Origin of the sequence: Allofournierella sp. CML151 (assembly GCF_027853465.1) — a bacterium.
In the GTDB taxonomy this organism is placed as follows: Bacteria; Bacillota; Clostridia; order Oscillospirales; family Ruminococcaceae; genus Allofournierella.
This window is the reverse complement of record NZ_JAPNNW010000018.1, coordinates 1-57671: the sequence shown is the minus strand read 5'-3', so window position 1 is coordinate 57671 and position 57671 is coordinate 1. Positions and strand designations below refer to the sequence as shown.

50 protein-coding genes and 1 pseudogene (1 of these 51 running past the window's edge) are annotated in these 57671 nt (G+C 56.4%); 37 read left to right on the top strand and 14 right to left on the bottom strand.

The window, feature by feature from the left end:
* From baiCD to PH256_RS12145, 3 genes are all read left to right on the top strand, one after another.
* A protein-coding gene (gene baiCD / locus PH256_RS12155) for a bile acid Fe-S flavoenzyme BaiCD (protein WP_270914391.1) crosses the window boundary here: on the top strand, positions 1 to 1745 show its 3' portion. Its footprint begins 187 nt before the window's first position; 1745 of the gene's 1932 nt are visible here — the last part of the coding sequence; its start codon lies beyond the left edge, outside the window; the stop codon is at positions 1743 to 1745.
* A 33-nt stretch (positions 1746 to 1778) separates the two neighbouring features.
* Positions 1779 to 2525: an SDR family NAD(P)-dependent oxidoreductase gene (locus PH256_RS12150; protein ID WP_270914390.1), complete on the top strand. Its 747-nt coding sequence runs from the start codon at positions 1779 to 1781 to the stop codon at positions 2523 to 2525.
* 107 nt (positions 2526 to 2632) lie between these two features.
* Positions 2633 to 3688, top strand: coding sequence for a YcxB family protein (locus PH256_RS12145; RefSeq protein ID WP_270914389.1), 1056 nt, complete (start codon positions 2633 to 2635; stop codon positions 3686 to 3688).
* A 10-nt stretch (positions 3689 to 3698) separates the two neighbouring features.
* Here the strand turns inward: PH256_RS12145 and PH256_RS12140 are convergent, their stop codons facing one another.
* On the bottom strand, positions 3699 to 5051 hold the full coding sequence (locus PH256_RS12140) for an MATE family efflux transporter (RefSeq protein WP_087183757.1): 1353 nt from the start codon (positions 5049 to 5051) through the stop codon (positions 3699 to 3701).
* A 219-nt stretch (positions 5052 to 5270) separates the two neighbouring features.
* Entirely contained in the window at positions 5271 to 6341 is a 1071-nt protein-coding gene (locus tag PH256_RS12135) for a SpoIID/LytB domain-containing protein (protein WP_270914388.1), read from the bottom strand.
* A 201-nt stretch (positions 6342 to 6542) separates the two neighbouring features.
* On the opposite strand from PH256_RS12135, the gene PH256_RS12130 reads away from it, so the two are divergent.
* The 8 genes from PH256_RS12130 (at position 6543) to PH256_RS12095 (ending at position 14519) form a co-directional block, all read left to right on the top strand.
* Positions 6543 to 7874: a citrate synthase gene (locus PH256_RS12130; RefSeq protein ID WP_270914387.1), complete on the top strand. Its 1332-nt coding sequence runs from the start codon at positions 6543 to 6545 to the stop codon at positions 7872 to 7874.
* A complete protein-coding gene (locus PH256_RS12125; RefSeq protein ID WP_270914386.1) occupies positions 7871 to 8644 on the top strand; it encodes a hypothetical protein in 774 nt (257 codons plus the stop codon). Before PH256_RS12130 ends, PH256_RS12125 begins: the two co-directional genes overlap by 4 nt.
* A 138-nt stretch (positions 8645 to 8782) precedes the next feature.
* Positions 8783 to 10318 carry a nitrite/sulfite reductase gene (locus PH256_RS12120; RefSeq protein WP_270914385.1) on the top strand — a complete coding sequence of 512 codons (1536 nt, stop codon included), beginning with the start codon at positions 8783 to 8785 and terminating at the stop codon, positions 10316 to 10318.
* Between the two features lie 231 nt (positions 10319 to 10549).
* Entirely contained in the window at positions 10550 to 12022 is a 1473-nt protein-coding gene (gene pap, locus PH256_RS12115) for a polyphosphate:AMP phosphotransferase (protein WP_270914384.1), read from the top strand.
* A 143-nt stretch (positions 12023 to 12165) separates the two neighbouring features.
* Positions 12166 to 13095 (top strand): LysR family transcriptional regulator, encoded by a 930-nt coding sequence (locus PH256_RS12110; RefSeq protein WP_270914383.1) that lies wholly within the window; start codon positions 12166 to 12168, stop codon positions 13093 to 13095.
* A 150-nt stretch (positions 13096 to 13245) separates the two neighbouring features.
* Positions 13246 to 13749, top strand: a complete 504-nt coding sequence (locus tag PH256_RS12105; protein ID WP_270914382.1) for a hypothetical protein — start codon at positions 13246 to 13248, stop codon at positions 13747 to 13749.
* A gap of 116 nt (positions 13750 to 13865) precedes the next feature.
* A complete protein-coding gene (locus tag PH256_RS12100) occupies positions 13866 to 14318 on the top strand; it encodes a hypothetical protein (protein ID WP_270914381.1) in 453 nt (150 codons plus the stop codon).
* A 6-nt stretch (positions 14319 to 14324) separates the two neighbouring features.
* A complete protein-coding gene (locus tag PH256_RS12095) occupies positions 14325 to 14519 on the top strand; it encodes a hypothetical protein (protein WP_270914380.1) in 195 nt (64 codons plus the stop codon).
* Between the two features lie 59 nt (positions 14520 to 14578).
* On the opposite strand, the gene ansA is transcribed toward PH256_RS12095, so the two are convergent.
* Positions 14579 to 15598, bottom strand: a complete 1020-nt coding sequence (ansA, locus tag PH256_RS12090) for an asparaginase (RefSeq protein WP_270914379.1) — start codon at positions 15596 to 15598, stop codon at positions 14579 to 14581.
* Between the two features lie 92 nt (positions 15599 to 15690).
* Positions 15691 to 16356 carry an ATP-binding protein gene (locus PH256_RS12085; RefSeq protein WP_270914378.1) on the bottom strand — a complete coding sequence of 222 codons (666 nt, stop codon included), beginning with the start codon at positions 16354 to 16356 and terminating at the stop codon, positions 15691 to 15693.
* A 193-nt stretch (positions 16357 to 16549) separates the two neighbouring features.
* Between PH256_RS12085 and gap the strand changes: the two genes are divergently transcribed.
* The 5 genes from gap (at position 16550) to PH256_RS12060 (ending at position 21012) form a co-directional block, all read left to right on the top strand.
* Positions 16550 to 17560: a type I glyceraldehyde-3-phosphate dehydrogenase gene (gap, locus tag PH256_RS12080; protein ID WP_270914377.1), complete on the top strand. Its 1011-nt coding sequence runs from the start codon at positions 16550 to 16552 to the stop codon at positions 17558 to 17560.
* A gap of 137 nt (positions 17561 to 17697) precedes the next feature.
* Entirely contained in the window at positions 17698 to 18417 is a 720-nt protein-coding gene (locus tag PH256_RS12075; protein WP_270914376.1) for an AzlC family ABC transporter permease, read from the top strand.
* Positions 18414 to 18737, top strand: coding sequence for a branched-chain amino acid transporter permease (locus tag PH256_RS12070; protein ID WP_270914375.1), 324 nt, complete (start codon positions 18414 to 18416; stop codon positions 18735 to 18737). Before PH256_RS12075 ends, PH256_RS12070 begins: the two co-directional genes overlap by 4 nt.
* Positions 18738 to 18963: 226 nt before the next feature.
* Positions 18964 to 19299 carry a hypothetical protein gene (locus tag PH256_RS12065; protein WP_087183745.1) on the top strand — a complete coding sequence of 112 codons (336 nt, stop codon included), beginning with the start codon at positions 18964 to 18966 and terminating at the stop codon, positions 19297 to 19299.
* Positions 19300 to 19533: 234 nt separating this feature from the next.
* Positions 19534 to 21012 carry a hypothetical protein gene (locus PH256_RS12060; RefSeq protein WP_270914374.1) on the top strand — a complete coding sequence of 493 codons (1479 nt, stop codon included), beginning with the start codon at positions 19534 to 19536 and terminating at the stop codon, positions 21010 to 21012.
* 43 nt (positions 21013 to 21055) lie between these two features.
* Here the strand turns inward: PH256_RS12060 and PH256_RS12055 are convergent, their stop codons facing one another.
* Positions 21056 to 22369, bottom strand: a complete 1314-nt coding sequence (locus PH256_RS12055) for an MATE family efflux transporter (RefSeq protein ID WP_270914373.1) — start codon at positions 22367 to 22369, stop codon at positions 21056 to 21058.
* Positions 22370 to 22724: 355 nt separating this feature from the next.
* On the bottom strand, positions 22725 to 24230 hold the full coding sequence (locus tag PH256_RS12050; protein ID WP_270914372.1) for a carboxypeptidase M32: 1506 nt from the start codon (positions 24228 to 24230) through the stop codon (positions 22725 to 22727).
* A gap of 200 nt (positions 24231 to 24430) precedes the next feature.
* Here PH256_RS12050 and PH256_RS12045 point away from each other — a divergent pair, with 200 nt between their 5' ends.
* Positions 24431 to 25276, top strand: coding sequence for a glycosyltransferase family 2 protein (locus PH256_RS12045; RefSeq protein ID WP_270914371.1), 846 nt, complete (start codon positions 24431 to 24433; stop codon positions 25274 to 25276).
* Between the two features lie 62 nt (positions 25277 to 25338).
* Here the strand turns inward: PH256_RS12045 and PH256_RS12040 are convergent, their stop codons facing one another.
* Both PH256_RS12040 and PH256_RS12035 read right to left on the bottom strand, forming a co-directional pair.
* Positions 25339 to 26859, bottom strand: coding sequence for an amidase domain-containing protein (locus PH256_RS12040; RefSeq protein ID WP_270914370.1), 1521 nt, complete (start codon positions 26857 to 26859; stop codon positions 25339 to 25341).
* Positions 26860 to 27009: 150 nt separating this feature from the next.
* Entirely contained in the window at positions 27010 to 28794 is a 1785-nt protein-coding gene (locus tag PH256_RS12035; protein WP_270914369.1) for an aminopeptidase P family protein, read from the bottom strand.
* 314 nt (positions 28795 to 29108) lie between these two features.
* On the opposite strand from PH256_RS12035, the gene PH256_RS12030 reads away from it, so the two are divergent.
* From PH256_RS12030 to PH256_RS12020, 3 genes are all read left to right on the top strand, one after another.
* The gene (locus PH256_RS12030) at positions 29109 to 30338 is read left to right on the top strand and encodes a CobW family GTP-binding protein (RefSeq protein WP_270914368.1); all 1230 of its coding nucleotides are present in this window, start codon (positions 29109 to 29111) and stop codon (positions 30336 to 30338) included.
* 22 nt (positions 30339 to 30360) lie between these two features.
* Positions 30361 to 31311, top strand: coding sequence for a TIGR03943 family putative permease subunit (locus PH256_RS12025; RefSeq protein WP_087185451.1), 951 nt, complete (start codon positions 30361 to 30363; stop codon positions 31309 to 31311).
* Between the two features lie 94 nt (positions 31312 to 31405).
* Complete coding sequence (locus PH256_RS12020; RefSeq protein WP_270914367.1) at positions 31406 to 31768, top strand: hypothetical protein; 363 nt, start codon at positions 31406 to 31408, stop codon at positions 31766 to 31768.
* Positions 31769 to 31847: 79 nt separating this feature from the next.
* On the opposite strand, the gene PH256_RS12015 is transcribed toward PH256_RS12020, so the two are convergent.
* Positions 31848 to 32780 (bottom strand): MFS transporter, encoded by a 933-nt coding sequence (locus PH256_RS12015; protein ID WP_270914366.1) that lies wholly within the window; start codon positions 32778 to 32780, stop codon positions 31848 to 31850.
* Positions 32781 to 32893: 113 nt separating this feature from the next.
* On the opposite strand from PH256_RS12015, the gene PH256_RS12010 reads away from it, so the two are divergent.
* Together PH256_RS12010 and PH256_RS12005 are read left to right on the top strand one after the other, a co-directional pair.
* Positions 32894 to 33244 carry a TnpV protein gene (locus tag PH256_RS12010; RefSeq protein WP_007885050.1) on the top strand — a complete coding sequence of 117 codons (351 nt, stop codon included), beginning with the start codon at positions 32894 to 32896 and terminating at the stop codon, positions 33242 to 33244.
* A gap of 13 nt (positions 33245 to 33257) precedes the next feature.
* Positions 33258 to 33533, top strand: a complete 276-nt coding sequence (locus tag PH256_RS12005) for a DUF6809 family protein (protein WP_118638039.1) — start codon at positions 33258 to 33260, stop codon at positions 33531 to 33533.
* A 66-nt stretch (positions 33534 to 33599) separates the two neighbouring features.
* On the opposite strand, the gene PH256_RS12000 is transcribed toward PH256_RS12005, so the two are convergent.
* The 3 genes from PH256_RS12000 to PH256_RS11990 are packed head-to-tail and all read right to left on the bottom strand — an operon-like array spanning position 33600 to position 36428.
* Positions 33600 to 34628, bottom strand: a complete 1029-nt coding sequence (locus tag PH256_RS12000; protein ID WP_087181196.1) for a virulence RhuM family protein — start codon at positions 34626 to 34628, stop codon at positions 33600 to 33602.
* Complete coding sequence (locus PH256_RS11995) at positions 34625 to 35545, bottom strand: hypothetical protein (protein ID WP_087181195.1); 921 nt, start codon at positions 35543 to 35545, stop codon at positions 34625 to 34627. The genes PH256_RS12000 and PH256_RS11995 overlap by 4 nt, the downstream gene beginning before the upstream one ends.
* Before the next feature lie 31 nt (positions 35546 to 35576).
* On the bottom strand, positions 35577 to 36428 hold the full coding sequence (locus tag PH256_RS11990) for a sigma-70 family RNA polymerase sigma factor (protein ID WP_270914365.1): 852 nt from the start codon (positions 36426 to 36428) through the stop codon (positions 35577 to 35579).
* A gap of 261 nt (positions 36429 to 36689) precedes the next feature.
* On the opposite strand from PH256_RS11990, the gene PH256_RS11985 reads away from it, so the two are divergent.
* The 15 genes from PH256_RS11985 (at position 36690) to PH256_RS11915 (ending at position 55165) form a co-directional block, all read left to right on the top strand.
* Complete coding sequence (locus PH256_RS11985) at positions 36690 to 36893, top strand: transposon-encoded TnpW family protein (RefSeq protein WP_007885061.1); 204 nt, start codon at positions 36690 to 36692, stop codon at positions 36891 to 36893.
* Position 36894: 1 nt separating this feature from the next.
* On the top strand, positions 36895 to 38814 hold the full coding sequence (locus tag PH256_RS11980; protein WP_270914362.1) for a recombinase family protein: 1920 nt from the start codon (positions 36895 to 36897) through the stop codon (positions 38812 to 38814).
* A gap of 68 nt (positions 38815 to 38882) precedes the next feature.
* The gene (locus tag PH256_RS11975) at positions 38883 to 39503 is read left to right on the top strand and encodes a CHC2 zinc finger domain-containing protein (protein ID WP_087181192.1); all 621 of its coding nucleotides are present in this window, start codon (positions 38883 to 38885) and stop codon (positions 39501 to 39503) included.
* A complete protein-coding gene (locus tag PH256_RS11970; protein ID WP_270914361.1) occupies positions 39481 to 40860 on the top strand; it encodes a DNA primase family protein in 1380 nt (459 codons plus the stop codon). Before PH256_RS11975 ends, PH256_RS11970 begins: the two co-directional genes overlap by 23 nt.
* Positions 40861 to 41253: 393 nt before the next feature.
* Complete coding sequence (locus PH256_RS11965; RefSeq protein ID WP_442866663.1) at positions 41254 to 41463, top strand: LLM class flavin-dependent oxidoreductase; 210 nt, start codon at positions 41254 to 41256, stop codon at positions 41461 to 41463.
* A 4-nt stretch (positions 41464 to 41467) separates the two neighbouring features.
* Positions 41468 to 41674: a DUF3847 domain-containing protein gene (locus tag PH256_RS11960; protein WP_204890080.1), complete on the top strand. Its 207-nt coding sequence runs from the start codon at positions 41468 to 41470 to the stop codon at positions 41672 to 41674.
* Positions 41675 to 42111: 437 nt separating this feature from the next.
* Positions 42112 to 43818 carry a MobQ family relaxase gene (gene mobQ, locus PH256_RS11955; protein WP_270914359.1) on the top strand — a complete coding sequence of 569 codons (1707 nt, stop codon included), beginning with the start codon at positions 42112 to 42114 and terminating at the stop codon, positions 43816 to 43818.
* A 328-nt stretch (positions 43819 to 44146) separates the two neighbouring features.
* Complete coding sequence (locus tag PH256_RS11950; protein ID WP_270914392.1) at positions 44147 to 44347, top strand: DNA-binding protein; 201 nt, start codon at positions 44147 to 44149, stop codon at positions 44345 to 44347.
* A 15-nt stretch (positions 44348 to 44362) separates the two neighbouring features.
* Entirely contained in the window at positions 44363 to 45835 is a 1473-nt protein-coding gene (locus tag PH256_RS11945) for an ATP-binding protein (RefSeq protein WP_270914358.1), read from the top strand.
* Entirely contained in the window at positions 45832 to 48660 is a 2829-nt protein-coding gene (locus tag PH256_RS11940; protein ID WP_270914357.1) for a Z1 domain-containing protein, read from the top strand. The genes PH256_RS11945 and PH256_RS11940 overlap by 4 nt, the downstream gene beginning before the upstream one ends.
* A complete protein-coding gene (locus PH256_RS11935) occupies positions 48644 to 49651 on the top strand; it encodes a PD-(D/E)XK motif protein (protein ID WP_270914356.1) in 1008 nt (335 codons plus the stop codon). Before PH256_RS11940 ends, PH256_RS11935 begins: the two co-directional genes overlap by 17 nt.
* Positions 49652 to 49653: 2 nt before the next feature.
* The gene (locus PH256_RS11930; protein ID WP_270914355.1) at positions 49654 to 51423 is read left to right on the top strand and encodes an AIPR family protein; all 1770 of its coding nucleotides are present in this window, start codon (positions 49654 to 49656) and stop codon (positions 51421 to 51423) included.
* 20 nt (positions 51424 to 51443) lie between these two features.
* The gene (locus PH256_RS11925) at positions 51444 to 53057 is read left to right on the top strand and encodes a DNA cytosine methyltransferase (RefSeq protein WP_333766409.1); all 1614 of its coding nucleotides are present in this window, start codon (positions 51444 to 51446) and stop codon (positions 53055 to 53057) included.
* Positions 53050 to 53463, top strand: coding sequence for a very short patch repair endonuclease (locus PH256_RS11920; RefSeq protein ID WP_270914353.1), 414 nt, complete (start codon positions 53050 to 53052; stop codon positions 53461 to 53463). The genes PH256_RS11925 and PH256_RS11920 overlap by 8 nt, the downstream gene beginning before the upstream one ends.
* Positions 53444 to 55165 carry a hypothetical protein gene (locus PH256_RS11915; protein ID WP_270914352.1) on the top strand — a complete coding sequence of 574 codons (1722 nt, stop codon included), beginning with the start codon at positions 53444 to 53446 and terminating at the stop codon, positions 55163 to 55165. The genes PH256_RS11920 and PH256_RS11915 overlap by 20 nt, the downstream gene beginning before the upstream one ends.
* A 191-nt stretch (positions 55166 to 55356) precedes the next feature.
* Here the strand turns inward: PH256_RS11915 and PH256_RS11910 are convergent.
* A pseudogene (locus PH256_RS11910) lies at positions 55357 to 55632 on the bottom strand (MFS transporter); the annotation flags it as partial.
* 147 nt (positions 55633 to 55779) lie between these two features.
* A complete protein-coding gene (gene rny, locus PH256_RS11905) occupies positions 55780 to 57336 on the bottom strand; it encodes a ribonuclease Y (RefSeq protein ID WP_087185454.1) in 1557 nt (518 codons plus the stop codon).
* Between the last annotated feature and the right edge of the window lie 335 nt (positions 57337 to 57671).

Genomic DNA, 57671 nt, shown 5'->3' with positions numbered 1-57671 from the left:
ACACCCCCAGCGCGCCCAAACGGTTCCTGTCCATCAGCGAGGACTGTTACATTCCCGGTCTGAAGCGCCTCACCGACGCCATTCATGCGGCAGGCGGCAAGGCGGGCATCCAGCTGTGGCAGGGCGGCCTGGCCGCCGCCGGTATGGACAAGACCGTGCAGGTGCTGATTCCCAGTGATATGGGCCCCATCCCCGGCATCACCCGGGAGCAGATGGCCCAGGTGGTGGAGTGCTTCGGCAAGGCGGCGGCCCGGGCGGTGAAGGCCGGGTTCGACTGTGTGGAGTTCCACTGCGCCCACAACTACCTGCCCCACTCCTTTTTGTCCGGCGGCATCAACCACCGCACCGACGAGTACGGCGGCAGCTTTGAGAACCGGGCCCGCTTCCCGCTGGAATGCATCCGGGCCATCCGGGCGAACCTGCCGGAGGAGATGCCCCTGCTGATGCGCATCGACGCTCACGACGACTACCTGCCCGGCGGACTGACCCTGGAAGAGGTGGTGGAGTTCTGCCGCCTGGCCGCTCAGGAGGGCGTGGATGTGCTGGATGTATCCCGCGGCAATATCCTCACCGCGGGACTGAAATTTGAGGTGCCCCCCATCGACCTGCCCCGGGGCTTCAACATCGACAACGCCGCCCGCATCCGCAAGGAGACCGGCCTGCCCACCATCGGCGTGGGCCGGATCAACGAGCCGGAAATAGCGGAGAAGATTCTGGAAGAGGGCAAGGTGGACCTGGTGGTCATCGGCCGCGCCCAGCTGGCGGACCCGGAGTTCTGCAACAAGTGTCGGGAGGGCCGCCTGGAGGACATCGACTACTGTGTGGGCTGCAACCAGGGCTGTTACGATGGCTTTGCCGACCCGTCGGTGCCCCACATCACCTGCCTGCGCAACCCGGCTCTGGGCCGGGAGCGGGAATGTGCCCTGCACCCCACCGCCCATCCCCGTACCGTGCTGATCGCGGGCGGCGGCGTGGCCGGTATGGAGGCGGCCATTACCCTGAAGCAGCTGGGCCATCATCCCATTCTGTGCGAGGCCACCGGTGAGCTGGGCGGTCAGTTCCTGCTGGCCGGAAAGGCGCCCCGCAAACAGGAGATGGAGACCGCGGCCCGGGCCATGGGCGAAAAGGCCCGCCGTCTGGGCGTGGAGATCCGGCTAAACACGCCGGTCACCCCCGAGCTGATCGAGGCAATCAAGCCCGACGCGGTCTTCAACTGCATCGGCGCCGAACCTCTGGTGCCGGATATTCCCGGCAGCGATCTGCCCTGCGTGGCGGATTCCCACGATGTGCTGGGCGGCCGGGTGCAGCCCGCCGGCAATGTGGTGGTCGTGGGCGGCGGCCTGGTGGGCATGGAGACCGCCGAGTATCTGGCCCAGCGGGGCTGCAAGGTCACCGACCTGGAGATGGGCCCGGAATACTGCGCGGATATGGGCATCCCCCGCAAGATCTGCGTGACCGAGAGCATCCACGCCAGCGGTATCAACCCGGTCACCAAGGTGCGGGTCACAGCCATCGAGCCCGGCCGGGTGCTGGGCGAAAGCGAGGGCAAGCCGGTGGAGTTTGCCTGTGACTGGGCGGTGATCGCCATCGGCGCCCGCTCCCGCAACGGACAGGAGCTGGAACAGGCCAGCGCCCAGGTGGGGGCACAGTATCGGGTTCTGGGCGACGCATTCAAGGCGCGCCGGGCGCTGAACGCCACCCGGGAGGCCTTTGACGCGGCCCTGGCTCTGGACAAGGAAGATTGAACAAACAAAGCAAAATGAAGGAGGCTGTTTTGTATGTTGTTGGAAAATAAGATTGCCATCGTCACCGGCGGCACCCGTGGTATCGGTCTGGCCACCGTGGAGGCTTTTCTGCGGGAGGGCGCTACCGTGATTCTCACCGGCTCCCGGCAGGAGACCGCGGACAAGGCGGTGGCCGCGCTGAAGGAGAAGGACCCGAATGCCAAGGTGGCGGGTATCGCCCCTAATCTGGCAGACCTGGCCAGCGTGGAAGAGGCGTTTCAGAAGGTGGCGCAGGAGTATGGCCGCATCGACATCCTGGTGAACAACGCGGGTATGTCCGATTCCACTCCCTTTGACAAATACGACGAGGCCACCTTTGAAAAGGTGATGGACCTGAACGTGAAGGGCGTGTTCACCTGCGCCCGGGCCGTGACCCCCATCATGCAGGCCCAGAGCAGCGGTGTGATTCTGAACACCAGCTCCATGGTTTCCCGCTACGGCCAGCCCAGCGGCATTGCCTATCCCACCAGCAAGTTCGCGGTGAACGGCTTCACCCTGTCGCTGGCCCGTGAGCTGGGCAAGTACGGCATCCGGGTGAACGCAGTGGCCCCCGGCATCACCGATACCGACATGATGCGTGCGGTGCCGGAACACATCATCAAGGCCCTGTGCACCGAGATTCCGCTGGGCCGCATCGGCAAGCCGGAAGAGGTGGCCAATGCTTTCGTGTTCCTGGCCAGCGAGATGGCCAGCTACATCACCGGCGTGGTGCTCAGCGTGGATGGTCTGGCCCGCACCTGACCCGGTTTTACAGCACAAAAAAACGGAGGGAAGCCGCCGGGGCTTCCCTCCGTTTTGTATTTCATGGTATAATCGTGGGAAATAAAGCAGAAAGCGAGGATATCGCCATGGATCAGATCGAATACACCAACAGCCTCCCGCTGCGCCGTCAGGCCTGGAAGCTGCTGCTGCGGCGCACCCTGCTCAGCCCGCTGGGGGTTGCGGCCGTTCTGGGACCGCTGTTTCTGACGGTGCTGGGCATCCATGAACTGTGGCTGGCCTACTGGGGCTTTTACTACATGGGCATGGATTTTTCCTGGTACAGCTGGCAGACGCTGGCCTATATGCTGCTGTTCCTGGGTACCGCAGGCTGGATGACCTGGCGCATGGTGAAAGGCAACCGCAGGGCGTACCGGCGGTTTCTGGACCAGCCGGAGGACGTTCGGCGTCTGGTGTTCAGCCAGCATATCCTGCGCATCTACCGGTCCGACGGTTTGCAGCTGCTGGCTGTTCACTGGAACAAGGGCATCCGGGTGGTGCCGGGCCGCGATCTGGTGCTGCTGTGCGCCGGGCGCAGCTGTGTGGCGGCCATTTCCGCCCTGGAGCTGGAGGCGCAGGGAGGTCTGGCGCAGCTGCAGCGCACCGTGAACGAGCGGGTGCGCGATGCCCAGCCGCTGGACGAGACCCTCTGGCGGTCGCTCATCACACCCCGGCCGGGCCTTGTCTGGGGTGTCAGCTATTCCATTGCCGATGCCTGGAACCGCCGGATGCGGTGGCGCCTGGCGCTGGGCGGCGCAGCGGCAATGTTCATCGTCCTGCTGCTGATGCCCGGCGGGCTTTTGGTCAAGGGAATTACCGCGGCGGTGGTGCTGGGGCTTGTGGCCGCTCAGACCAATCCCCGGCGGCGGGAAAAAGCCACCATCCAGCAGGGCGGACCCTCCGGCCTGACCAGCATGCCCGCCCGCTTTGAGCTGTATGAGGACGGCATTCAGCTTGCACGGGGCGAGGAGGGCAGCTTCTGGACCTGGGAGCGAATCGACAAGGTGAAGGACCAGCAGGGCACGCTGGTGCTGAAAAAGGATGGCGGAGTCATCACCCTGCTGCCGCCCCAGGCCTTCGCCGATGAGGCGGAGCGCCGCCGGGTACTGGAATTTATCCAGGCCCGGGCGGGCCGCCGGGAATAAGTGGACCGGGTCAGGCAGCTTCCTCGTGCTCCGGCATATAGAGGGTGAGCCGCCGCATGGTGATGAAGAAGGCAATGACCAGCGGCACCGCGCTGCCGGTCCAGGCCATGGGGTTGGCCAGGCAGGCGCCGGTGAAGCCGAAAGGCCCCGCCAGGCAGACCGAGCAGACGCCGCGCATCACCAGCTCCATGATCCCGGCAAAGGTGGGCACAAAGCTCTGGCCCAGGCCCTGCAGGGAGTAGCGGAAGATGAACAGCAGCGCCAGCACCCACATGGACACGGCCACAATGCACAGATAAATATAGGAAAGGCCGGTTACCTGGGTGTCGTGGCCCACGAAGAGGGTGGCCAGCTGGCGGCCGAAGGCCAGGAACACCACGCCCATGAAGGCGGACCAGGCCAGGGCCATGAGGCTGCACTGCACCACGCCGGTGCGGATGCGGTGCAGCTTGCCCGCGCCGTAGTTCTGGGCCACAAAGGTGCCCATGGCAAGGCCGAAGCTGCCCAGGGGCAGGGTGCCCAGGGATTCCAGCTTGTTGGCGGCGGTAAAGGCGGCCACCGCGGTGCTGCCCAGGCTGTTCAGGGCGTACTGCAGCATCAGCGAGCCGATGGCAATGATGCTGCTCTGAAAGCCCATGGGCAGACCCATGTGCAGGTGGCGCAGAATCTCCCGGCGGCTGAGCCGCCAATCGGACCGGTGCAGCCGCAGAGCGGGGAAGGCCTTGTGAATGTAGACCACGCAGGCGGCTCCGGCCAGCAGCTGGGCAATCACGGTGGCCACGCCCGCGCCCATCACCCCCAGCGGGGTGTAGAGGATGAGCAGCACGTCCAGCACGATATTGATCACGCAGCCCGCCACCAGAAAGTACAGCGGGGTCTTGCTGTCGCCCAAAGCGCGCAGCACGTTGGAGACCACGTTGAACAGCATGGTGGCCAGAATGCCCGCGAAAATCACCATCAGGTAGCGGGTGGCGTCCTCCAGAATTTCCGGCGGGGTCTGCAGCAGAACCAGAAGCTGGCGGGTGCCCGCCACGCTGATCACCGTGAGCACCACGCTGATCACGCCGCCCAGCACCAGGCTGGCCGCGTAGCTCTGGCGTACCCCGTCCTCATCCCCCGCACCGAAGCGCTGGGCCGTGAGGATGGAGAATCCGGCGGACATGCCCTGGGCAAAGCCGATGATCAAAAAGCTCAGGCTGCCGGTGCAGCCCACCGCGGCCAGGGCATTTACGCCAAGCATCCGGCCCACAATGAAGGTGTCGGCCATGTTGTAGACCTGCTGGAACAGGTTGCCGATGAACAGCGGCAGGGCGAACAGCAAAATCAGTTTTGCCGGGGAACCGGCGGTCATGGATTTGGTCATAACAGTTCTCTCCGTTCGGGTGCGTTGCAGGAATAAAATCGGATTGCGGTGCAAAAGTGTAACGCCACCTATCATACCGCAGCGGCGGCAAAAGTCAATGCAACTTTTTGAAGATTTTCCACCGGATTTTAAAATTAGAAAAGGGCACAAAAATGCCCGCCCACAGGCAAGGTGGGCGGGCATTTTGCCACTTGAAAAAGGGGCGTTCCGCTTGAAAAATCAGCCGGGATATTCCGCAAGACTGGTGCCGGGAAAATACCAGCTCAAAATCTCGGCGCAGCTCTGGCCCTGGGCGGCCATGGCCTGGGCTCCGCACTGGCTCAGGCCCACCCCGTGGCCGTAGCCCAGGGTGGTCACGTCGAAGCCCGTTTCGGTGCGCTGGACGGTGAAGCAGCTGCTGCGCAGCGAAAGGGCGGTGCGCAGCTGGGTGCCCTTCACAAAGGCACCGCCCACCTGGATGGTGTCCACGTATCCGGCCTCGGTCAGGCTTGTCTCGCCGAACCAGCCGTCCGCGCTGCCGCTCAGGTCCAGGCCGGAAAACTGGGTGGCCAGCATATCGTACATCTGCTGGGTGGTGTAGCTCACCGTTTCCTCATAGCCCTCGGCCAGCTTGTCCAGCGGGGAGTCCACCCCCTGCAGGTAGGGCAGCGCCTCGTTCCACACCAGCTGGCTTGCCTCGGTGCGTCCGTTGCTGATGGCGTGGTAGCAGGCGGCGGCGGGCGCGCCCTCGTACAAAAGCACCGTGTGCACCAGCGGCTCCAGCAGGGTTTTCAGCCGCTGGTAGTTGGCCTCGTAGTCCTCGCCCCAGTAGCTTTGCAGCACTTCGGTGGTCATGCAGCCCTGGCGACGGGCCGGGTCCACCGAGAACCAGGCCCCGCCCAGCGCCTCGGTGTCCGCGTGGTCCCGCTGATACAAAGCGTAGCTGTGGGCGGCAATGCCCTGGGCCTTCAGCGCCTCGTCCGGCCAGGTGATGGGCATCTCGCTGGCCACCGCGCCGATCATGTAATCCAGCACCGGTACCTCCAACACCTGGCCGGTGGAGGCGTTCTGCACCCGGATCACATCCTCCGCAGGAGCGGGCGTTGCGGCGGGAGGGGTGGCGGAATCGGTCTGGGATGCGGCCTCGCTTTCGGGTGTGGAGGCAGCGGGTGTGGACTGGGCCCCGGCGGTGCTCTGCCCGGAAGAGGACGGTGCGGCCGCCTGCCCGGCAGCCTGGGGCAGAAGACTCACCAGCGGCAGGCAGAAGGTGAGCAGGCAGAACAGCAGGATGGGCAGGATACTTCGTTTCATGGCATTGGACCTCCTTGGCAGCGGGGCGGCAGTTTCCGCTCTTGCTTTTTCGTTGTAAAGTGTGTAAGATTAAACATAAACCACCGGCCGGTGCCGGTGGATTCCAGAATAACGGCCGCCGGGCGCAAAATGAGCCGAAGCAGGCCGTTTGACAAATCAAGGCAGAGGGGGAAGGGAGCCATGGCCCAGCAGTCTTCCGGTATGGAATTTTTATGCCGGGAATATTTGAAAAATAACTACATTGATCCCGAGACCAGTGAACGGCTGGGAGTCAAGCGGGGCCTGCGCAACCCGGACGGCACCGGCGTGCTGGCGGGCCTGACCAACATCTGTGATGTTGTGGGCTACGAAAAGGGCCCGGCGGGCGAGGTTATTCCCACCCCGGGCCGCCTGATCTACCGGGGCGTGGACCTGAACGAGCTGGTGCGGGAGGCCTACGAGCACGACCGCTTCATCTTCGAGGAGGTCAGCTGGCTGCTTTTGTTCGGCAGCCTGCCCAAAAAAAGCGAGCTGGAAAAATTCCAGCAGATCATCGCCGAGCACCACAATCTGCCCGAGCATTTCATCGAGGACGTGCTGCTGCGCTCGCCCAGTCCCAACATTATGAATAAGATGGCCCGCAGCGTGCTCTCGCTCTACAGCTACGACGAGCGCCCCGAGGACCTGAGCCTGGAAAACCTGATGGAGCAGTCCATCAACCTGATCGCCGGGCTGCCCACCATCATGGTGAACGCCTACCAGCTCAAGCGCCGGGTGTACGACAAGCAGAGCATGTTCTTCCATCCGCCCACGCCGGGGCAGAGCACCGCCGAGCACATTCTTTCCACCTACCGGGCGGACCAGAAGTTCACCCACGAGGAGGCAAAGCTGCTGGATCTGTGCCTGCTGGTCCACGCGGACCACGGCGGCGGCAACAACTCCGCCTTCACCTGCCGGGTGCTTTCCAGCTCCGGCACCGATACCTACTCGGCCATTGCGGCGGCCATCGGCAGCCTGAAGGGCCCCAAGCACGGCGGCGCCAACCTGAAGGTGATGGAGCAGCTGGAATACTTGAAGGCCGGCGTGGAGGACTACCGGGACGAGGACGAGGTGCGGGAATTTCTGCGCCGCATCATCCGCAAACAGGCGGGCGACGGCAGCGGCCTGATCTACGGTATGGGCCATGCCATCTACACCATCAGCGACCCCCGTGCCGTGGTGCTGCGCCAGAAGGCGGAGAAGCTGGCGGTGGAAAAGGGCTTCGAGGAGGAGTTCCGCCTGCTGTGCCTGGTGGAGAAGCTGGGCCCCCAGGTGTTCGCCGAGGAAAAGGGCAACAAGACCGTGTGCGCCAATGTGGACCTGTACAGCGGCCTGATCTACAAGATGCTGGGCATCAGCCAGGATCTGTACACCCCCCTGTTCGCCATCAGCCGTATTCCGGGCTGGTGCGCCCACCGCATTGAAGAGGTGGTGTTCGCCAACCGGATCATCCGCCCGGCCTATAAGTACCTGGGCGTGCGGCAGAAATACAAAACATTAGAGGAACGCGGATGAAACGAATTGCAACGATTCTATTGCTTCTGGTCTGCGCGGCGGCGGGTGCCGTGCGCTGGCTGGATGTGATGTACTACACCGACCTGTCCACCGGCTTTGTGACCTGGGGCAGCTACCTGTGGCGCTATGCGCTGGCGGGCGGCGTGCTGGTGCTGCTGTGGCTGGCCGGATGGATGATTCCCAAAACCAGCGCCGCGCTGAAGGGCCAGAGCACAGCTCAGGGCCTGCTGGCGGTGCTGTGCGGCGTGGGCTTTGCCGCGCTGGGCGGGGTGTATCTGGCAGCCTTCGGTCAGCTGGGCCGGTTTGAGCTGGCGCTGGCGGTGCTGTATCTGGTGAGCGGCGTGTGGATGCTGCTGCTGGGCCGCAGCCGCTTCACGCCGGAATTTGAGGCCCCCACCGGCAGCGCGCTGTTCGGCATTGCGGGCACCCTGGCCCTTTACCTGCTCACCATCAAGCGGTTTGGCCTGGCCCCCACCGGCATCGTGCGGGTGAACAACACCCTGGAGGCACTGGCGGCGCTGGCAGCGCTTTTGTTCTGCACTGCTCAGCTGAAAAGCGCCTACATCCCCGGCGGCAAGAGCGCCCGGTGGATCTGGCTGTGCGGTATGGCGGCCTTCCTGCTCTGCACCTGCCTGGCACTGCCCAGCGCCATGTGGACCTGGCTGCAGGGCCAGAGCGAGCTGCGCAGCATGGTGGAGGGCGTCTGCCTGGCTCTGGTGGGCCTGATGGGCGCGGTCTACGCGCTCACTGTGTCCAGCGAAGAGAAGTAACATGTGAAAAAGACCCCGCCGGATTCGGAATTTTCCAATCCGGCGGGTCTTTTTTGTGTAAATCCTGCCAAACCTATGGTATAATAACGTTTTAAACCGCCCCACACCGGAGCGGTGAGCTGAACAAAGGAGAACCATATGAACGATATGATGGCCGCCTTCCGGGCGGATCTTGAGGGCTTCGACGAAGCCACCCGCGATTTTTACACCGGCAATATGAGCAAGCAGGAGTACAAAGGCATCTCCGGCGGCTTCGGCAGCTATTCCGAAAAGGGCGGCCAGAAGGGCATGATCCGCCTGCGGATGACCGCGGGCCGCGTGACCAAGGACAAGCTGGCCTTTGTGGTGGAGACCGCCGAGCGGCTGAACATCGAGCTGATCAAGCTGACCACCTGCGAAACGGTGCAGCTGCATCATCTGACCGGCCGCCAGATTCTGGACGTGGCGGCCAAGGCCCTGGATGCAGGCATCGTCTGCCGGGGCGGCGGCGGTGACCACCCCCGCAACGTGATGGCGCCGCCTCTGTCCGGCGTGCTGCCCGGAGAGAGCTTCGATGTGATCCCCTATGCGGAGCTGGTGGCGGATTACCTGCTGAGCCTGCTGTACGACATCCATATGCCCCGCAAGCTGAAGGTGGGCTTTGCCAACCATACCTCCAATGTGGCTCACGTCACCATGCGGGACCTGGGCTTCGTGGCCGAAGCGGACGGCTGCTTCTCGGTGTACATCGCCGGCGGCATGGGCCCCAATCCCCGCATGGGCCTGAAGGTGGCCGAACATGTGCCCGGCGGTGAGCTTTTGTATTATGTGAAGGCCATGGTGGATACCTTCCTGGCTCACGGCAACTACGAGCAGCGGGCCAAGGCCCGCACCCGCTACATGCAGGAGGCCCTGGGCGAGGAGGGCCTGCGCCAGGCCTACAACCAGGCTCTGGAGGCTGCGAAGGCCGCCGGTGGACTGGACCGTCAGGTGAAAGCGCGCCCGGTGACCAAGCAGGGCGAGGGCAGCATCAGCGGCAAGCGGATCATCGCCCAGAAGCAGGCGGGCCTGTTCGCGGTGAGCTACCATCCCCTGGGCGGCACGCCCAGCCGCCAGACCCTGCGGGCGCTGCTGGATGCCATTCGGCCCATGGAGCAGGTGGAGGTGCGTCTGGGTGCGGACGGCACCATGTATGTGATCAACTGCACCGCTGCTGAGGCGGAAAAGGTGCTGGCTGCCACCGAAGACGGTGCACGCACCCGCTTTGAGCATTCGGTGGCCTGCATCGGCGCTTCGGTCTGCCAGCAGGGCGTGCGGGATTCCCAGGCGCTGTACCACGCCTGCGTGAAGGCTGCCCGCGAGGCAAACCTGCCGGACGGCGCGCTGCCGGTGATTCACATTTCCGGCTGTCCCTCCTCCTGCGGTACCCATCAGGTGGGCACCCTGGGCTTCCACGGCGGCGTGAAGCTGGTGGACAAAAAGCCCCACCCCGCCTTCACCCTGCATGTGAACGGCAGCGCCCGGATGGGCGAGGAGCGCTTCGGCGAGAGCTGGGGCGTGATCTTTGAGGAGCGCATCCCGGAATTCCTGGTGGCGCTGGGCCGCAAGGTGGCCGATACCGGCCTTTCCTTCGAGGAATGGCTGCCTGCCCATGAGGACGAGCTGCGCGCCCTGGCGGCGGACTATCTGGTCTGACCCGACGAAAAAACCGCAACAAAATACCCCGGATGGCGGCTGCCGTCCGGGGTATTTTTGTATGGTTGGCAAAAAATGGGCGGAAAGCTTGTGGGATGTGCCGAAAAATGAGCCGGTATGAACCTGCCGCCCGGTGGTATAATGAAAGAAAACGGCGGACCACGGGCAATCTCCCGTGCCGCCCGCAGCGCCCGGTAAAGTGTCCGGGCAGGGAAATGAGAGGTGTGCAACATGTTGAAGACCTGGGTACGGCCCGCGCGGCCGGAGGAAAGCGAATGCAAGCAGCGGCTGGATGCCGCCCGTGACCGGCTGGAAGCTTTGCAGCTGGAGGTGAAGGCCGCCGGCCTGCCGGTGCTGGTGCTGGTGGAGGGCTGGGGCGCCGCGGGCAAGGGCAGCATGCTGGGGCGGATTATCCAGAACATCGATCCCCGGTTTTTCACGGTGACCAGCATGTCCGCCCCCACGCCGGAGGAGGGGCGCTACCCCTTTTTGCACCGGTATGTGAAGGCCATTCCCGAGGCGGGCAAGTTCGCCTTTCTGGATTCCGGCTGGATGGACCAGGTGGTGAAGGAGCGGCTGCGGGGCGAGCTGGAGGGCCAGGCCTACGCCCGGCGGCTGCAGAGCGTGCTGCGCTTTGAGCACCAGCTCACCGACAACGGCTATCTGGTGCTCAAGCTGTTTTTGCAGATTAGCCGCAAGGAGCAGAAAAAGCGGCTGGAGGCCCTGGCCGCCGACCCGGACACTGCCTGGCGGGTGAGCGAAAACGACCGCTGGCAGAACAAGCACTATGAGGAATGTGAGGATGTGTTCGACGATTACCTGCGGGCCACCAATCTGCCCGGCGCGCCCTGGTACATCATTGATGCCAAGGAGAAAAAGTGGTGCGAGGTGCAGATGCTGGAGACCCTGTGCAGCGCCATTGATACCGCCCGCAGGAATGCGGCGCTGGCGGTGCCCCTTTTGCAGAACACCTTCCCGCTGGTTTCCATGCCCAAGCTGGCGCAGGTGGATCTTTCCCAGAGCCTGACCGACGAGGAATATGACGCCCGCCGCAAGGCCCTGCAAAAGCGGCTGAGCGTGCTGCACAACCGCACCTACCGCAAGAAGGTGCCGGTGATTATTGTGTACGAGGGCTGGGACGCCGCGGGCAAGGGCGGCAACATCCGGCGGGTCACCGCCGCGCTGGACCCCCGGGGCTATCAGGTGAACCCCATCGCCAGCCCCGAGCCCCACGAAAAGGCCCGGCATTACCTGTGGCGGTTCTGGACCCGTCTGCCCAAAACCGGCCACATTGCCATCTTTGACCGCAGCTGGTACGGCCGGGTGATGGTGGAGCGGATCGAGGGCTTCTGCACCGAGAATGACTGGCAGCGGGCCTACAACGAGATCAACGAGTTCGAGGCCGAGCTGGCCGACTGGGGCGCAGTGATTCTGAAATTCTGGGTCCACATCGACCCGGCCACCCAGCTGGAGCGGTTCAAGAGCCGCCAGAACACTCCGGAGAAGCAGTGGAAGATCACCGACGAGGACTGGCGCAACCGGGAAAAATGGCCCGCCTACGAGCAGGCGGTGGATGAGATGCTGCAGAAGACCAGCACCCAGAAGGCCCCCTGGCACATCCTGCCCTCCAACGACAAAAAATATGCCCGCGTCAAAGCCCTGGAGATCATTGTGGATACCCTGGAAAAGGCGCTGGGCGACTGAATCCCGCCGATGCAGCCCCCTTCCCGTCCTTCGGGAAGGGGGCTTTTTGCGGTGTAGCGGCACATGAGCGGATTCGAAAAAATGTGTTATGATACTGGCGAAATAAATGCGCCGGAAACATCCGGCGGGAAAGGCGGCAGCGAATGCAGCGGAGAAACCTGGAATATTTTGTGACGGTGGTGGACTGCGGAAGCATCAGCGCGGCGGCCCAGAAGCTGTTTGTGGCCCAGCCCAGCCTGAGCCGGGCCATCAACGCCATGGAACGCCAGATGGACTGCCGTCTGCTGGAGCGCACCGGCCGGGGCGTGGTGCCCACCGCGGCAGGGCGGCAGCTGTACTATTACGGCCGCTCCATTCTGGATAAGTTCCAGATGCTGGACCGGCTGTACCACGGGGGTGAGGAGCAGCTGGTGAGCCGATTGCACGTGTCGGTGGCGCTGCTCTTTTTGAAGGACAGCCTGCTGGAGACCGTCTACCGCCAGATGAACACCCCGGATGCGGAAATCTGCTTTTACGAGACCACGCTGGAGCCGCTGCTGGAGCAGGTGGCGGAGGGCCGGTCCGAGCTGGGGCTGGCGGTGGTGAACGATCACCAGCTGCCCCTGTTCACCCGTATGAGCCAGGCCCGCGAGCTGGAGCTCACTCCGCTGGACGAGCCCCGCCCGCCCGTTGTGCAGGTGCACAGCGCCCATCCGCTGACCCGGCAGCAGCAGCTTTGCTGCCGCCAGCTGTTTGAATATCCCCGGCTGATGGCCCCCGCCGACTTTTTCACCAATCTGAACCAGGCGGTGTATGAGGATATGAAGCGGCCCGCGCATCTGCCCCGGCGCACCATCGTGGCCAACAGCTACCATACCATATTGCGCATGCTGCGCAACACCAACGGCTATATGATCGGCAACTGCTGGCAGCAGGAGGAGCTGACGGCCTGCGGCATCCGCAGCCTGCATCTCACCGATGCGCCGGTGCGGCTGAATCTGATGCTGGTCCGCCGCCAGCGGCAGGAGCTTTCCGGCTGTGCCAGCCGGTTTCTGGAGGAGTTTCTGCGGGATCAGAACCTGCCTCAGATATAACAGAACTGTTATACCCGGTCATGGCAGAACCGGTATTTGTGGGCAAAAACAGGATGTGGTATCATAAATCCCGGACAAAATCTGTGGATGAGCCTGACGCAACAATATGCGATGCCGTCCCCCTTGAAATCAGGAAAAGGAGAACCCATCATGTTGAAAAAGACCACCCTGCTTTCCATCGCCACCGCCGCCGCGGTGATCACCACCTCTGTGGGCACCTTCGCTGCTTACGATACCGTGACCGCTGAGGCCACCGCCGGTAACGTGAGCTTCCGTAAGCCGGTTACCATCCAGGCGGCCGGTCTGACTATGAACCCGGAGGAAGATTCGCTGGGCACCGCGCCCTCCGCCACCGGCACCGTGACCTTTACCGTGACCGATGAGGAGTCCCTGGCCAGCAGCCTGGGCCTGGAAATCGCCGTTGCGGATAACGGCGCCACCGGCCTGTCCGCCAGCGACTTTGATTTTAACGTGACCGATTCCAGCGACGGCGCAAATTCCGGCTGCACCGGCGGCGGCACCAGCTGGACCGACAGCGACCTGACCGGCACCAACCAGTATACGGTGACCGCCACCCTGAAGGCGGAGTCGGCCAGCAAGCTCAACTCTGCGGCGGGTGATGTGAAGATCACCGTGACCGGCACCCTGAGCTGATCAGACCAAAAATCAAAAACAAAAAGCCCTGTAGCCGTTAGCCGGTGTCGTTTTCTTATGTCACCCCGGCTTTCTACAGGGCTTTTTTTGAGGAGCACGGAAAGGAGAGAACCGGTGTGAAGCGCTTGCGGCTCATCAAGAATATCCTGTTCTGCCTGCTGCTGGGCGCGGTGGGGCTGTATCTGGCGGCCTATTCCCTCTGGCCACAGACGGTTGAGCGGTACCAGCCCTACCGGTTTTACACCGTCCTTACCGACAGTATGGCCCCCTACATGCCGCCCATGTCGCTGGTGCTGGTGCGGCAGCTTCCGGCGGATGCTCCGCTGGAGCTTGCGCCGGAGCAGATCGTCACCTTCCGGGCCGACCGGTTTGGCCAGCAGATCATCCAGACCCACCGCTTTTCCCATACCGAATGGGACGAGGAGCTGGGCCAGACCATCTACCGCACCCACCCGGAGGGCACCACCGATCTGGATTTCTACAAGACCACCCGGCAGGATATTCTGGGCGTGTATGTGTTCCACCTGCCCTGGCTGGGCAAGGTGATGCTGTTTCTGCAAAGCCCCTGAGGCCTGGTGCTGCTGGGCGAGCAGCTGGTGATCTTTCTGGTCAATCAGCTCATCAAGGCCCGCTGGGCGGAGCGGGAGCAGCAGGAGCCAAAACGGGAGCAGCCCCCGCAGGCGGGCGGGTCCTGGCGCTTTCGCCGCGGATGTGCCCCGGCGGCCTGCTCCGGCCGCTGGCGCTACACCGCCCCCAAAGCCCGGTCATAATAAAAAAGTACCTCTCCGGCGTAAAAAGCCGAAGAGGTACTTTTTGTATGTATGGGGGTTCAGCGGGCGCTGGTCAGCTCGCCCCGCAGGTCCTGCTCCATCCAGTGCTTGATGGTGTCCCGGTCATAGCCCTTGCTGAACAGGTAGTACAGCTTTGCAACGGCGGCCTCGGTGGTCATATCCAGGCCGCTCACCGCACCGGCGGCCTTCAGGCCGCTGCTGGTGGCGTAGGTGCCGATGTGCACCGCGCCCTGAGGGCACTGGCTGCACACCGTGAGAATGGTGCCGTGGGCGAAGGCCTTCTGGATCAGGGGCAGCAGCGCGCCGTCGTAATCCGGGATGTTGCCCGCGCCGAAGGTCTCCAGCACGATGCCCTGCAGCTTCTCGGTCAGAATCGAATCGAACAGCTCGAACTGGATGCCGGGGAACACCTTCAATACGCCGATGGGCACGTTCTCCAGCTTTGCCAGCTGTAAGGGGCCGTTCACCCGGGGCGCGCCGATGGCGCTCTTGTTGTAGCGGATGTCCACCCCGGCGGTGGCCAGCGGCGGATAGTTGGGGGAGGAGAAGGCCTGCAGACCGTCCGCCGAGCTCTTCACCGCCCGGTTGCCCCGCAGCAGCTGACCGCCGAAATAAAGGCTCACTTCATTTACCACGCCCTCGGCTGCAATGAGCAGGCTGGTGATCAGGTTGTCTCGCCCGTCGCTGCGCAGCTGGCACAGCGGAATCTGGCTGCCGGTGAGCACCACCGGCTTGTCCAGATTTTCCAGCATGAAGCTCAGCGCCGAAGCGGTGTAGGCCATGGTGTCGGTGCCGTGCAGCACCACAAAGCCGTCGAACTGATGGTACCGGTCCGCGATGGCCTGGCCAATGGCGCACCACTCGTGCACCGTGATGTTGGAGGAGTCCAGCAGCGGGTCCATCTCCACCAGCTCCCAGTCCGGCATGTCCGGGCTGGTCAGCTCGGGAATGGCGGCCAGTCCGCCCGCAAAGCAGCCCGGCTTGGGCGCGTAGCCCTGCTCGCCGGGCATCATGCCGATGGTGCCGCCGGTATATAAGATGCAGATGCGTTTTTTCATAAAAATGCCCCCCTGGCCGGCGTCGGCTTTTGCGGCGCTTCGGCGAATTTTGCTGCTTATCAGCATACCACAAAAGCCGGGTGGGGGCAACTTCATTCCGGCAGGATGCACCGGGGGGCCAGGTGGATATAAACCGGGCTGAACCGGTCCGTCAGAAGCTCCGACGGCCGGGGCGGTGCCAGCAGGGGAAGGGCAGGGTAGAGCGGCAGCGAAGCCCCGCACACAAAGCCCGGCCCACCCGCGCGCACCGCAAAGCTTCCTCCCGCCTGGCGGGCAAAAGCCCGGGCCGCACCGAAGCCGAAGCCCGGCCGGGCGCCGGAGGCAAGGCCGGGGCCGCTGTCTGTATAAATAAGATGGGCGCACCCGCCTGCAGCCCGCAGGCGCAGCTCCAGGTTGAGGCGGGGTCCGGTGTACAAAAGGCTGTTGCACACCAGCTGCAGCACCAGTGCCTCCAGCAGGCCGCTGCGGCCCGCCACCGGCAGCGGCTCGCCCCAGCCGCAAAAACGCACCGAAGCCGGGGGCAGAGGGCAGACCTCGGCCGCTGCTTCCAGAAGTGCGCCGCACCAGCCGTTCAGCTCCAGGCAGGAGATGGCGGGCAGAGAAAAGGCCGCCTCCAGCTCCAGCGCGCGGGCACGGCGCAGCAGCAGGTAACCGGCCCGCAGCCCGGCGGCCCCGGCGGGCGCGTCCGGGCCCAGACGCAGAGCAGCCTGATGGCGCAGCAGAGCTGCCAGTTCCAGCGGATCGCTTGCAAAACGCATGAGAGTCCCTCCTGTATCTGTTAGTTTGCACAAATGATGCACCAATATCCCGTGATAATGCCTAAGGACGGGCACCTGCGTAATAATCTTTGTACTTTTGTGTTAATTTCTTGACAAGCCCTTGTAGTTTTCGGATTTTTGGTATACAATAAAGACACCTAAGTAATTTATTTACCTTAAGGAGGATATTACAATGGCTGTTAAAGTTGCAATTAATGGTTTTGGCCGCATTGGCCGTCTGGCTTTCCGTCAGATGTTCGGCGCTGAGGGTTACGAGATCGTTGCTATCAACGACCTGACCAGCCCCGAGATGCTGGCTCACCTGCTGAAGTACGACACCGCTCAGGGTCGTTACGACGGTCACACCGTTGAGGCTGGCGAGGGTTCCATCACCGTTGACGGCAAGAAGATCACCATCTACGCTAACCCCAACCCCGCTGAGCTGCCCTGGGGCGAGCTGGGTGTAGACGTTGTTCTGGAGTGCACCGGCTTCTTCACCAAGAAGGACAAGGCCATGGCTCACATCAACGCTGGCGCCAAGAAGGTTGTTATCTCCGCTCCCGCTGGCAACGACCTGAAGACCATCGTTTACAGCGTTAACGAGAACACCCTGACCAAGGAAGACCAGATCATCAGCGCTGCTTCCTGCACCACCAACTGCCTGGCTCCCATGGCCAAGGCCCTGAACGACGCTTACCCCGTTCAGAGCGGCATCATGACCACCGTGCATGCTTACACCGGTGACCAGATGATCCTGGACGGCCCCCATCGTAAGGGCGACCTGCGCCGCGCTCGTGCTGGCGCTGCCAACATCGTTCCCAACAGCACCGGCGCTGCCAAGGCTATCGGCCTGGTTATCCCCGAGCTGAACGGCAAGCTGATCGGTTCTGCTCAGCGCGTTCCCGTTCCCACCGGTTCTACCACCATCCTGGTTGCCGTTGTGAAGGGCAAGGACGTTACCGTTGACAGCATCAACGCTGCTATGAAGGCCGCTTCTTCCGAGAGCTTCGGCTACAACACCGATCCCATCGTGTCTTCCGACATCATCGGCATCCGTTACGGCAGCCTGTTCGATGCCACCCAGACCATGGTTACCAAGATCGACGACGACACCTATCAGGTTCAGGTTGTGTCCTGGTACGACAACGAGAACAGCTACACCAGCCAGATGGTTCGCACCATCAAGTACTTCGCTGAGCTGTAATTCTCCTCTGCTTAGGGTATGACGAAGGCCCCCGCGTGGTTCCTCCACGCGGGGGCCTTTTTCTGCGCCTTCGGGCATGCTTGCCTTTTTGGCTTTTAAATGCTAAACTGGTAACACATAAAAGGAGTTGACATACAATGCAGCAGGGAATGCGCCGCAGGGCGCTGGCCGCGGCCTTTCCCCACACAGTGCCCATTCTGGCGGGCTTTTTGTTTTTGGGCATGGCTTACGGCATCTATATGAATGTATCCGGTTTTTCCTTCTGGTATCCCATGCTCATGGGGCTTACCATCTTCGGCGGTTCACTGGAGTTTGTGGCAGTGTCCATGCTGCTGGCGCCCTTTGCGCCGCTGCAGACCTTTCTGGTAGCGCTGATGCTCCAGGCCCGCCACCTGTTCTACGGCATTGCTATGCTGGAGAAATATCGGGGGTTGGGCCTCAAGCGCTATTACCTGATCTTCGGCATGTGCGACGAGAGCTTTTCCATCAACTGCAGCGCCGAAATTCCCGAAGGGGTGGACCGGGGCTGGTTTTATTTCTGGGTCACCCTGCTCAATCACAGCTACTGGGTGGCGGGGGCGGCGCTGGGCGGCCTTGCGGGCTCGCTGCTCTCCTTCGATACCACCGGTCTGGACTTCGTGATGACCGCCATGTTCGTGGTGATCTTCCTGGAGCAGTGGGGCAAGGAGAAGACCCATCTGCCCTCGCTCATCGGCCTGGGAGCCAGTGCGGTGTGCCTGGCACTGTTCGGGGCGGATTCCTTCCTGCTGCCCGCCATGGGCTGCATTCTGGCGCTGCTCACGGTCTTCAAAACACCCATCGACCGGATGCAGGCGGAAGGAGGGGATGCGCAATGACCCTGACCCAACAGATCATCACCATCGGCCTGTGCGTGCTGGGCACCATGCTCACCCGGTTTCTGCCCTTCTGGGTATTCCGGGGCGGTCAGGTTCCGGCCTATGTGCGGTATCTGGGCCGGGCGCTGCCGGGGGCCATCTTCGGCATGCTGGTGGTCTACTGCCTGAAAGGGGTGCAGTGGACTGCCGGGACCTATGGCCTGCCGGAGCTTCTGGCAATTCTGGTCACCATCGGCCTGCATCGCTGGAAAAAGCAGATGCTGCTCTCCATCGCCGGGGGCACGGTTTGCTATATGCTGCTGGTGCAATGGGTGTTTTGAGGGGGAATTTGCCCTGCTGCCGGGGAAAAGTGTTCTCGCACTAAGGACAAAACGGCTTTTTTCAAAATTTTTCTGATTTTTCAAAAATTTTTGGAAAGAGTTGAAATAAAACCCGGTTCTCAATCGTCTTACAAGTACAAGCGGACATTCAAACCGACCGGCACGGGGGCCTCAAAGGCCAGCGGCCCGGCGGATGGAACAAAATTGAAATTGAGGAGGGAATTCCATGAAGTGGATGCTGATCGTATCGGGCCTGTTGGCGGCGTGTGCTGCATTCGCGCTGCTGCGTGCATGGGCCGGCAAGGGGAAGTCGAATAAGGGTGAAGTGAGCCTGATGGCCACTGTGAAGCGGATTCTGACCAACGGTGAGGGTCAGTATAAGGGCGTTTTCATCGCCCGCGGCCAGGAAGTGGAATTCGCCATTCCTGCTCATATTGCCCGCCAGCTGCAGCCCGGCGAGCGGGGCGTGCTCACCTACCGGGGCGGCGAATTCGTGTACTTTGTGCCCCGCCAGCAGCTGTTTGAAGCCGAGGGCGAAGGCCAGCTGCGCGCGGTTTCCTGAAACCATGCAAAACGTTCGCACCAGGGCTTAGCAAGCGGCCCGGGGGCGGCTTTTGAACCCGCCTTATCATGAGACGGAATTGCCGGGAGTGTCTTCCAATGGAGGACACTCCCGGTTTTTTCTTTGTTTTGGTGGTGTGATGTGATACAATAAGGAAAAAACTGCGTTCAAAAGCCGGTGCGGCAGGTTTGCTCCTGCCCCGGCAACGGGCAGATACGGCAGGGGAGAATGGGAATGCAAAAACAGCTCACCCGCATTTTTTCAGCGGGATTTGCCCTGGTTTGGGGCTGGGTCTTTTTGAATAGCGTGCTGCGCTGGCAGCACAACGGGCTGGCCGCGCTGGCGGCGGGCGCGGTGCTGGGGGCGGTGCTGTTCGCCCTGGCCCGCTTTGCTCTGCCGTTGCTGGATCAGCTGCCCCGCCGCCGGTTCCGGCTGCTGCTGGGGGCGGTGCTGGCGGTCTACGGTCTGGTATTGGGCTGGTTGGGCTTTCTGCTGGCCGAGGTGCCCATCATGGACATGAGCACCGTGCTGCAAAGCCTGCCGGATTTTCTGGACGACGGCGTGCCCCAGGTGTGGGGCGCCTACTATGTGATCTGCAACAACAACCTGGGCCTGGCGCTGCTGCTCACCGGCTGGTATAAGCTGGTGGGGCTGTTCGGCATCACGCCGGACACCGAGGCCGGCATCTACGCGGGCATCGTGCTCAATGTGCTGGCCATCTGGCTGGCGGTGCTGCTGGTCTGCCTGCTGGCCCGGCGCATTCTGCACCACAACAGCGGCGTGGCCCTGGCCTTTGTGCTGTGCGCGGGCTTTCTGCCCTTTGTGCTCTGGGCTCCCTGTTTTTATTCGGATACTCTGTCCCTGCCCTTCGGGCTGCTGGTGCTGCTGTGCTGGAACTACTACCGCAGCGAAAAACGCCGCCCGGTGCGCATCGCCCTGCTGGCGGCTATGGGGGCCGCGGCCTTTGTGGGCTACGCGGTGAAGGGCAGCGTGGCGGTGATGGTGCTGGCGCTGGTGATCCAGCTCTTTCTGGAAAAAAAGCCCCGCCAGGCACTGGCCGGGGCTTTGGTGCTGGTGCTGGTCTTCGTCGGGCTGAATGCGGGCTACAAAGCCTGGCAGCATGGCGGCCTGTTGGACTTCTCGGTGGAGGATGAAATCGGCTTTCCCATTGAGCTGTGGTTTGCCTACGGTAGCACCGGCGACGGCGATTACAACGACCCGCTCTGCCAGGCAGCCAAGGAGCTGCCCACCATGGCCGATCGGCGGCAGATGCTTCGGGAATTTATTATCCAGGAGTATTCCTCCCGCGGCCCGCTGGAGCAGCTGGACTTCATGACCCGCAAGGCGGTGATCACCTGGGGCGATGGGATGTATGACGCCCAGGAGTTCCTGGCCACTCCGCTCAAAGCCAACTGGACCCACCGGTTCATTCTGGAGGGCCAGCCCGGCTACATGCCCATGGTCTACTACTGCCAGGCCTATCAGTTCCTGCTCATGGGGCTGGTGCTGGCAGGCGCGGTGGGCGCGGTGCGGCGGGCCCGCCCCGGTACCCTGACCCTGGCCCGGGTGAGTGTGTTCGGACTGATGCTCTTTTTGAGCTTCTGGGAAACCAAGGCCCGCTATTCCTTCAACTTCACCCCGCTGCTGATTTTGCTGGCCACGGCTACCCTGTGGCGGCTGGCCCGGCAGCGGCGCATTGGCCGGAAAGACTAACCGTATAACAAAAGCCGTGAGGAGATTCTCCTCACGGCTTTTGTTATGTGTAGATTCGGTTTGCTTTTGCGCGCCTGGTCAAAAAGAAGAGAGCAGCACCCAGGCCACACAGCTCTGCCAGCACATAGGCCAGCCAGACGCCGGTCATGCCCAGCGCCGCTGCCAGCACCAGTGCCAGCGGAATCAGGGCGATCAGTCCCCGGATCATGGCAACCCCGAAGCCCTGGCCCGGCCGGTCCACCGCGCTGAAATAGGCGGCCAGCACCAGGTTCGGACCGGCAAAGAAGAAGCCCACAAAATAGATGCGCATGCCGGTGCGGGCGATGTCCGCCAGCTGAGGGTCGGCATCCCGGTTGAAGGCGGCAATCAGCGGGTCCGGCCACAGGTTCACGGCCAGGTAGCAGACCGCTGCCAGCACCAGCACCAGGCCAACCGCCAGCCGCAGCAGCTGACGCAGCTCGGCAGTGTTGCCGGTGCCGTAGGCATGACTGGTCAGGGGCTGAACGCCCTGGGCTACGCCGGTGAAGATGGCCAGCCCCACCAGCGCCAGATTGGCAATGATGCCGTAGGCTGCTACGCCCACGTTGCCGGTGAAGTGCAGAATCAGCAGGTTGAATACCAGCAGCACCACGCCGGAGGACAGCTCACATACAAAGGAGGAGGCGCCCAGACTCAGCGCACGGGCAGCGGGCTGCAGTGCCGCGCCCCGCACCGAAAAGCGCAATTGGCTGGCGGGCCGGGCGAAGTGGGTGGACAGCACGCACAGGCTCAGGATGGGGGCGATGCAGGTGGCGATGGCCGCGCCGAACATGCCCATTCCCATGGGATACATGAATACCCAGTCCAGCACCACGTTGGAAAGGCTGCTGGTGAGCATGCCCGCCATGGCCAGCCGGGGCGCGCCGTCGTTGCGCACAAAGGCCTGCAGGGTGCTGTTCAATAAAAAGAAGGGGGCAAAGCAGAGAATGGTGCGCAGGTAGACGCTGCACAGCGACAGGGTCACCGCGTCCGCCCCCAGCAGAGCGGCCAGCGGCCGGGCGGCCAGCGCGCCCAGAGCCAACAGAGCGCAGCCCGCCCCCGCGGCCAGCAGTGCCATGCCGCTGAACAGCCGGTTGGCGGCCTCGTTTTCCCCCTGGGCCCTCAAGATGGCATACCGGGTGCCGCCGCCCACACCGGTCATCAGACCCGCCGCATTGATCAGGTTGTACATCGGGATGGCGATGTTCAGCGCGGTCAGGCCGTCTGCTCCGATGGCGTTGGCAATAAAAAAGGTGTCCGCCAGAATGTAGCAGGAAAGGGCGATCATTCCCAGCACGTTGGCGCTCACATAACGGCAGAATTTGGGCAATACGTTCACAGGCTTTTACTTCCTCCCTCACAGCAAAAAAGGTGCCTGCCCCCCTCCCTGCTTGCGACCTACCGGGAGAGGTTCAGGCACCTGACGGGCGACCCGGTGGCCGCCCGTCATGCTTTTGTATTGAGGCAACACCGCATAATTCACGCCTCACGGCTCAGGCGGCGTATCACGCCAAAATTTTCCGCGCTATTTTCCAAAAATGCTCGCCAAGCCACCCAAGGCTTGGCTGTGCTTTTTGGGTCATATCACAAAAAATTTTCCGGCGCGCTCCACCACCTGGAATTGTGCGGTATCGCCTTGAATTCCGCTACTTAGTATAGCAAAGCCCGGCCCAAAAGGCAAGGCTTTGCTGCCCTTACAGCTCGTAAATGGCGAAATATTTCTCCACCAGATAATCGGTGTAGAACTTGGGGTCGAATTCGCCGCCGCAGGCGTTCTTCAGCAGCTGAGCGGGGGTCTTCTCCTTGCCGTACTGCCAGATGCGCTCCTCCAGCCAGCCGGTGATGGGGGCCCAGTTGCCTGCCTCCAGCAGAGCGTCCACGTCCAGATCCTTGCGCATGGAGGCCATCATCTGGGCGCCGTAGGCGGTGCCCAGCGCGTAGCTGGGGAAGTAGCCCAGATCGCCGCAGGCCCAGTGGATGTCCTGCAGCACGCCGTGGGCGTCGTCCGGCACGTCCACACCCAGCAGCTCCTTCATCTGGGCGTTCCAGGCGGCGGGCAGGTCCTTCACGGCCAGCGAGCCGTCCATCAGACGCTTTTCCAGCTCGTAGCGCACCATTACGTGCAGGCAGTAGGTCACCTCGTCCGCCTCGGTGCGGATCAGGCTGGGCTGGCACTGGTTCACGGCCTTGTAGAAGGCCTCGGGGGTCACGCCCGCCAGCTGGGTGGGGAACAGCTCGGTGAGGGTGGGCCACAGGCTCTTGATAAAGCCCAGACTGCGGCCCAGGTAGTTCTCGCACAGGCGGCTCTGGCTCTCGTGCAGACCCATGGACGCGCCGCCGGACAGGCAGGTGTACTGCAGCCGGTCGGCCATGTGCAGCTCATACAGAGCGTGGCCGCCCTCGTGAATCACCGAGTACAGGTTGCTGGCCATGTCGTCCTCGTGGTAGTGGGTGGTAATGCGCACGTCGCCCTTGTAGAACTCGGTGGTGAAGGGGTGCTCGCTCTCGCTCAGCACGCAGTGCCCCTCGTCGATGCCCATCAGCTTCATTACAGCGGCCGAGAGCATCTTCTGGGCCTCAATGGGCCAGGTGCCTTTCAGGAAATCGCAGGGGATCTTCGCACCCCGCTGGCCGATCTCCTTCACCAGCGGCTGAATCACTGCCTTCAGCTGGTCGAAGAAGGCGTCGCACTGGGCCATGGACAGGCCCTTCTCGTACTGGTCCAGCCACACGTCGTAGGGGGCCTTATTGGCATCGAAGTAGGCGGCGGTGCGGCGGCGGTAGGCCACGATCTGCTCCAGATAGGGGGCAAACAGCGAGAAGTCACTGGCGGCCTTGGCCTTCTCCCAGGCGTTCACCGCGGCGGTGGTCAGCTTCACGAAGGCGGCGTATTCCTGGGCGGGAATCTTGCTGGTCTCGTCGTACATCCGCTGCAGCTCGGCCACCTCGGCGGCCTCCTGCTCGGTGCGCTCCTCGCCGCGGGCCTTCTCCAGCAGAGCGGGCAGAGCCGGGTCGGCGATCAGGCTGTATTTGATGCTGCTCAGCACCTCCAGCGCCTCGCCCCGGCCGGAATAGCTCTCGCTGGGGGCCACGGTCTGGGCGTCGAAGTCGATCACATTCAGCGCAAACTGAAAGGCGTACAGCTTCTTTTGCAGGTCCCGCAGGGCCTGCATGGTCTCGGTCATCATAACAATGGTCACTCCTTTGTGGGCAAAAATCGCCCGCGCCCGGCCCGGCTTGCGGCCGCGCCGGAACGCAGGGGCTTTTTCTGCTATTATACCGGCTGGCGGTCCAAAATACAAACCTTTCGCGAAAAGCCGGATGCTCCCGGTTGATTTTCGCCGCCGGATGCACTACACTGAGAATCAGGAAAGGATTTGTATCGAAGGGGGAATCAAGGATGGAGCAGCCGCTGGTCAGCGTGATCGTGCCGGTCTACAACGCGAAGCTTCACATCGCCCGCTGTGTGGAGAGCATCCGCAAGCAGAGCTATCAGAACCTGGAAATCATTCTGGTGAACGACGGCAGCAGCGACGTGAGCCTGCAGGTGGCGGATATGTATGCCCGGGTGGACAAACGCATCCTGCTCATCGACAAGGACAACAGCGGGGTATCGGCCACCCGGAACCTGGCTATTTCCATGGCCACCGGCAAATACCTGCAATTTGCCGACAGTGACGACTACCTCGCCCCGGACGCCACCCGCCAGCTGGTGGAAAAGGCGGAGAAATACACCGCCGACCTGGTGATCGCGCCCTACTACCGGGTGGAGAACCACAAGCCCCTCTTCGCCAAAACCGAGGAGGACAGCTACCAGACCATCGAGCAGTACGGCTTTCTGGATGCGGGCTATTACGACAAGACCGCCTTCGCCAAGGGCCTGATGAAGGAGCCTGCCAGCTTTTACTACGGCGTGATGTGGAACAAGCTCTACCGGCGGGATATTGTACATAACCACAACATCCAGTGCAACGTGGAGCTGGGCTGGAGCGAGGACCTGCTGTTCAACCTGGAATACATCCGCTATGCCTCCCGTTTTTATGCGCTGGAGCAGCCGGTGTATTACTACGTGCAGAACCCCCAGAGCATCACCGCCACCCAGCTGGGGCTACGCAATACAGTGAAGATGCTCTCCACCAAGGCCAGCCTGTTTGCCTATTACAAAAAGCTCTATGAGGAGCTGGGCCTTTACGAGGAAAACAAGCTGCAGATCTACAAATATTTGGTGGCGGTGGCCGAAGCCTGAACCAGACAGATGGAACGAAAAAGCGAGCCTGCCGCGGAAGCATTCCCGGGCAGGCTCGCTTTTCAGTTGTTGTAGCCCAGAACATGGATCAGCCGCACGTCCGCGTAGGCGTAGGCGCTCATGGGCCAGTCGATTCGGTCGGTGGTGTTGGAGGCGATGAGAAATTCCACCGGCTGACCGCTGGCATCGTTGACCACCTCGGTCACCAGCACCGAGTGCTTCCACTCGCCGTCCGCTCCGTATTGGAGTACGTCGCCGGGCTGGGCGGCATACAGGTTGCCGTCCGCCTCAGCCACCAGACCATAGCCGCTGTTCTCGTTCACGTAGGTGTAAAATTCATCCACGCCGCTCCAGCTGGAGGAGCGGCCCCGGGCCTCGGAGTAGGAGTTGGGCACATCGCTGTACCATTTCCACTGCTGGGTATCGTAGCCGTAGATGTCCATGGGGATGCCCCCGGCATACAGGCACTGGGAGGTGAAGTTGTTGCAGTTGCCGCCGTAGTCGTCGTAGATGCCCCACTGGGGGTTGCGGGTCATGGCGGTCAGCCCAACCCACTGGCGGGCGTAATCCACCGCCGCCTGCCGGTCGTAGGCCATGTCGCAGGCTTGGAGACTGCTCTGGCCCTCCGGGTCGGCCAGATATTGCTGACGCTGGCTGGCAAGCTTGTCCACATCCGCCTTGGCGGCGCTCACCAGCTGGCTCAGGGTGCTCTTGATTCCGGCCTCGCCGCTGGAGGACTGACGGCTGTACACATCCCGCACCAGATTGAAGCCGTCCTCGGTCTTTTCGTGGGCCAGGATTTTGCCGTCGGCGGAGAAGGTGAAGGTGTTCTCGATGCCGCAGCTGGAGCTGGTACGGCCATTCAGAAAGGCAAACTGGATCTGGTCGTCCTCCTGCAGGCTCACGGTGATGGTTTCGTCCTCCCAGCTGGTCTCCTCCACCGTCAGGCCGATGGTGAAGCCGGTCATGGTCAGGTCCACCGGCTGCATGGCCCGTACCTGGCTGATAAAGTCCACGCTGGCCTCATCCAGCAGGCAGGCCTCCTGCGCGGCAGCGCCCGGGCCGTAAAGGTCGTCAAGCTTCGGGGCCTCCAGCCGGGCGGAGGCGTTGTAGCAGCGCACGAACCATTCGGTCAGGGTATCCTGCACTGCCTGGGGCAGCTCGCCGCCGGAGCGGAACACGCATTCGCCCACCGATGAAGCGGGCGCGGGCTCGGCCTGGCTGGCTGCGCCGGAAGCATCCGCCCCGGCGGGAAGGGCTGTGCGGGCGGACCAGACATAAGTAAAGCCCAGAATCAGGCAGCTGACCAGGGCAGCCAGGGCCCAGGGCAGCAGGGAAGAGCGGCGCCTGCGGCCGGGGCGGGGAGCCTGGGGCGGGCGCTGTGCGGGCTGGCGGGGTGCGGGGCGGCGCACCTGCCGGCTTTGGGTCTGGGGCGCGTAACGGGCCTCCAGCGAGGAACGGCGGGGCGCGGTGCGCTTTGCGGGGGCGCGGCGGACCGGCTGGGCCGATTGGGCCGGCTGGCGCGGTGTGCGCTGGCGGCCTGCCCCGGAATGGTATTTCCAGCTTTCGGGGGAATTGGCCATCGTCTCGTTCCTCCTTTGGCAATATTTTTCTATTAGACGTATTATACCGCCCCGATGTAACGAAACTGTATCGAAGGGGCGCGCAAAGTTGTAAATTTTGGCGGGGGAATGCAAAAATCCCCCGGCAAAAGCCGGGGGAGCAGAATGCAATCAGGCCAGAGGTTTGGTCTTTTCAGCAAGCCATGCGGCTTCCTCTTCGGTCAGCAGGGGAGCAAGATCCCGGTAGGTCTCGGCATGGAAGGCGTTCAGCCAGGCCTTCTCGTCCGCGTCCAGCAGCTCGGGGCGTACCGGAGTCAGGTCGATGGGGCAGCGGGTCATGGATTCGAAGCCCAGGAACTGGCCGTACTGGTTCTTCACACGCTCCACGCACAGCAGCTCGTTCTCGATGCGGATGCCCACCTCGCCCTCTTCGTAGATGCCGGGCTCGTCGGTGATGGTCATGCCGGGCTGGAAGGGGACCGTGTTGGTCACGCGCAGGCTCTGGGGGCCTTCGTGTACGCCGCCGATGAAGCCCACACCGTGGCCGGTGCCGCAGCGGTAGTCGATGCCGTGCTGCCATACTGCCGCACGGGCCATCACGTCCAGATTGCCGCCGGTGCAGCCGGAGAGGAACTGGAGCTTGGCGATGTCGATGTGGCTCTTGAGCACGTAGGTGTAGTAGGTGCGCTCGTTCTCGGTCAGCTCACCCAGCGCGTAGGTGCGGGTGATGTCGGTGGTGCCGTCGGCATACTGTCCGCCGCTGTCCACCAGCAAAAAGCCCCGCTTTTCCAGCTTGGTGCAGTTGTCCGGGGTGGCATGGTAGTGCATCATGGCGGCATTGGCCCCGTAGGCGGCAATGGTGTCGAAGCTTACGCCCAGGTTGCCGGGCTGCTCGGCGCGCAGCTCCATCAGCTTGCGGTCCACATCCACCTCGGTAATGGTCGTGCCTGCGGCCATCTGCTGCTCCAGCCAGATCTGGAAGCGCACCATGGCCACGCCGTCCTTCACGTGGCAGTTCATCAGGTTCTTGATCTCGGCGGCGTTCTTCACGCCCTTCATGGCCTGGATGGGGTCTTCGCCCATCTTCACCGTGAAGTTGGGGTTCTGGCACACAGCGCTGTAGATGGCCCAGTTGGTGGAGCCGTCCACCAGAATCACCCGGTCGTGATGGTAACCGGTCAGGGTGCCCAGCAGCCGGTCATAGCTCTCCACGCCCACGCCCTGAGCCCGCAGTGCGGCGATGGCTTCCTCGGGCATACGGCTCTGATCGATGAACAGGGTGGCGTTGGTGGTGGTCACGAAGCAGTAGGCCAGCGCAAAGGGGGTGCAGTCCAGATCGGCGGCACGCAGGTTCAAAAGCCAGGCCACGCTGTCCAGGCGGGAGACCACCATGGCGGCAGCGCCGGCCTCGGCCAGCTTCTTGCGCAGACGGCCCAGCTTTTCCTCAGCGGAGGCACCCGCGGTCTCGGTGTCCACCAGCCAGGCGGGAGTGGAGGGAACCGGGGGCCGGTCCTCCCAGATGGGGCTGACCAGATCGACGGACAGCACCTTCGCACCCTTTTTGGCCAGGGCCTTTTCCAGCTCCAGCACAGTGGCGGTGGAGGTGACCATGCCGTCCAGAGCCAGCACCTGGCCCTCGCCCAGGGCGTCTGTCAGATATTCGGTCACGGTGGGGGTACCCTCCACGGCGATCTTCTGCAGCTGAATCTCGCTGCCGGCCAGCTGGCGCTCGGCCTGGATGAAGTAGCGGCCGTCGGCCCAGAGGGCGCTGGCGGTATCGGTCACCACAAGGGTGCCCATGCTTCCGGTAAAGCCGGAGAAGTAGGCCCGGGCCTTCCAGTGGTCAGGCAGGTACTCGCTGGAATGGGGGTCCGACGAGGGAATCAGGCAGGCATTCGCCCCGGCGGCCTGCATGGCCGCCCGCAGCTGGGCGATCTTTTCGTTGGTGGTTTTCATGGGATCTGTTTTACCTCTTTTCCCGCGGCGGGCGTATATTGCACTCACCGCGCAAAATCGTGTTAGTTTTATATTAACACGCTAAAGCGGGTTTTAAAAGAGAGCGAGGCAGAAAAACGCAAAATTTCGCAAAAACTACACCCCGGAAATCGGTGCAATGACCTTGACAAAGATAGTATAATAAGAAACGGAACGACCGTTTTTCAGCAGGCGGCCCGGGGGTGGAAATATGCTCCGGCAGGGCGGCTCTGCGCAAGGGCAATTCCGGCCGCAAAGCGTGCAGGGTTGCCCAAGATAAAAGGAGACAATATACCATGACCAAGATTGATATTTTTTCCGGTTTTCTGGGCGCCGGCAAGACCACGCTCATCAAGAAGCTGATTGCCGAGGCCTACGCGGGCCAGAAGCTGGTGCTCATCGAAAATGAGTTCGGCGAGATCGGCATTGACGGCGGCTTTCTGAAGGAGGCCGGCATCGAGATCACCGAGATGAACTCCGGCTGCATCTGCTGCAGCCTGGTGGGCGACTTCCGCGAGGCCCTGAAGAAGGTCATCGATCAGTACCAGCCCGACCGCATTCTGATCGAGCCCTCCGGCGTGGGCAAGCTGAGCGACGTGACCAAGGCCGTGCAGGGCATCGCCGCCGAGCGGGACGTGCAGCTGAACAGCTTTGTGACCGTGGCCGACGTGAACAAGGTGCGGCTGTACATGAAGAACTTCGGCGAGTTCTACAACGACCAGATCAGCCATGCCAACGCCATCATCCTGAGCCGCACCGGCGCCGCCAGCGAGGACAAGATTGCCCGCGCCGTGGCCATGATCCGGGAGAAGAACCCTGAGGCCACCATCGTCACCACCGATTGGAATCAGCTGAAGGGTGAGCAGATTGTGGCGGCCATGGAGTCCAAGCGGGACTTCGTGAAGGAGCTGCTGGAGGAGACTCAGATCTGCCCCGAGTGCGGCCATCACCACGAGCATGGCGAGGAGTGCGGCCACGACCACGAGCACGAGCATCCTCATCACGACCATGATGAGGAGTGCGGCTGCGGCCACGATCACGACCACGACCACGACCACGAGCATCATCATCACGACCATGACGAGGAGTGCGGCTGCGGCCACGACCATGACCACGAGCACCATCATCACGATCATGACGAGGAGTGCGGCTGCGGCCACGATCATGACCACGAGCATCATCATCACGACCACGACGGCGAGTGCAGCTGTGGCTGCGGCCATGATCACGACCATCACCACCACCATCATGCCGACGAGGTGTTCACCAGCTGGGGCCGCGAGACTGCCCGGGTGTTCACCGAGGAGGAAATCCGCACCGCTCTGGAAGAGCTGGACAGCGGCAAGTATGGCGTGGTGCTGCGCGCCAAGGGCATCCTGCCCGGCACCAATGGCTGGATCTACTTTGACCATGTGCCCGGCGAGGCCGACGTGCGCGGCGGCGCTGCGGACGTGACCGGCCGCCTGTGCGTAATCGGCTCCAAGCTGGACGAGGCTGCCTTGGAGCAGCTGTTCCATCTGGCCTGAGCTGCGGGGAGGGAGAGGTAACGTGAAAGAGATTCCGGTATATCTGTTCCTGGGTTTTCTGGAAAGCGGCAAGACCCGCTTTGTGCAGGAGACCATGGAGGACCCCCAGTTCGATTCCGGCGACAAGACCCTGCTGCTGGTCTGCGAAGAGGGCGAAGAGGAGTATGACGCCGATAAGTTTGCCTTCGGCGGCGTGCACGTGGAGCTGATTGAGGACAAGGAGCAGCTGAACCCCACCCATCTGGCCGAGCTGGTGAAAAAGACCGGCGCGGGCCGCGTGGTGATCGAGTACAACGGCATGTGGATGGTACAGGAGCTGTACGAGGCCATGCCGGAGAACTGGGTGATCTATCAGACCATCGGCACCGCCGACGCGAACACCTTCCGCATGTACTTCGACAACATGCGCCAGCTGTTCCTGGACAAATTCGCCCAGTGCGAGCTGCTGGTGGTGAACCGGGCCGACGGCCTGACCGCCGAGGACCAGGAGTTTGTGCACAAGGCGGTGCGCCAGGCCAGCCGCCGGTGCGATATCGCCTACGAATACGCCGACGGCAGCGTGGCTTATGACCAGCTGCCGGACGAGCTGCCCTTCGACATCAACGCGGATGTGATCGAGATCGGCGACGAGGACTTCGGCATCTGGTATCTGGATGCCAGCGAGGACCCGGAGAAGTACGCGGGCAAGACCGTGCGCTTCACCGCCCAGGTCTGCCAGACCCCCCGGGTGGGCCAGAACCAGTTTGTGCCCGGCCGCTTCGCCATGACCTGCTGCGTACAGGACATTCAGTTTGTGGGCTTCCCCTGCAAGTACGACGATGCCAAGAAGCTGGCCCAGCGCAGCTGGATCAAGCTCACCGCCAAGGTGCGGGTGCAGTTCCATCCCCTGTTCGGCGGCAAGGGCCCGGTGCTCACCGCTCTGTCGGTGGAGGCTGCCCAGCCCCTGAAGGACGACGTGGTCACCTTCAGCTGACCGGCCGAGACAAAAACGAATCAAAGGGGGCCCGCTCCGGGTTTGCGCCGGGGCGGGCCTCTGTGGTATACTACTCAAAAAGGAGGGAGTTCCCATGGGATTTTTCAAACGACTGATCTCCATCGTTCTGGGCATTGCGGCAGGCGCTGTGGCCTATAAGCTGCTGAACGACTACAACAAGAGCTCTCATATCGAGGGCGAATATGTGGAGGTGCCCACCGAGCCGGAGCAGCCGGAGCACGCACAGGCAGAGGCAACCGGGCAGGAACCGGCACAGGAGGAGCCTCAGCCGGAGCCGACCGTTTATCCGCAGCGTCCGGACTGTGGCCCCAACACCAATCCGGTGACCCTGGGCGCGGCGGAAAAGCCGCTGGACGAGAACGGCAAGCTGGACCCCACCCGCATCGCCAGCGCCGAGGATTTCGGCGATTGGGACGATCTGGGCTGCCAGGGCTGATCCTCTGCGTAAAGCATAATAAAAAACCGGCCTGTGGGCAGTGTGCCCGCAGGCCGGTTTTTCTTATGCCGGTTATTGGTTAAGCTTCGTTTGCCGGGGCTTTTTGCCCAGTGGTGAGCCGGTGGTAGGCGGCAGTCATCACCGCCAGAATCGCCAGCAGATACACCGGATACAGCCCGATGCTGATGTGGTTGGCAATCAGTCCGAACAGGGGCGGCATCAGGCAGGTACCCACATAGGCGCTGGCCATCTGCACCCCGATCAGCGCCTGGGACCGCTCGGCCCCGAAGGTGGCGGGGGTGGAGTGAATCACACAGGGGTAGATGGGCGCGCAGCCAAGGCCGATGAGCACCAGGCCGATCTGGGCGGGTTGACTGCCGAAGGGAAGGAACAGGCAGAAGATGCCCGCCAGGATCACCGCCTGACCCAGCCGGATCAGCTGCGGGTCGGAAAAGCGCATGGTCAGAAAGCCGCTGGCCGCCCGCCCGGCGGTGATGCCGAAGAAGAACAGGCTGGCCCAGCCGGCCGCCTGTTCGGCGCTCAGCCCGTGGTGCAGGGTCAGGTAGCTGCTGGCCCACAGCGCACAGGTCTGCTCCAGCGCGCAGTAGCAGAAAAAGGCGATCAGAATGGCCTTTGCCCCGGGAATGGCGATGATCTCCCGCAGGCTCAGCGGCGCGCCCTGGTGGGCTTCGGTCTGCCGGTCCGGCTTTGCCCAGAGCCGCAGGCTCAATGCCAGGATAACCACCAGTACGGTCTGCAACAGGGCGATATACCGGTAGCCGCCGGTCCAGCCCTTGCCGCCGGTAAGGGCAAGGCCCATGATGACCGGCCCGATGGAGGCGCCCACACCCCACATGCAGTGCAGCCAGCTCATGTGGCGGCTGGCGTAGTGCAGGGCCACATAGTTGTTCAGCGCCGCGTCCACGCAGCCCGCGCCCAGTCCGTAGGGGATTGCCCACAGGCAGAGCATCCATGATGTAATGTATAGAGGGTGGATTACACCAAAAAACATTACATCATGACTGGCGGCTCATTTGTGGCGAATGAAAAGACAGTTATGATAAAGGAGGGATGCCCTCAAACCTACCGTAACTGTCAACCACATTCTCACGAAAGGAGCCTTGTATGGAACTGACTTACACCCAATGCGGCGACTATCTCATTCCCAACCTTGTGTTAGCAGACACCAAAGAGTACCATATCGGGAAATATGGCCGGATGCGCCGTGCCTACTTAAAAGAACATCGGCCCATTCTGTATACCGATCTCATTGTCACTGAAAAGCTGCTTCCCCACTTGGAGGAAATCGACATCGCCTGCCGGGAGCGGCTGGAAATCATTGAAAAATCCATGATGCAGCAAGAGGGCGTCACAGAAGCCCTGAAAGCTGCCGACCAGATGGCATGGGTGCGCTCCATGAACTCCATCCACAACAGAGCCGAGGAAATTGTCCTGGCTGAGCTGGTCTACTGTTGAGGGAGGGAACACCATGATTTTAGAAGCCATGTATAATGGAGAGTTTTATCCCTGTGAAACAGTCGTACCCACGTCCCCGGAATACCACAAGGCGATCCAAACCTGTGCAGCGTTGATGGAGCAGTTATCCCAGCGGCTCAGCAAAGAGGACTATGCGCTGGTGGAGGAACTCCGGGCGCAGAACGCTATCGCCCAGTGCGAGGAAAGTGAAAGCCATTTCAAGTATGGATTTTCGGCGGGGTTGATTGTCCAGCAGGAAGCCCATGAACAGCTGCAAAACAAGAAATAAGCGATGGCCCAAAAAGCCCACGCAGCCGGAAAGAGAACCGGAGGCGTGGGCTTTCTGTGTATACGGTTATTCTGTCTGATCAGCCGAAGTCTCTGCAACCAGTCGGTCAAAGTCGCTCTGATAGGTCCGATCCTGCAATACCCGGAACTTTTCAAACTCTTTCTCGGCAAAGGCTTTGGCAATGGCAGCGGTCACCTTGCCTTTATCATGCAGAATATCTTCCTCGTTGAACTGTAAAAATGCGTCAAGCCGCTTGACCCAATCGGCCATATACATGACATTTCCCCGGCGGGCCTGCCGTTCCGCATAGTCAAGGTACATGGTGACAATTTCGTTCAGGTTCCGCATTTCTGTTTCGTTCAGATAGTTTTTGGCAACGGTGACATCGGATTTGCGGATGCGGCCTTTGGGGGCGTTTTTCCATGTGGTCAGGCCCATATTGGGCTTGGTGCTGTCGGCACGGCCATATACGATCTCGGCAGCTGTATGGTGGGTGACCGCATAGTGGAGCTTATTCTGCACCGTTGCGAAAAACTCCTTTGTGATGGGGCTTTCCACATCGTAGTCGGCGCTGCACTGGGAATAGATGTCCGTGATTTTCTGGTAAAATCTTCTCTCGCTGGCCCGGATGTCCCGGATACGCTCCAGCTGTTCCTCGAAATAATCTTTGCCGAAAAAGTTCTCCGGCTCTCGCAACCGTGCGTCATCCATCACATAGCCCTTGATGATGAACTCTTTCAACACCCTGTTCGCCCAAATGCGGAACATGGTCGCCTTTTTGGAGTTCACACGATACCCCACAGCGATAATGGCGTCCAGATTGTAATAGTTGGTCTGATACCGTTTCCCGTCCGCAGCAGTTGTTTCCATTTTGGAAACAACTGAATCCTCGCTCAGTTCGCCGGATTCAAAAATGTTTTTCAGATGCTTGGAAATGGCCGCTTTCTGTACCTCGAACAGCTCTGCCATTTTTGCCTGTGTCAGCCAGAGATTTTCCTGAAAGAGCAGGATTTCCACCCGCACTTCTCCGTTTTCGGTCTTGTAAAAGAGGATTTCTCTGGTTTCATACGGGGTCAGTCCCTGTTCCTCACTCATTCCTCGTCACCTCCATCCGTCCGGTTCTTTCCCCGGCTCTTGTAGACATTGTACTGGTTCTTGCACCGTGGGCTGCAAAAGGCGGCGTTGGACCGGCTGCCCAGGAACACCTTCTGGCAGTGCTTGCACAGGCGCAGGGGCTGATCCCCGTCCACCAGCATGAAGCTGAACATCATCTGGATGCCCAGCAGCAGGGAGTGAAAGTCCCAATAAATAGTGGGCTTATCCAGCAGCTCGATGTGGTAGCTGGGGGCGATCCCACCGAACGCAGCCATAGCCTTGCGATACAGCCCCCGTGCGTCCTCGTCGATGGAATCATAATCATTGTAGTATAAAATGGCCGTGGTCAGCGTAAAGGCCCAGTCCTTGAACTGCTGGGCAACCCAGTCATAGGGTTCCGCATATTCCCGCTGGAAGCTCATGTTTTTCGCCATCGGCTCGTCCATGAAAGTCATGGTCAGGGCAACCATCGTCCGGTCACCGGACACATTCCACGTGGATTCTATGCCTTTCTTCACCAAGTCCAGCTGGTCAAAGGGGTAAAACAGGGACAGATATTGGTCCGTCGCCATGGTTTCTTCCTTGATAAAGTGGTTTTTCGGCAGGTACACCGCCTCATAGTCCATAAAAGACGGCGTGGTGGGCAGGGCGGTCATCAGCCCCAGCAGGCCGTACCGGGTGACAAACTCCATCACTGCCTTTTCCACTTCTGCTTCCGGCTTGCGTCCCATCATCAGCATCCCTACATTCAGGGCATCCAGCACAATGTTGGGGACCTCTTTCAGCGGATTGTAGACATCCGGCTTTGCACTCTTGCCGGGGGTGATGTACTGTTTGCCATCTTCCGCTGTTTTCATCTCATAGTGATCGTACCGAACCCAATGGGAACGGGACTGTTCAAACAAATTTTTCATCATACACGCCCTTTCTCCTTAATCGTCCCAATTATCAGGGGCGGTTTTTCTTTTTTCTGCGCTTGGTCTTATTCTCCCGCCGGATCACGGCGTCCTTGCCCTGTTTTCTTGCGATTTTCGAGTATTCCTCCAAAAACTGGCGTTCCCGCAAGGTCAGGCTGCCGCCATGCTCCTGCTTACCGCACAGATGGTCATACATCTGGCGCTGCAATTTTTTGTGGATAGTTTTCCGCAGCTTGCGGATGTTGCGGTCAGACTGCCCACGGACAGCGGCAAGACGGGTGGTGCTGTACAGCCTCAAAGAGAGGAAATACAGAACTTCCTTATGTTCCTCGCTTAATTCCTCCACCATTCGGGATATAAAGGTGTCAGCGGTCAGATTGTGCATCTCATAGGGGCAGTCAAACAGGATGTCCAGAAAGTTTCCGGCCATCAGCTGCCGGTATGCGGGATTGTTCATCCAGCGGGGAATAAGTTTGGGTTCCGGCACTGCCTGATATTCCAGCGGCACATCACCACGGAGGTTTTCGTGGTCCCGTTCCCGGCGCTCCCGGTTCCGGTCCAGCTTGTTCCATTCCTCCACCACGACCCGGAAATCCTTCTCCGTGCGGGCGGCTTCCTCCAGCCGCCGTATGGCCTCGGCTCGCATCTCCCGTTTCAGCCGCTTATCGCTGACCGGGGCGGCTTCTTCTTCCTCGTCCTCCAGCTCCGCTTCATAGTAAATGGGATGCTCGTCCTGCTCCAGCTCATTTTCCAGCTCGGCCAGACGTTCTTCCGCAAGCGCCTGTTCCAGCGTTTCCTCCGCCGCACCAGTGCCTGTCCCATCGTCCCATCCGGTGAAGCCACCCTCGGTATCCAGAAGCTCGTCATCAGACAGATACGCCATGACCCCACCTCTTTTCAAAAAATATTTTGCGATTTTTCAAAAATGGTTCCGTTTTGCACCCCGGATTTCTCCTATTAGTGAAAGAGTAATCTGAAAACAAGTTGCTTAGATTACATTTGCTCGTTCACACAGGAGAAAGGGGGCTTTCGCCATGTTCAGGCTTGACATAAAAAAGAAGTAACACAATCGCAGGTTACAAACAACGGAACCATAACAACAGTATACACCGGATGCGCCGAAAGCGCAAGAAAGAGAGGTTCTATGGCAGATAAAAACGCCGTGTTTCTGACCCGGCACATTGGCAACACCACCTATAAAGTTCGTGTCTACCTCAGCGAAACCGCCGAGGAAACGATGGAAGATAAAATTCTGCGGCTGATCCGCAATGACGGGCTGGCAAACCAGCCGGAATGTGGTATAATGGAACTGCCACAAATGAGCCGTCCGTCTGAAAGGAGCGCCTGATATGGCAAACAGACAGACGGAAGAAAAAATCACTGCGCTCTATGAGCGCCTGTCCCGTGACGATGACCTCACGGGCGACTCGAACTCCATTCTGAACCAGAAACGTTATCTTGAAAGCTATGCAGCACAGCGGGGCTACACCAATATCGTCCACTACACAGACGATGGGTGGTCCGGCGGCAACTTTGACCGTCCCGCATGGAAGCGCCTTGTGGCGGACATCGAGGCGGGAAAGGTGGCCCACCTGCTGTGTAAGGACCTAAGTCGGATCGGCAGAAACTATCTGCAAACCGGCTTTTACACCGAGGTAATGTTCCGGCAGAATGGGGTTCATTTTGTCGCTGTTGCCAATAACATTGACAGCGAGGAACAGGACAGCGGCGAGTTTGCCCCCTTTCTCAATATCATGAACGAATGGTATCTGCGTGACCAGTCCAAAAAGGTTTCGGCAGCATACCGTGTCAAAGGCAAGGCAGGCAAGCCCACCACCAACAATGCCATCTATGGCTACAAAAAAGACCCGGAGGACAAGGACCACTGGCTGGTGGACGAGGAAGCCGCCGCTGTGGTGCGGAGAATCTTCCTGCTTGCGGTGGAGGGGCATGGCCCCTATGAGATTTCCAAGATACTCACACAGGAAAAGGTGGAGTGCCCCGCCTATTATCTGGCTCGCAACGGCAGAGGCAGCCGGAAAAACACCGTGGACACCAGCCGCCCCTATGACTGGTACGGCTTTACGGTCAGCTCCATGCTGACCAAGCCGGAGTATATGGGGCACACCGTCAATTTCCGTTCCTCTAAAAAGTCCTACCGAGATAAGCGGGTAAAAAATGATCCGTCCGACTGGCTGATTTTTGAGAACACCCACGAGGCCATTGTTGACCCGGAAACCTGGCAGCTCGCCCAGCAGGTGAAGCGGACGGTGCGCCGGACGGACACCACCGGCGTCGCCAATCCCCTGACCGGCCTTGTGTTCTGCGCCGACTGCGGAGCCAAGATGTATAACCACCGGGGCAAGCGCAAAAAGAACGGGCGGGAATATTCCGTGGATTTTTACAGCTGCTCCACCTACACCCTGACCTTTGAGCGAGAAACGCAGATGTGTTCTTCTCACACGGTCAGCACTAAGGCTTTGAATGCCCTGATTCTGGAAACCATCCGCACTACCGCCAGCTATGCCATCCAGAACAAGGAGGAATTTATTCAGAAAGTTCGCAGCATTTCACAGGTTCGCCAGCAGGAAGCGGCAAAGGAGCTGAAACGCAAGGTCGCCAAGGAGCGCAGGCGCAGCGCCGAGCTGGATGTGCTGATTAAAAAGCTGTATGAAACCTATGCCATGGGCAAACTGGAAGAAAAACGGTTCGAGCTGCTGTGTGCCGAATATGAGAAGGAACAGGCCGAGCTGGAACAACTGCTTGCCTCCGAGCAGGCACAGCTGGACCAATTCCATGAGGACACGGACCGTGCCAGCCACTTTCTGGCGCTGGCACAGAAATATACGGATTTCACCGAGCTGACCGCACCCATGCTCCATGAATTTGTGGAGAAAATTCTGGTCCATGCCCCGGACCGAAGCACCGGGGAACGGGTGCAGGAAATTGAGATTTATCTGAATTTCATCGGGAAATTCGAAGTGCCCATGCCCGAACCCACCGAGGAAGAACTGGCTGCGGAGGAAAAGCGCCGTCAGAAGCGTATCCGTGACCATGAAAAATACCTGCGCCAGAAGGAACGCAAACAGAAGATTGCCGAGGGGCTGATCGTTCCGGGCGAACCGTATCAGCTGGTGTGCCAGTGCTGCGGAGCGCCGTTCCAGTCTGTCCGCCCCAACGCTAAATTCTGCAAACCCGCCTGCCGGGAGAAGTTCTACCGGCAGGAAAAGCGGAAAGCCAAAGAAACGGAAACACCACAAACTGCATAAGGACTGTGGCCTGCCCAAATAAACCGGGCAGGCCGCTTTTTTTATGCCCTGAAACGGAGGGATTTTTTATGACACTCTTTGAACTGGTAAAACAGAATATTTGTGTGCCGGATGCGGCGGAACACTATGGGCTGCAAGTCAACCGAAACGGGATGTGCAGCTGTCCGTTCCATGAGGACCGGCACCCCAGCATGAAGCTGAACGAACGGTATTTTTACTGCTTCGGCTGCGGAGCCACCGGCGATGTGATCGACCTTGTGGCGAGGTTATTTGACCTGAGCAGCTACGAGGCAGCGCAGAAGCTGGCACAGGATTTTGGGATTGACCCGGACAAGCCCCCTGCGGCAGCGGTCCTGCCCAAACCGGAGCGTCCCCTGCTGACAGCATACCGGCAGGAAGAAGTGCGCTGTCTGCGGGTGCTGTGTGATTATCTGCATCTTCTGGAAAGCTGGAAGGTGCAGTACGCACCCAAGACACTGGAAGATGTTCTGGATGACCGGTTTGTGGAAGCCTGCCAGATGCTGGACTATGTGGAGTATCTGGCGGATTTGCTCATTGCCGCCGAACTGGAACAGCGGGTAAAAATCGTGGAAATGCTGAACAAGGATGGCCTGATTGCCGGTTTGGAGGAACGGCTGGACAGGCTGAAAAAGGAGGACGATGCCCATGAAAAACAAAGCGCAGCTTGACGGGATGCCCGTCTGGTTTGATGGAAAAAGCATCAACGAAGCCCTGTTTTGTGAGGAGTTCTTGCAGACGCACAAGATCATCTTCACAAACGGGGCTTTTTTCACGCCCGAAGGCCGTGTGACAGACGAACTGCCCCTGCGGGGAGAGATTTTTGAGGAGCTGAAATGCTGTGCGGTCAGCAACATTCCCCGCAAAATCAGCAACATCGTGGAGCTGATGAAGCTGGCGGCGCTGGCGGAGGATTTTCCCCCGGAGCCGGATCGGATTCATCTTTCCAATGGCACACTTTTTCTGGACGGAACCTTTGCGGAGGGAAAGCCGAAAATCGTCCGCAACCGTTTCCCCGTGGCCTACAACCCCAACGCCCCAAAGCCTGTTCTCTGGCTGCAATTTCTGGATGGCCTGCTCTACCCGGAGGACATCCCCACCTTGCAGGAATATATCGGCTACTGCCTGATTCCCAGCAACAAGGGACAACGGATGATGGTCATTAAGGGTAGCGGCGGCGAGGGCAAGTCGCAGATCGGCGCTGTTCTGGGAACTTTGTTCGGCTCCAACATGAAGGATGGCGGCATCGGGAAAATATCCGAGAACCGTTTTGCCCGTGCTGACCTGGAACATATCCTCCTGTGCGTGGACGACGATATGCGGATGGAAGCCCTGCGCCAGACCAACTATGTGAAATCCATTGTCACCGCCCAGGGCAAGATGGATTTGGAGCGCAAGGGCAAGCAGAGCTATCAGGGATGGATGTGCGCCCGGCTGCTGGCCTTCTCCAACGGGGATTTGCAGGCGCTGTTTGACAGGAGCGACGGATTTTACCGTCGCCAACTGGTGCTGACCACGAAAGAAAAACCGGCTGGCCGTGTGGACGATCCCGACCTGGCCGAGAAGATGAAAGCTGAGGTGGAGGGCATTCTGCTGTGGGCCTTTGAGGGATTGCAGCGACTGGCATCCAACAACTTCAAGTTTACCGAAAGTGACCGTACCAGAGAAAACCGGGAGGCAGTCAAACGGGACAATAACAATGTCTATGATTTTCTGGATTCTGACGGATATGTTCGCCTGAAAGTCGATCTATCTGCCAGCTCCAAAGAGCTGTATGAGGCATACCAGATTTACTGCACCGAAAACAATCTGCCCGCCCTGAAACCCCGCAGCTTCAGCGAAGCCCTGATTGCCTGCCAGAGCCGCTACAATCTGGAATACTGCAACAATGTGACCAATGCCGCCGGACGGCGGGTGCGTGGATTTCTGGGAATTGAGGTATTAGTGAAAAATAATATATCAGTGTTTTCCGGTGATTCGATGCGTACGTACGTACCGGAAGATGTGCCGGAAGAATGGCGGCGCTGAACCGTGTACGTACGTACGCTTTGATTGACCCTTGTTCTCCCTTTTATAGCAATTCGGCGGCTATGGCAGTCAGAATCACTGGTCAAATCCCCATGCAAAATCAAGGCAAGCGAGAATCGGAAAGTAGTTGACGATTGGCAGAAATCATTTTGCGAAATCGCGCTTTTCGCCCCGGTGAACCGGGTGCATGGAATTATGGGGAAATGCACGGTTTCAAGCCAAATCACACGAAACGGAAAAGTCAGAAAGTGCGACCTATGGACAGGACATCACACTGGCAATTCTGAACGGATTTGGTGACAAGGAGATTTTTCGCCACACAGCGAAGCGGTTATGCCAGAGGGCGTGCCAGCTTCGCTTTTTTATCAAGTAAATTTAGGAGGATTTTTGATGATGACGGTACGCAACGAAATCAAGGCACAGATCGTCCGGGCCGGATATACCATGCAGGAGGTAGTTAACCGGCTCCATGAGGAATACGGCTGGTCGGACAGTGTTTCCAACCTGTCCGCCAAGCTCCAGCGGGAATCCATCCGCTACAAGGAGGTTGTGGAGCTGGCCGATGTGCTGGGCTACGACCTGATCTGGCAGAAACGGAGGTAAATCTATGACAAGTGAAGAAAAGAAACTGTTGCAGGCAAAGCACCGCTTGGAGGAAGCCCAGGCACGGGATCGGGTGAAGGAACGAAAAGCCCGGACAAGGCGGCTCATTCAGGAGGGCGCTGTACTGGAAAAAGTGCTGCCGGAAGTACAGGCGGTAGGGCTTGATAATCTGGAAGAATACCTGCGGCGAAAGCTGGCAGCGCACGATTGAAAACGGCTGGGAGGTCTCCGGGAAACCGGGGCCTTCCTCTTTTCTATCCCGAAGGGCGCATTTACTCACCACCTGCTAAAGCAGGCGGTGGTAGCCCTCCCGTTGGTCGGGCACGTGCGCTCTCCGAGGGAGATTGCGGCTCCTGCGGGAGCCGCTGGACAAGGCTGCATTTCTGCCAAACTGACAGCCTTGTCCATGCAGTCGGCGCAGGGGTTTCCGTTTTGGAAGCCCCTGTTCATGGGGTGGTATATAGCCACCCCATCCCGCCGCCTGCCTGTGTCAACCTGCCACCGGCAGCTTGACACAGATACAGGGGTGGAACAAATCGTTCCGCCCCTGCTGGTGGTGCGTCGTATTTTACGACGTACCTGTTGCGATCAAGTACAGAAGAAGGGCTGCTGCGTTTCGCAGTAGCCCTTCAGAAAGGATGGTAGATAGTGGCGATTTATCATTTGGAGGCCAAGATGGTCAGCCGTGGAGCCGGACGCTCCGCTGTGGCTGCTGCGGCCTATCTGAGCTGTTCTCGGTTGCTCAATGAGTACGACGGAGTGCAGCATGACTATACCCGCAAACAAGGCCTTGGGTGGCGGCAGGTTTTTCTGCCAGCCACCGCCCCCGCAGAGTGGCAGGATCGAGAAATCCTGTGGAACGCTGTGGAGGAAACCGAAACCGCAAAGGACAGTCGCCTTGCCCGTGAATTTGTGGCGGCGCTGCCCATAGAACTGAGCCGAGAGGAACAAATCCAGCTCCTGCAAGATTTCATCAAGGAGCAGTTTGTAGCAGACGGAATGTGCGCTGATGCTGCCATCCACGACCCATATCCCCCCGGACACAATCCCCATGCCCATATCCTGCTGACGGTGCGCCCACTGGATGAAAAGGGGAAATGGCAGTACAAGACCGAGAAAGAATATCTCTGCGTCAAAGACAGCGAGGAACGGGGCTTCACCGCCGCTGAGTTCAAACAGGCACAGGGCGATGGCTGGGAGAAGCAGTATCAGTACAAGGTGGGCAAAAAGAAGGTGTATATGACCCCGTCCGCAGCGCAGGCGCAGGGCTATGAACGGGTATCCAAGTACCCCAAAAGCACCAAATACGGCAGACAAAATCCAATCTCTGAGCGTTGGAACAGCGAAGAGCAACTCGTCTTTTGGCGTAAGGCATGGGCAGATGTAACCAATCTTCATTTGGAACGTGCCGGACAGGAAGAACGTATCGATCATCGCAGCCATGCAGAACGAGGGCTTGAGGAGCAGCCCACCATTCATGAAGGTGTAATCGCAAGAGCACTGGAGAAAAAGGGGATCGTCTCTGATCGCTGTGAGCTGAACCGTCAGATCAAGGCGGACAATGCCCTGTTGCGGGAGTTAAAAGCGCAGATGAAGAAGATGGCACAGGCTGTCAAAAACAGTTTGCCTGCTATTGCGGAAGCTATGGAAACATTGCGTGCCAATATGATCGTATTTCGGTATCAGCTCCGTCATATCAGCCGGGGTAAGTACAAACTGAGTCAATATCTGGATGCTGCAAAGCCTACCTTTGCGGAGTATCTGGCGTTAGTGCAGAAAATCAAAACTGCCGCAAAGGAACGAAAAACCATGCTGACAGAGAAGAAAGAAATTTCTTTCTGGAATGCCTCAAAGCATAAGGAGCTATCTGCTAAAATTGCAAAGCTGACCGAAGATATTGAGGAACTGAAATCCGAAAAGGCTGTATTGCTTAATCAGCTGGACTATGCGGATGATAGTGGAATTGCTGCTATCAAAAAGGACATTGCTGACGCAGAAGCCAGTCTTTCCAAGTTGGAACAGCAGGAAAAAAAGTATTCTGCCCAGCTGGAGGCAGCCCTTAACGAGTACACTAATCTTAAAGTACGGGGTGCAGACTTTGATGCAGCAGAACTGTATGCACAGAGAATGATTTTGAGAGCAGATATAATGGCCGCTGCGGTTGACCATGTCCAAGCCGCTTATGGTGAAAAATATGATTCTGTGATGATGTTTAACAGCAAACGGGATGTGTCAGCTCTGCTTCACGACGAAGATAAATGTCGTGCTTATGAGCAGAAATCGTCACAGAAAAAGCAGCAGGAACATGGCAGTGAACAAAAGGAGAAATACAAACACCCTGAGCAGGAACGATAATTTTGCTTCTGTACGTATTGGCAGACTTTAGATTGGAATACCAGAAAAAACAGACCGTTGATCTTCACCTTTATATGAAAGATCAGCGGTCTGCTTTATTCGAATTTTCAAAAAAGAGATGGGTATATGAAGAATAAAAGGTTCTGACAGCTCAGCTTTTGGGAAGCATAGGGAGAATTTAAGCTTTCAGAGAAATGGCGCTAAAACAATAATATTTCAATACGTTAAATTGATTTTATTCGTAGTTTGGTATATAATATATTTTGTATATTTTTGTCAAAGTAACAGCTTTTACGGGAGATCCAGAGCATATTTAGGAGGCCTTATGATGGAGTATTGTTCAATTCGACAGATTTCCGAGAAATGGGGAATTTCTGTTCGTCGGATACAGGTACTTTGTGTTGAAAATCGTATTCCCGGTGCTGTTAAAATAGGATATTCATGGGTAATTCCTGCGGATGCTGAAAAACCCAAAGATGCAAGAGTGAAGTCTGGAAAGTATATAAAAAGCGGTACATGGCCCAATTGACAGAGGAGGTATAGTGTGGCGGATAAAATTGAATCCATTCCAGAAGCACGATTGCTGCTGGCCTCCCTGCGTTCTGTAGGGTATAACGAGGAAACTGCGATTGCGGATATTGTGGACAACTGTATTTCAGCTCAGGCCCATAAAATCAACATCCAATTTGACTGGGAAAAGAAACGAATTGTCATTGCTGATGATGGTTTTGGTATGAGTGAAAAGGACCTAATTGAGAATATGCGTATAGGGTCTTCTGATCCCAGCAAAATCCGAGCCAAAGATGATTTGGGACGATTTGGTATGGGTATGAAGACAGCAGCATTTTCTCTGGGGAAAAAGCTAACAGTTGTAACAAAGTCGAATTTTGCTGTAAGCAATGCATCTTGGGATCTGGACCAGATTCCGGAGATTGGCTGGAACTTGATTATCCGAGACGAAAGCGAAATTTCTGAATTTTCATCTCAGATGGGTGAGCAGGGTACGATTGTAATTATTGAAAACCTTGATCGAGTGATTGATATCGACGACGAAAAAAAAGCCCAGAATAAATTTTATAGGATTGCAAGCAAAACGGAAAAACATTTGGCACTTACATTCCATCGATTTATTGAAGAAGATAATCTCATTCTGGAATTAAATGGCACTCCAATTAAAGCATGGAATCCATTTATTTTAGAAAATAGTGCAACTCAGGAACTGCCGGAAGAATCAATTTTCTCAGATAATGGCTGTGCAGAGGTGACGATTCAGCCTTACGTTCTGCCACATAAAACGAAATTTGCAACCGATGATGATTATCAGGCAGCAGGCGGACCCAAAGGATGGAATTATCACCAGGGTATTTATGTTTACAGAAACAGACGCCTGATTATCTGCGGAACATGGTTTGACTACATAAAGAAAGAACCCGCATACAATTTGGCCCGCATTAAGATTGATATTACATCAGCCAGTGATGAGGACTGGAAAATTGATATTAAGAAGTCAACAGCTTCTCTGCCCAGTTATGTCAGGGAATCAGTTGAAAGAGAGATTGATCTTTGTACTGAAACTTCAGCTCGTGTATACAATTCACGTGGCAGTTACTCGAAGTCTAATGTCAGTACTCCCAACCTGGATTATGTATGGGAGCAGCGAAAAAAGAATGGTCGATATTCGTTTCATATTAACAGAAAACATTCTCTGCTGAATAATATCAAGAAGCAGTTGGACGACCAGGGTAAATCAACTTTATCAGCATATCTCGCTCTGGTTGAGAATTTCGCACCGTTTATGCAGTCCGGAGTAACAGATTCTCTGCAGAAAGGAAAAGTTGGTGGAGAGTCTGATAAGACCTCTTTGGAATATCAGGTACAAATCAAAGAATTGAAAGATATGATTATGGTCTTCTTGTCGCAGGGATTTACCAAAGAAGAAACGCAGTCTACGCTGTTGGACATGGCTAATTATAGACATCTCCGAGAGGAGATTATCAGACTGGTGGAGGAAGCATGATGATTAATACGCCGAAAGAATTGAGTGATATTGAAGTCGGTTTGTATAAGAGCGGATATGGGTTTTGCGAGAAGCTTGTAAAAGAAGAACATATAACTATTGCGGCAGCAGTCGAGAAAACAGCAGCAAAATTTGGCGGTTTAAATATGATTTCTGATATGGAATGTTTTAAAAAATTCCTGTTCAGTGAAGTGACCGCTTACACAGAGCCTTCTATTGGCGTGTGTGACCCAAATCTGGAAGATAAGACTTGGTGGGATGAGCTTAAACAAGATCCGAAATTTAAACCGGAATATTGGAGCCGTTACTATGACTATCTGCTGAGGAAGCCCTCTTGGAGCATTACAGCAGTAGAAGATATTAATTCATCTACGGATGAGATTATGAATGCTTTGACCAATCCTCGTAAGGGTGTAGCTGGTGAACGAATGGGCATGGTGTTCGGATATGTTCAATCTGGTAAAACGGCACATTACATCGGGATGATCAATAAGGCCTACGATGCAGGATATCGTATTGTGATTGTGCTGTCCGGCATCCATAACAGCCTTCGCAGCCAGACTCAGTCCCGTATCGATGAAGAAGTTCTGGGATACGAAACAAGTCTGGAAAGTATCGGAGATATGACCCGAGAGCGCAATGTGATCGGTGTTGGAGTAGGTCCTCACAACCAGGTCGAAACTGTTGTCCAGTCGATTACGACACGAGACGAAAAAGGTGATGTCAATAAAAAGACGGAAGGCGTATCTATGATGCCGCCGTTCATGATTGTTACAAAAAAGAATGCCTCGGTTCTGCGCAAAATCCTGCGGTTCTTCCGTAAAAATCATTGTGCAGAAATTATAGGCGGAAAGAAGAAAATCCCAGCAAAATATCCTGCACTCATTATTGATGATGAGGCGGATCAGGCTTCTATCAACACGAAAGAAAGCTATGACGATCAAGGAAATGTTTTGGATGATTATAATCCTACAACTATCAATGGATTGATTCGAGAGCTGCTTGGTGTATTTGAATGCCGTTCCTATATCGGCTATACTGCTACACCTTTTGCGAATATTTTTATTCCTCCCCACATCGACGATGAAAAATACGGAACAGACCTTTTCCCCAGAGATTTTATATACAGGTCTCCAAGAGCAGATCAGTATATTGGCGCAAGGGAATTCTTTGGATTAGGGAGTAACGAAGATATTCCTGCGATGCCGCTTTACCGGAAAATTGTGGACGGGGCAACGTATCTTGGCAGAGGTACAAAATCTACCGATCCAGTCGGAGAACTTCCCAAGGAGCTTAAACTGGCTGTGAAATACTTCCTTTTGTCTACTGCACTTAGGAACTGCAGAGGACAAAGGAACAAACCAAATACGATGCTAATCCATATTGTCCGCTTCGTTGGCCAGCAAAATAAGGTTAAACAAAAGGTTCTGAAATATTTTAAAGAAGAGATTGAGAACCATATTCGCTATGGTGATCCCATCATTGAAAGTGAGCTTAAGTCGATTTGGGAAGAAGACTATGTTCCTACAACCAGCAAAATGAGGGCGCAGTTCAGCAAATATATGTCTGGGTGTGATAATGTTAGCTGGGACTGCATCTGGTCTGAAGCTAAACGCCTGATCGCTGACAAGGAAATCAGTGTATATAGTGTCAATGGTAAGAGCGATGATGTTCTTCTTTACAAAAACCATGAAGGAAAACCATTCAATGTCATTGTCATTGGCGGCGACAAACTCTCCAGAGGCTTGACACTGGAAGGACTGACAGTGAGCTATTTTACCCGCAGCTCTAATACATACGATACCCTTATGCAGATGGGACGATGGTTCGGCTTCCGTCCGGGATACCTGGATGCCTGCAGGTTGTTTACTACGCCCACTCTCTATGCAAGCTTTTCCCACATTTCTATGGCTACCGAAGATCTTGCAGCGCAATTTGACTTTATGAATAGCGTAGTTCAGACTCCAAAGGACTTTGGCCTGCGGGTAGCATCTCATCCGACGTTGGAAATTACCAGTCGGAATAAGATGAGAACGGGTCAGGAGTTTAAGCGGGATTTCAGCGGCAAGCTGAGTCAAACTCGTGTTTTTGACATTGATGGTGAGCAGTATGACAGAAACTTTGAAGCTGTCGAAGACCTTCTGTATGCGATTAAGGGCTGCCGTATAACAGCGGAGCAATATCAGCAGATACTTGGAAGAAAAGCTCCCGGTGAGCATTTCTTCTATCAAAATGTATCTGCCCATGATATTGCCAACTTTTTTGAAAGTTATGAAACATCTAAAACTGCGACCAGAGCAAACAGCAAATATATGGCAGATTATATCCGTACCATGAATGCGGATGGAATTGGTGGAGTTAAATCGTGGACCGTTTGTCTGATAAATATGGATAATGGAGAAAAATTCGATATTGCTGATTTGCAGGGAGTAGGAGGAGGTATTCTCAGAAGAGAGGGTACAGGTGTGGATTTCTCCGCAACAACCGCCTCTATCCATACTATGACATCTGCAGATCATGAGTATATGGATTATGATAACGATACATATAAGCGGGTTCTGGAGCTGAAAGAAAAATATAAAAATGATCCTTCTAAGACAAAAATTAATGAAATTATTCGCAGAGAAACAAGACCATTCACAAATGGATTTTTGATTCTGTACCCTATTGGGCAAGCAGGAAGGCTGACTGATGAACGTGGGGACCACAAGCCTCCCTTTGGATTTGCTGCGGTATTCCCTGATCGAAAGGGAAAGGGTGACCTCAAATCCTATCGGATGAATGATATTGCATTGGAGAAAGACAGCAATGAGTTTTACGGCTGATATTTACAACGAAATATTGTCCGACATATTTTCAGGGACAGGTCAGACTTCCCCCTTTGCGATGCGGCTGGTGAAGTTTGACAATGGCATTATGATTGCCTTTGCAGTCAACATTGCCACAAGAATGCGCTCAGCGTTTTTATCTGTGACTTCAGAAGCTCCTAAGAGCAGATTTCCGCACTGGAAAGGCGTTGAAATTGAAACAGCTACACTGCCAGCATATGGAATTGATACGCCTTTTGTTGGTCTTTCTCAGCTGCCAAATAGCGCCAGTGACATTTTTGAAATTGTTGTTGAAGACCTGAGAAGCCAGTTGGAAGCAGCAGAAAACACCGAGGAGTCCTTATCTGTCATCATCACAGTTCTAACAAAGTGGAAGGAGTTTTTTGCTGCTGATAAAGAGCTGCTGATGTCTGAAGAGCGTCAGCAGGGACTTTATGGAGAGTTGCTGTTTTTGGGTGAGTGCTTGGATTCACAAGGGGTGGGAGCAGTTTCACATTGGGCTGGCAGTGAAGATGAAACCCATGATTTCTACTTTGGCCCTCATGCAGTTGAAGTGAAGACCACCTCTGCGCAGGCTCCCTATTTTGCCAGTATCAGCAGTGAATACCAGCTGGATAATGGTGATATTCCGGGAAAATTATTCCTGCGTTTCTATGCGCTTCGCAGAAGTCACAGCGGGGGTGAAAAACTGCCGGAACGAATTGCAGCCATTCGCAGCAGGCTGAGTGAAGATGTATCGAGCCTGCAAAAGTTTGATGAAAAACTAAAGAAGTACGGCTATTTTGATGAAGCTGCAGATAGTTATACCATTGGCTACTATCAGCGAGATCTTTATTGCTTTGCAGTAAATGGCGATTTTCCGAAAATCACGAAAGAAGCAGTACCGCTGGGCGTTTCGGATCTTACATACCGAGTCAGCATCATGCTTTGTATGCCGTATGCCCAAGATATAAAATCCGTATTTGAAGTTTTGAAAGGAGGGGCCTAATTGTGGTAAACGAGAAAATTCTCGAATTTTACGAAGAATTTCGAGATGAAGTTCTTGGGTATGTGAAAGAGAACGGCCCTATTTCTACAAATACGGCTTTCAAAGCCTTGTTTCTGTCCTACCTAACGGAAGCGGGAGAAACTCTTGTTTCGGACTGTACGTTGGTGGACTTCAAAAAGGATGGGGAGAATATGAAACTGGACGGCTATGCGTTCAGTGAGTATTTCCATTCGCTTACCCTGCTTGTGAGCAAGTATCAGGCTAAGCCGCAGCCGGAAAAGGTGAAGAAAACTGAAATTGACAGGCTTTTGAAAAAAGCCTTGAAATTCTATAAAACTTGCGGCACTGACTCGTTTGAGGCCTTAGAAGAATCCAGTGATGGTTACCAAGCGTATGAGTTTATCAAAGGTCATAAAGAGGATATTGAAACAGTTAATATCATTTTGCTGACCAATGATGAAACGATTCGATATATTCCGGAAGACACTCGTCATGGAAAGGTCACTATTCGCTTCGATGTTTGGGATATTGAACGACTGTATCAAAGTGTTCTTGGTGGTGCTGCAGTGGAGCGCCAGCTTGTTGTAAAACTGAAGAAAAAGTATGGTGCATCTTTGCCTCTAATTAAAGTGAGAGGCGATAATGAAATCTATGACTGCTATATTGGTGTCATTTCCGGTGAGCTGTTAGCACGGATTTATGAAGCCGAGGGTCAAGATCTAATCCAAAAGAATGTCCGTTCTTTTCTGCAGGCAACAGGTAAGGTCAACAAAGGAATTAAGGCATCGTTAGCCAGCGAACCTCAAATGTTTATGGCCTACAACAACGGTATTTCAACTGTTGCGGATGGTATTGACATTGATGAAAGTCATAGCAGCGGAGATGTTGTAACCATTACAGAAATCACCGGCTGGCAGATTGTTAATGGCGGTCAAACTACAGCATCGATTTACAATGCCTATAAGTCAAAACTTCCTCTGGATCAGGTAAATGTGCAGATTAAGCTGTCTGTTATCAAGAAAAAAGACCAAGCCGAAGATATTATTCATAATATTTCTAAGTACGCAAATAGCCAAAATAAAATCAATATGTCTGACTTCAATGCCAATGATGCATACCATGTAAAGATGGAACGTCTATCCAGGGCAACACCGATCCCTGTGGCAAGGGGAAAATCGACAGACTATTGGTTCTATGAGAGAGCCAGAGGACAGTATTTAGTTGAATTGAGTCGGCAGCCAACCGCAGCGGCTAAAAAGGAATTCAAGAGCCGTTGTCCGAAGAATCGCTGCATTTCTAAAACTGTAGCAGCCAAATGTGTGATGGCTTATCAGGGCTATCCGTATATTGTCAGCAAAGGTCTGGAAACCAGCTTTGTCTATTTCTCGGATATGGTCTCCAAGGGTGAATTCCCTGAGCCATCTGAACAGAGCTACATTGACATGATTTCTAAGGTGATATTGTTCAATAGCTGTGATGAAATCATCAAGAATTTAAAATTTGGCGGTTTTAAAGCTCAGCAAGACTATTATACCGTGGCACTAATTGGAAAATATCATTCAGGTTTAATCAACCCGCAGGAAATCTGGAATAACCAGACAATCAATGCGGAGACGGCAAGGGTCATAGAAGAATTGGCCTATTTTGTATGGGAACATTTTCAGAATCCTACAGTTCCTGGCGTAAATATTGGACAGTGGTGCAAAAAGGAAGATTGCTGGGAACTGCTTCAGAGCCGTTATGAAGCAAAAATGGAAAAGCGGGAGAATTGAGAAAAATGCCATATTCAGTAGTGGATCTGTTTGCAGGGGCCGGTGGATTGAGCTTGGGTTTCGTGCAGACAGGAAAATATGAGATAAAGGTTGCTTTCGAGCGGGAACCGCACATGCAGGCAACTTATCATCGCAACCATCCGACTGTCGAGCTGCAAGGAGATGTATGCGGCGCAGATTATGCGGATATACAGAGGAGACACGGAGCCATTGACGTTGTCATTGGAGGTCCTCCCTGCCAAGGGTTTTCAAATGCAAATCGGCAGAAAAACCATGCAATCAGCCAGAATAATATGCTGGTAAAGCAGTATATTCGAGCAATTAGAGAGTTGCAGCCAAAGGCGTTTGTCATGGAAAATGTTAGTATGCTTCGATCTGACGTTCATCGGTTTTACATGGAGGAAACAGATCTGGATATTGTGGAAGAGTATCAGATCCCGAATAAAAACACGCCGTTGCATTTGCTGAGCTCAGAATTTGTGTTTGATGGCGCATTGGAGATAGTTCAAAACTTGGAATTGCTCCAGCAGAGACTTTGGCCTGAAAATCACTATCGAGAACTGAATATCATCTTCAAAGGTGAAAAAAACGCTGATAAGATGAAAAAATCTTTGGAAAAACACCGGCGCAAGCTTACCGAAATCGCTCAAGCCTATATTGAAGACGATGCAGACAATTACATTGCGCAGAAATCCAGAGAAGCATTTCAGGCAATTATAGATTATTTTGATGGCATTCTTGAAGCGGATAGAATTCACACCTTAATTGAGCCTGCGATTATGATTCAACGCATGCTAAGTAAAGCAAAGGAAATCTTTGATAACCATATCCATGTGGATTCATATGAGTGTACAGAAAAAGATGGTCTCCTGGCAAATATTCGATCATTTGCGGTTTTTGATTATCTAAAAAGTATTCTTACATCTGGAGAAGATGGATATGTGATCAATAGCGGTGTTTTGTGCGCCGCAGATTTTGGAGCGCCCCAGAAAAGAGAACGCTTTGTTGTTATGGGGATTAAGAAAAGTATTTCCGCTGTGGTGTTTCTGCCTTCCAGAAAGATTAAAGATGGACATTATAAAACTGTTCACGATGCAATTTATGATTTGGAAGATGTTCCGCCTGTATATGATTTGGCAGACGATGAGGAAGGAATTCCGCTGGAACATAAGGAGCAGTTGAGTTCAGTAGCACAGCAACTGAGAGATTCGGATATTCTGAAGAACCATATCATTACTAAAACTACTGATGTAGCAATGGCAAGATTTAAAGCGCTGCATCAAGGAGAAAATTTCCATAGTTTGGAAGAATCACTCAAAACCAATACCTATACCGATGTGAAAAGGACTCAAAATACGATTTATTTGCGGTTGAACTATAATGAACCAAGCGGAACAGTGCTTAATGTTCGAAAGTCTATGTGGATTCATCCTACCCTGGATCGGGCAATCAGTATCCGAGAAGCAGCCCGGTTGCAGACATTCCCTGATAGCTTTGTATTTTGCGGATCTAAAGATAAACAATACCAGCAGGTAGGAAATGCCGTACCTCCAATTATGGCAAAGGCGATTGCTAAGCAGCTTGCGGCAACTTTAGGTAAAAAACTTCGTGAGGCAGAACAAGAAAATGGCTGATAATCACTCAAAAGAAGTTCGCAGCAAAAATATGTCACATATTCGAAGCACGAATTCAAAGCCAGAAGAGATTGTCAGGAAGTATCTGTTTTCTAAAGGCTTTCGATATAGAAAAAATGTTCGAACCTTGCCGGGATGCCCTGATATTGTTTTGCCTAAATATCATACCGTGATTTTTGTAAATGGCTGTTTTTGGCATAAACATGACTGTGGGAGGTTTGTTTGGCCCTCTTCCAACACTGAATATTGGATACCCAAAATAAATCGGAACGTTGAACGGGATAAGCAGAACCACAAGAAGCTTATAGACATGGGTTGGAAGGTACTGATTATTTGGGAATGCGAACTAAAAAAGAATGTGCGGGAAAAACGCTTAACAAAACTTTGTGGCGAAATCATCTCTTGATAGCGTATTAGGGGGGAGAAATCTGGAAAATATTATTAGGTTGTTGCATGATGATGGAATAGAGTATATTGAAGAAACAGTTGGCGGAATGTCTCTGCTTGAACGTCAAATTTTTTTTGTCAACTGTATTAAGGTGATTGATAAATCATACTACGATTATGTAATGACCAAGAGCGATGAGAGTGCAACATTCTTCTTTGATATCTTAAAATATGCCTACCCGGTGCTAATTAAATATCTATGGACAAAAGATTTTGAAACTCTTATGGCAACACCGTTAGCTCGTGCAGATTCAGATGATATATATCGATGTCGAGTTTTTCTGTGTAGCTGTAGAATCGTAGGGCAAACCGAATACATACTTGATATGGAAAAATGTGGATATGTATCTGTGTGCTCTAAAAATGGTATCTGCGTAATCAAATGTCTACAGAACAACTGCTGGATTGAATATTTTGATTCAAGATGGGCGGATTTTTACGAAAATTTATTGTTTTCATTGATGCAGAATGATAAACGCATTACTGCACTACAAGAGCGGTGGCCGATCATCAAGGAGGAGATGCGACCGCTATGCTTTGTCTGGCTGAAGGAATTTATTGGCTACAACTCAACGATGAATATAGAAAGTTATTTTAATGATGTTGCCTATTATGATGCTATTCATAGCACAGAATGGGACTACTTTCCGGAACAAAGTAAATTTAATAGAGTTGCTTACGGCAACTTTACAGATACTATTATTGATTTATCTGGTTACGCAGCAAAACATATCCGTTTTACTGAGCTTCTACAATCATCCCATCCAGAACTACTTGCAGAAAATCTTTTCTATAACATTAGAATGGAAGATGAAACGCTTCGATTAATTCGGGAAAATCGGGAGTGTTCTGAGCAGGACGCTTACACGATATTATCGTGCATATCATTGTCTTCGGACAATAGTGAACTGTACAATTATGGACAAGTAAATTGTGCACCTTTAATTAAAATATCCAGGAATCAATATCTGCACTCTGTAGCTGGATCACTATTTCATCCATTCTCTTTTTTGCTGAGTTCGCTACAGCAGAGGTTTTTAAACGACTTTTCACGGAATATTAATTCCAGAGAGACGATATTTAGAAAGCAACTATATGAAATAGTAGGCAATAGTTTTACTTGCATCAATCATAATATTGTCATTAAACACGGTGGTAAGGTTGTCACGGATATCGATGCGGCAATGGTAGATAAAATTAGCGGAGAGATTGCATTGTTTCAACTTAAGTGGCAGAACCAAACTGTAGATTCTATTCGTTCATTGCATAGCAAAGCCCAGAATTATACTAAGGAAACAATGTACTGGGTTCAATCCGTTAAACAATGGATTGAACATACTTCAGAGGCTGAAATTGCTGGACATTTGGGAAATGGTATCAAAAGAAAAAATATTGATAAATCTAAAATTTTTCTCTTTGTTCTTGGACGGAACCATGGAAATTATTCAGGCGAAAAATTAACAAGCGAAAAAACTGTATGGGCACAATGGTTTCAGTTGCTTCAGTGCCTATTGATTCTGCCGAAGGATTTTACAATTGCAGATCTGTACAATATACTTCAGAAAAGTTCTCCGTTTGATGCAAATGTAAAGCAAAAATCGCAGGAGTACAGTATTGGTCCGTATAAAATTATAGTAGAAAGTACCGATGATGAGTATTGATCACATTATTCTTATCTGACTATTATACGCCAGAAACCCAGTCCACGATTGCACTATGAACCGGGTTTCTCTGCAGGCTGAGGGGGCTGCCGTGTCTATCGGTAGCCCTTTATTATTTATGAAAAGTGAAAGATAACAATTTATTAGTTTTGAACACTTCGCAGAATTTACCCTTGACAAATCCACTCTCAGAAGGAGCTGCTGATGGAAAAGCCGAACAGGGCCAGAGCGGTGGCCGCCACGCTCACCGCCGTGATCACCCCGGCACTGAACCGGCGAATCAGCCGGTCGCACTGCAGGCTGGACACGATGGTTCCCACCGCGATGATGGCGGAAAGGATGCCCGCGTAGGAAACCGGCACTTCGAATTGCTGGTAGATGGTGGGCCAGGCGGAACCCAGCAGGGAATCCGGCAGCCCCAGACTGATAAAGGAAAGATAGATCACCGCCAGAAGCAGCGAAGTCATAAAACGCACCCCTCTTTTTGCCGGAGGGGCCCGTGCCGCTCCGGTCATGTTTGTGCAAGCACAACGCCGATTATAGCACCCGGCCGTGCAAAAGCAAAGCCCCCGGTGGAGATTTTTCCACCGGGGGCTCGTTGTATGGTTGAAAGTTTACTTGGCGTATTCCACCGCGCGGCTCTCGCGGATCACGTTCACCTTGATCTGGCCGGGGTAATCCAGCTCTTCCTCGATCTTCTTGGTGATGGAACGGGCCAGCAGGATCAGCTGGTCGTCGCTGATGGCATCCGGCTTTACCATGATGCGTACCTCGCGGCCAGCCTGCACGGCAAAGGCGTTCTCCACGCCCTCGAAGCTGCAGCTGATCTCTTCCAGATTCTCCAGCCGCTTGATGTAGCTTTCCAGGTTCTCGCGGCGGGCGCCGGGACGGGCGGCGCTGATGGCGTCGGCAGCCATCACGATGAAGGCCAGCGGAGTCTTAGGCTCCACATCGCCGTGGTGCGCCTCGATGGCGTGGATCACGGCGGGGTTCTCCTTGTACTTGCGGGCGATCTCCACACCGATCTGGATGTGGCTGCCTTCGATCTCGTGGTCCAGGGCCTTGCCGATGTCATGCAGCAGACCGGCGCGGCGGGCCTGGGTCACGTTCACGCCCATCTCGCCAGCCAGCAGGCCGGACAGATAGGAAACCTCCAGAGAGTGGTTCAGCACGTTCTGGCCGAAGCTGGTGCGGAACTTCAAACGGCCCAGCAGCTTCACAATGTCGGGATGGATGCCGTGGATGCCCACCTCCATCACCGCGCGCTCGCCTTCACGCTTCATGGACAGCTCCAGCTCGCGGCGGCACTTCTCCACCGTCTCCTCGATGCGGGCGGGATGGATGCGGCCGTCGGCGATCAGGCGCTCCAGCGTCATGCGGGCCACCTCGCGGCGGGCCTGGTCGAAGCTGGACAGGGTGATGGCCTCGGGGGTATCGTCGATGATCAGGTCCACACCGGTGGCGGTCTCCAGGGCGCGGATGTTGCGGCCCTCGCGGCCGATGATGCGGCCCTTCATCTCGTCGTTGGGCAGGGGAACCACACTCACGGTGGTCTCGCTGGAATGGTCGGCGGCGCAGCGGGCGATGGCCTGGCCGATCATCTCGCGGGCCATGGTGTCGCACTCATCCTTCAGGTTGGACTCGTAGGCGCTGATGCGCATGGCCTTCTCGTGGGTCAGCTCCTGATCCAGGCGGTTCAGCAGCAGGTGCTTGGCATCCTCCTGGGTCAGACCGGCGATGGTCTCCAGCTTTTCCATCTGGCGCAGCTTCAGCTGTTCCAGTTCGTCCAGCTTGGCTTCCACCAGCTCGCTGCGGCGGCGCTGCTCCTCTTCCTTCTGCTCCAGGGCGGCCACCTTCTTGTCCAGGGATTCCTCCTTCTGGTCCAGGCGGCGCTCCTGGCGGCTCAGCTCGCTGCGGCGCTCCTTGATTTCCTTGTCGGCCTCGGTCTTCATGCGCAGGGCTTCGTCCTTGGCCTCGATCACGGTCTCTTTGCGTTTTTGTTCTGCGGTCTTGATGGCGTCGTTCACAATCCGCATTGCTTCTTCTTCGGCGCTGCCGATCTTTGCTTCAGCGGTTTTGCGCCGGTAGCTCTGGCCCAGGAAAAAGCCTGCGGCCACGCCGGCGGCGATTGCAACGACTGCCACCAGTACCAATACGATAATGGACGGCAATGGTTTCAACTCCTCAAATAAAACTGGTATCTGAGATGACCGCCATGGCGCAGGGGCAGACCGGCTGGTTGCGGGGCCTGGAACGAACGGCACGCAGCACAACGATACCGCCGCACAGGCGGTGCGGCGGGAAGCATGCAAGCGGGCTGGATTGAATTATTGCAAGGCAGCAGGGCATGCTGCCGGTGTTCGTTTGGAAATACTCACAGAATCTTGCGTATATTTCACAAAAAGCAGGGCGGACCCTGCGGCTGATCATCTAATATACTTACTATTTATTTTAATGACGAGTTCACAAATTGTCAAGAAATATTGACAATCCCGAAGGGAAGGTA

Coding starts and splice junctions, on each gene's coding strand:
- PH256_RS12145 (WP_270914389.1), top strand. CDS start 2,633: ATGGATCAGATCGAATACACCAACAGCCTCCCGCTGCGCCGTCAGGCC.
- PH256_RS12015 (WP_270914366.1), bottom strand. CDS start 32,780: ATGTTTTTTGGTGTAATCCACCCTCTATACATTACATCATGGATGCTC.
- PH256_RS12045 (WP_270914371.1), top strand. CDS start 24,431: ATGGAGCAGCCGCTGGTCAGCGTGATCGTGCCGGTCTACAACGCGAAG.
- PH256_RS12135 (WP_270914388.1), bottom strand. CDS start 6,341: ATGAAACGAAGTATCCTGCCCATCCTGCTGTTCTGCCTGCTCACCTTC.
- pap (WP_270914384.1), top strand. CDS start 10,550: ATGTTGAAGACCTGGGTACGGCCCGCGCGGCCGGAGGAAAGCGAATGC.
- PH256_RS12150 (WP_270914390.1), top strand. CDS start 1,779: ATGTTGTTGGAAAATAAGATTGCCATCGTCACCGGCGGCACCCGTGGT.
- PH256_RS12035 (WP_270914369.1), bottom strand. CDS start 28,794: ATGAAAACCACCAACGAAAAGATCGCCCAGCTGCGGGCGGCCATGCAG.
- PH256_RS12125 (WP_270914386.1), top strand. CDS start 7,871: ATGAAACGAATTGCAACGATTCTATTGCTTCTGGTCTGCGCGGCGGCG.
- PH256_RS12110 (WP_270914383.1), top strand. CDS start 12,166: ATGCAGCGGAGAAACCTGGAATATTTTGTGACGGTGGTGGACTGCGGA.
- PH256_RS12005 (WP_118638039.1), top strand. CDS start 33,258: ATGATTTTAGAAGCCATGTATAATGGAGAGTTTTATCCCTGTGAAACA.
- PH256_RS11985 (WP_007885061.1), top strand. CDS start 36,690: ATGGCAGATAAAAACGCCGTGTTTCTGACCCGGCACATTGGCAACACC.
- PH256_RS11935 (WP_270914356.1), top strand. CDS start 48,644: ATGAGTTTTACGGCTGATATTTACAACGAAATATTGTCCGACATATTT.
- ansA (WP_270914379.1), bottom strand. CDS start 15,598: ATGAAAAAACGCATCTGCATCTTATATACCGGCGGCACCATCGGCATG.
- PH256_RS11965 (WP_442866663.1), top strand. CDS start 41,254: ATGACGGTACGCAACGAAATCAAGGCACAGATCGTCCGGGCCGGATAT.
- PH256_RS11950 (WP_270914392.1), top strand. CDS start 44,147: ATGGAGTATTGTTCAATTCGACAGATTTCCGAGAAATGGGGAATTTCT.
- PH256_RS12140 (WP_087183757.1), bottom strand. CDS start 5,051: ATGACCAAATCCATGACCGCCGGTTCCCCGGCAAAACTGATTTTGCTG.
- PH256_RS11980 (WP_270914362.1), top strand. CDS start 36,895: ATGGCAAACAGACAGACGGAAGAAAAAATCACTGCGCTCTATGAGCGC.
- PH256_RS12065 (WP_087183745.1), top strand. CDS start 18,964: ATGAAGTGGATGCTGATCGTATCGGGCCTGTTGGCGGCGTGTGCTGCA.
- PH256_RS12030 (WP_270914368.1), top strand. CDS start 29,109: ATGACCAAGATTGATATTTTTTCCGGTTTTCTGGGCGCCGGCAAGACC.
- PH256_RS11990 (WP_270914365.1), bottom strand. CDS start 36,428: ATGGCGTATCTGTCTGATGACGAGCTTCTGGATACCGAGGGTGGCTTC.
- PH256_RS11960 (WP_204890080.1), top strand. CDS start 41,468: ATGACAAGTGAAGAAAAGAAACTGTTGCAGGCAAAGCACCGCTTGGAG.
- PH256_RS11975 (WP_087181192.1), top strand. CDS start 38,883: ATGACACTCTTTGAACTGGTAAAACAGAATATTTGTGTGCCGGATGCG.
- PH256_RS12020 (WP_270914367.1), top strand. CDS start 31,406: ATGGGATTTTTCAAACGACTGATCTCCATCGTTCTGGGCATTGCGGCA.
- PH256_RS12040 (WP_270914370.1), bottom strand. CDS start 26,859: ATGGCCAATTCCCCCGAAAGCTGGAAATACCATTCCGGGGCAGGCCGC.
- PH256_RS12130 (WP_270914387.1), top strand. CDS start 6,543: ATGGAATTTTTATGCCGGGAATATTTGAAAAATAACTACATTGATCCC.
- PH256_RS11995 (WP_087181195.1), bottom strand. CDS start 35,545: ATGATGAAAAATTTGTTTGAACAGTCCCGTTCCCATTGGGTTCGGTAC.
- PH256_RS11940 (WP_270914357.1), top strand. CDS start 45,832: ATGATGATTAATACGCCGAAAGAATTGAGTGATATTGAAGTCGGTTTG.
- PH256_RS12085 (WP_270914378.1), bottom strand. CDS start 16,356: ATGCGTTTTGCAAGCGATCCGCTGGAACTGGCAGCTCTGCTGCGCCAT.
- PH256_RS12120 (WP_270914385.1), top strand. CDS start 8,783: ATGAACGATATGATGGCCGCCTTCCGGGCGGATCTTGAGGGCTTCGAC.
- PH256_RS12070 (WP_270914375.1), top strand. CDS start 18,414: ATGACCCTGACCCAACAGATCATCACCATCGGCCTGTGCGTGCTGGGC.
- PH256_RS12000 (WP_087181196.1), bottom strand. CDS start 34,628: ATGAGTGAGGAACAGGGACTGACCCCGTATGAAACCAGAGAAATCCTC.
- PH256_RS11920 (WP_270914353.1), top strand. CDS start 53,050: ATGGCTGATAATCACTCAAAAGAAGTTCGCAGCAAAAATATGTCACAT.
- PH256_RS12075 (WP_270914376.1), top strand. CDS start 17,698: ATGCAGCAGGGAATGCGCCGCAGGGCGCTGGCCGCGGCCTTTCCCCAC.
- PH256_RS12105 (WP_270914382.1), top strand. CDS start 13,246: ATGTTGAAAAAGACCACCCTGCTTTCCATCGCCACCGCCGCCGCGGTG.
- gap (WP_270914377.1), top strand. CDS start 16,550: ATGGCTGTTAAAGTTGCAATTAATGGTTTTGGCCGCATTGGCCGTCTG.
- PH256_RS12060 (WP_270914374.1), top strand. CDS start 19,534: ATGCAAAAACAGCTCACCCGCATTTTTTCAGCGGGATTTGCCCTGGTT.
- PH256_RS11970 (WP_270914361.1), top strand. CDS start 39,481: ATGAAAAACAAAGCGCAGCTTGACGGGATGCCCGTCTGGTTTGATGGA.
- PH256_RS12010 (WP_007885050.1), top strand. CDS start 32,894: ATGGAACTGACTTACACCCAATGCGGCGACTATCTCATTCCCAACCTT.